This is a genomic window from Streptomyces sp. NPDC059009, from assembly GCF_042740175.1.
Taxonomy (GTDB): domain Bacteria; phylum Actinomycetota; class Actinomycetes; order Streptomycetales; family Streptomycetaceae; genus Streptomyces.
In genome coordinates this window covers 1-57671 of record NZ_JBHYJB010000047.1, presented here as the reverse complement: position 1 = coordinate 57671, position 57671 = coordinate 1, and the positions used below count along the sequence as shown (strand labels likewise).

50 protein-coding genes (1 of these 50 running past the window's edge) are annotated in these 57671 nt (G+C 71.3%); 36 read left to right on the top strand and 14 right to left on the bottom strand.

What is annotated here, in order from left to right:
• Nucleotides 1–2677 carry the 3' portion of a type I polyketide synthase gene (locus ACFWYM_RS36560; RefSeq protein ID WP_384847109.1) on the top strand. Its footprint begins 374 nt before the window's first position, so 2677 of the gene's 3051 nt are visible here — the last part of the coding sequence; its start codon lies off the left edge, out of view; the stop codon is at nt 2675–2677.
• A 38-nt stretch (nt 2678–2715) separates the two neighbouring features.
• Here the strand turns inward: ACFWYM_RS36560 and ACFWYM_RS36555 are convergent, their stop codons facing one another.
• Nucleotides 2716–4794 (bottom strand): alpha/beta hydrolase family protein, encoded by a 2079-nt coding sequence (locus ACFWYM_RS36555; RefSeq protein WP_384847107.1) that lies wholly within the window; start codon nt 4792–4794, stop codon nt 2716–2718.
• A gap of 122 nt (nt 4795–4916) precedes the next feature.
• Between ACFWYM_RS36555 and ACFWYM_RS36550 the strand changes: the two genes are divergently transcribed.
• From ACFWYM_RS36550 to ACFWYM_RS36540, 3 genes are all read left to right on the top strand, one after another.
• Nucleotides 4917–6188, top strand: a complete 1272-nt coding sequence (locus ACFWYM_RS36550; RefSeq protein ID WP_384847105.1) for an MFS transporter — start codon at nt 4917–4919, stop codon at nt 6186–6188.
• 102 nt (nt 6189–6290) lie between these two features.
• Nucleotides 6291–8297, top strand: coding sequence for an amino acid adenylation domain-containing protein (locus ACFWYM_RS36545; protein ID WP_384847103.1), 2007 nt, complete (start codon nt 6291–6293; stop codon nt 8295–8297).
• The gene (locus ACFWYM_RS36540; protein WP_384847101.1) at nt 8294–9112 is read left to right on the top strand and encodes a thioesterase II family protein; all 819 of its coding nucleotides are present in this window, start codon (nt 8294–8296) and stop codon (nt 9110–9112) included. Before ACFWYM_RS36545 ends, ACFWYM_RS36540 begins: the two co-directional genes overlap by 4 nt.
• A gap of 92 nt (nt 9113–9204) precedes the next feature.
• On the opposite strand, the gene ACFWYM_RS36535 is transcribed toward ACFWYM_RS36540, so the two are convergent.
• The 4 genes from ACFWYM_RS36535 to ACFWYM_RS36520 are packed head-to-tail and all read right to left on the bottom strand — an operon-like array spanning nt 9205 to nt 12206.
• Nucleotides 9205–9732, bottom strand: coding sequence for a GNAT family N-acetyltransferase (locus ACFWYM_RS36535; RefSeq protein WP_384847099.1), 528 nt, complete (start codon nt 9730–9732; stop codon nt 9205–9207).
• Between the two features lie 49 nt (nt 9733–9781).
• Nucleotides 9782–10849, bottom strand: a complete 1068-nt coding sequence (locus ACFWYM_RS36530; RefSeq protein WP_384847097.1) for a glycosyltransferase family 2 protein — start codon at nt 10847–10849, stop codon at nt 9782–9784.
• Between the two features lie 41 nt (nt 10850–10890).
• On the bottom strand, nt 10891–11745 hold the full coding sequence (locus ACFWYM_RS36525) for a protein phosphatase 2C domain-containing protein (RefSeq protein WP_384847095.1): 855 nt from the start codon (nt 11743–11745) through the stop codon (nt 10891–10893).
• A complete protein-coding gene (locus tag ACFWYM_RS36520; RefSeq protein WP_384847093.1) occupies nt 11742–12206 on the bottom strand; it encodes an NUDIX hydrolase in 465 nt (154 codons plus the stop codon). Before ACFWYM_RS36520 ends, ACFWYM_RS36525 begins: the two co-directional genes overlap by 4 nt.
• Before the next feature lie 243 nt (nt 12207–12449).
• Between ACFWYM_RS36520 and ACFWYM_RS36515 the strand changes: the two genes are divergently transcribed.
• From ACFWYM_RS36515 to ACFWYM_RS36480, 8 genes are all read left to right on the top strand, one after another.
• Nucleotides 12450–13358: a TauD/TfdA dioxygenase family protein gene (locus tag ACFWYM_RS36515; protein ID WP_384847091.1), complete on the top strand. Its 909-nt coding sequence runs from the start codon at nt 12450–12452 to the stop codon at nt 13356–13358.
• A gap of 50 nt (nt 13359–13408) precedes the next feature.
• Nucleotides 13409–14980: an FAD-binding oxidoreductase gene (locus ACFWYM_RS36510; protein ID WP_384847089.1), complete on the top strand. Its 1572-nt coding sequence runs from the start codon at nt 13409–13411 to the stop codon at nt 14978–14980.
• Nucleotides 14981–15001: 21 nt separating this feature from the next.
• Entirely contained in the window at nt 15002–17035 is a 2034-nt protein-coding gene (locus ACFWYM_RS36505; protein WP_384847087.1) for a DUF5107 domain-containing protein, read from the top strand.
• Nucleotides 17036–17063: 28 nt separating this feature from the next.
• Nucleotides 17064–18338: an MFS transporter gene (locus tag ACFWYM_RS36500; protein ID WP_384847085.1), complete on the top strand. Its 1275-nt coding sequence runs from the start codon at nt 17064–17066 to the stop codon at nt 18336–18338.
• The gene (locus tag ACFWYM_RS36495; protein ID WP_384847083.1) at nt 18335–19135 is read left to right on the top strand and encodes a glycosyltransferase family 32 protein; all 801 of its coding nucleotides are present in this window, start codon (nt 18335–18337) and stop codon (nt 19133–19135) included. Before ACFWYM_RS36500 ends, ACFWYM_RS36495 begins: the two co-directional genes overlap by 4 nt.
• A gap of 9 nt (nt 19136–19144) precedes the next feature.
• A complete protein-coding gene (locus tag ACFWYM_RS36490) occupies nt 19145–20326 on the top strand; it encodes a hypothetical protein (protein ID WP_384847081.1) in 1182 nt (393 codons plus the stop codon).
• A gap of 55 nt (nt 20327–20381) precedes the next feature.
• The gene (galE, locus tag ACFWYM_RS36485) at nt 20382–21341 is read left to right on the top strand and encodes a UDP-glucose 4-epimerase GalE (protein ID WP_384847079.1); all 960 of its coding nucleotides are present in this window, start codon (nt 20382–20384) and stop codon (nt 21339–21341) included.
• 104 nt (nt 21342–21445) lie between these two features.
• Complete coding sequence (locus tag ACFWYM_RS36480) at nt 21446–22354, top strand: aminoglycoside phosphotransferase family protein (RefSeq protein ID WP_384847077.1); 909 nt, start codon at nt 21446–21448, stop codon at nt 22352–22354.
• On the opposite strand, the gene ACFWYM_RS36475 is transcribed toward ACFWYM_RS36480, so the two are convergent.
• From ACFWYM_RS36475 to ACFWYM_RS36465, 3 genes are read right to left on the bottom strand one after another with little or no spacing between them, the layout of a single operon-like run.
• Nucleotides 22351–23586: an acetyl-CoA carboxylase biotin carboxylase subunit family protein gene (locus ACFWYM_RS36475; RefSeq protein ID WP_384847075.1), complete on the bottom strand. Its 1236-nt coding sequence runs from the start codon at nt 23584–23586 to the stop codon at nt 22351–22353. The genes ACFWYM_RS36480 and ACFWYM_RS36475 overlap by 4 nt on opposite strands.
• Complete coding sequence (locus ACFWYM_RS36470; protein WP_384847073.1) at nt 23583–24806, bottom strand: hypothetical protein; 1224 nt, start codon at nt 24804–24806, stop codon at nt 23583–23585. Before ACFWYM_RS36470 ends, ACFWYM_RS36475 begins: the two co-directional genes overlap by 4 nt.
• Nucleotides 24807–24858: 52 nt before the next feature.
• Nucleotides 24859–26085 (bottom strand): ATP-grasp domain-containing protein, encoded by a 1227-nt coding sequence (locus ACFWYM_RS36465; protein WP_384847071.1) that lies wholly within the window; start codon nt 26083–26085, stop codon nt 24859–24861.
• Nucleotides 26086–26608: 523 nt separating this feature from the next.
• Here ACFWYM_RS36465 and ACFWYM_RS36460 point away from each other — a divergent pair.
• The 7 genes from ACFWYM_RS36460 (at nt 26609) to ACFWYM_RS36430 (ending at nt 34609) form a co-directional block, all read left to right on the top strand.
• On the top strand, nt 26609–27619 hold the full coding sequence (locus ACFWYM_RS36460) for a glycosyltransferase family 2 protein (RefSeq protein ID WP_384847069.1): 1011 nt from the start codon (nt 26609–26611) through the stop codon (nt 27617–27619).
• The gene (locus tag ACFWYM_RS36455) at nt 27616–29061 is read left to right on the top strand and encodes an NAD(P)/FAD-dependent oxidoreductase (RefSeq protein ID WP_384847067.1); all 1446 of its coding nucleotides are present in this window, start codon (nt 27616–27618) and stop codon (nt 29059–29061) included. The genes ACFWYM_RS36460 and ACFWYM_RS36455 overlap by 4 nt, the downstream gene beginning before the upstream one ends.
• Nucleotides 29054–30487, top strand: a complete 1434-nt coding sequence (locus ACFWYM_RS36450; RefSeq protein ID WP_384847065.1) for an aspartate aminotransferase family protein — start codon at nt 29054–29056, stop codon at nt 30485–30487. Before ACFWYM_RS36455 ends, ACFWYM_RS36450 begins: the two co-directional genes overlap by 8 nt.
• Nucleotides 30484–30885: a hypothetical protein gene (locus ACFWYM_RS36445; protein WP_384847063.1), complete on the top strand. Its 402-nt coding sequence runs from the start codon at nt 30484–30486 to the stop codon at nt 30883–30885. Before ACFWYM_RS36450 ends, ACFWYM_RS36445 begins: the two co-directional genes overlap by 4 nt.
• On the top strand, nt 30882–32375 hold the full coding sequence (locus ACFWYM_RS36440; RefSeq protein ID WP_384847061.1) for a GMC family oxidoreductase N-terminal domain-containing protein: 1494 nt from the start codon (nt 30882–30884) through the stop codon (nt 32373–32375). The genes ACFWYM_RS36445 and ACFWYM_RS36440 overlap by 4 nt, the downstream gene beginning before the upstream one ends.
• Before the next feature lie 126 nt (nt 32376–32501).
• Nucleotides 32502–33407, top strand: a complete 906-nt coding sequence (locus ACFWYM_RS36435; RefSeq protein WP_384847059.1) for an aminoglycoside phosphotransferase family protein — start codon at nt 32502–32504, stop codon at nt 33405–33407.
• 287 nt (nt 33408–33694) lie between these two features.
• Entirely contained in the window at nt 33695–34609 is a 915-nt protein-coding gene (locus ACFWYM_RS36430; protein WP_384847057.1) for a helix-turn-helix transcriptional regulator, read from the top strand.
• Nucleotides 34610–34647: 38 nt separating this feature from the next.
• Here the strand turns inward: ACFWYM_RS36430 and ACFWYM_RS36425 are convergent, their stop codons facing one another.
• Together ACFWYM_RS36425 and ACFWYM_RS36420 are read right to left on the bottom strand one after the other, a co-directional pair.
• A complete protein-coding gene (locus tag ACFWYM_RS36425) occupies nt 34648–37122 on the bottom strand; it encodes an alpha/beta fold hydrolase (protein ID WP_384847055.1) in 2475 nt (824 codons plus the stop codon).
• Between the two features lie 34 nt (nt 37123–37156).
• Nucleotides 37157–37555 (bottom strand): nuclear transport factor 2 family protein, encoded by a 399-nt coding sequence (locus tag ACFWYM_RS36420; protein ID WP_384847053.1) that lies wholly within the window; start codon nt 37553–37555, stop codon nt 37157–37159.
• Nucleotides 37556–37784: 229 nt separating this feature from the next.
• Between ACFWYM_RS36420 and ACFWYM_RS36415 the strand changes: the two genes are divergently transcribed.
• The 6 genes from ACFWYM_RS36415 (at nt 37785) to ACFWYM_RS36390 (ending at nt 44878) form a co-directional block, all read left to right on the top strand.
• The gene (locus tag ACFWYM_RS36415) at nt 37785–39188 is read left to right on the top strand and encodes an MFS transporter (RefSeq protein ID WP_384847051.1); all 1404 of its coding nucleotides are present in this window, start codon (nt 37785–37787) and stop codon (nt 39186–39188) included.
• Between the two features lie 102 nt (nt 39189–39290).
• Nucleotides 39291–40784, top strand: coding sequence for an FAD-dependent oxidoreductase (locus tag ACFWYM_RS36410; protein ID WP_384847049.1), 1494 nt, complete (start codon nt 39291–39293; stop codon nt 40782–40784).
• Nucleotides 40781–41794 carry a ketoacyl-ACP synthase III family protein gene (locus tag ACFWYM_RS36405; RefSeq protein WP_384847047.1) on the top strand — a complete coding sequence of 338 codons (1014 nt, stop codon included), beginning with the start codon at nt 40781–40783 and terminating at the stop codon, nt 41792–41794. The genes ACFWYM_RS36410 and ACFWYM_RS36405 overlap by 4 nt, the downstream gene beginning before the upstream one ends.
• 140 nt (nt 41795–41934) lie before the next feature.
• Nucleotides 41935–42999: a ScbA/BarX family gamma-butyrolactone biosynthesis protein gene (locus tag ACFWYM_RS36400; protein ID WP_384847045.1), complete on the top strand. Its 1065-nt coding sequence runs from the start codon at nt 41935–41937 to the stop codon at nt 42997–42999.
• The gene (locus tag ACFWYM_RS36395; protein WP_384847043.1) at nt 42999–43766 is read left to right on the top strand and encodes an HAD family hydrolase; all 768 of its coding nucleotides are present in this window, start codon (nt 42999–43001) and stop codon (nt 43764–43766) included. Before ACFWYM_RS36400 ends, ACFWYM_RS36395 begins: the two co-directional genes overlap by 1 nt.
• A gap of 26 nt (nt 43767–43792) precedes the next feature.
• Nucleotides 43793–44878, top strand: a complete 1086-nt coding sequence (locus ACFWYM_RS36390; RefSeq protein ID WP_384847041.1) for a 3-oxoacyl-ACP synthase III family protein — start codon at nt 43793–43795, stop codon at nt 44876–44878.
• Nucleotides 44879–44995: 117 nt separating this feature from the next.
• Here the strand turns inward: ACFWYM_RS36390 and ACFWYM_RS36385 are convergent, their stop codons facing one another.
• A complete protein-coding gene (locus ACFWYM_RS36385) occupies nt 44996–45907 on the bottom strand; it encodes a LysR substrate-binding domain-containing protein (protein WP_384847039.1) in 912 nt (303 codons plus the stop codon).
• A 104-nt stretch (nt 45908–46011) separates the two neighbouring features.
• Between ACFWYM_RS36385 and ACFWYM_RS36380 the strand changes: the two genes are divergently transcribed.
• The 3 genes from ACFWYM_RS36380 to ACFWYM_RS36370 are packed head-to-tail and all read left to right on the top strand — an operon-like array spanning nt 46012 to nt 48687.
• Complete coding sequence (locus ACFWYM_RS36380) at nt 46012–46953, top strand: zinc-binding dehydrogenase (RefSeq protein WP_384847037.1); 942 nt, start codon at nt 46012–46014, stop codon at nt 46951–46953.
• Nucleotide 46954: 1 nt separating this feature from the next.
• Nucleotides 46955–47608 (top strand): NAD(P)H-binding protein, encoded by a 654-nt coding sequence (locus ACFWYM_RS36375; RefSeq protein WP_384847035.1) that lies wholly within the window; start codon nt 46955–46957, stop codon nt 47606–47608.
• Nucleotides 47605–48687 (top strand): hypothetical protein, encoded by a 1083-nt coding sequence (locus tag ACFWYM_RS36370; protein WP_384847033.1) that lies wholly within the window; start codon nt 47605–47607, stop codon nt 48685–48687. Before ACFWYM_RS36375 ends, ACFWYM_RS36370 begins: the two co-directional genes overlap by 4 nt.
• Before the next feature lie 21 nt (nt 48688–48708).
• Here ACFWYM_RS36370 and ACFWYM_RS36365 read toward each other — a convergent pair whose 3' ends face one another.
• From ACFWYM_RS36365 to ACFWYM_RS36355, 3 genes are all read right to left on the bottom strand, one after another.
• Nucleotides 48709–49605 (bottom strand): helix-turn-helix transcriptional regulator, encoded by an 897-nt coding sequence (locus ACFWYM_RS36365; protein WP_384847031.1) that lies wholly within the window; start codon nt 49603–49605, stop codon nt 48709–48711.
• A 324-nt stretch (nt 49606–49929) separates the two neighbouring features.
• Complete coding sequence (locus ACFWYM_RS36360; protein WP_384847029.1) at nt 49930–50148, bottom strand: response regulator transcription factor; 219 nt, start codon at nt 50146–50148, stop codon at nt 49930–49932.
• Nucleotides 50149–50210: 62 nt separating this feature from the next.
• Nucleotides 50211–50429, bottom strand: a complete 219-nt coding sequence (locus ACFWYM_RS36355) for a hypothetical protein (protein ID WP_384847027.1) — start codon at nt 50427–50429, stop codon at nt 50211–50213.
• Nucleotides 50430–50823: 394 nt separating this feature from the next.
• Here ACFWYM_RS36355 and ACFWYM_RS36350 point away from each other — a divergent pair, with 394 nt between their 5' ends.
• The 8 genes from ACFWYM_RS36350 to ACFWYM_RS36315 all read left to right on the top strand — a co-directional run bounded on the left by ACFWYM_RS36350 (nt 50824) and on the right by ACFWYM_RS36315 (nt 57303).
• Entirely contained in the window at nt 50824–51774 is a 951-nt protein-coding gene (locus ACFWYM_RS36350) for a LuxR C-terminal-related transcriptional regulator (protein ID WP_384847025.1), read from the top strand.
• 113 nt (nt 51775–51887) lie between these two features.
• The gene (locus tag ACFWYM_RS36345; RefSeq protein WP_384847023.1) at nt 51888–52304 is read left to right on the top strand and encodes a hypothetical protein; all 417 of its coding nucleotides are present in this window, start codon (nt 51888–51890) and stop codon (nt 52302–52304) included.
• A 191-nt stretch (nt 52305–52495) separates the two neighbouring features.
• A complete protein-coding gene (locus ACFWYM_RS36340) occupies nt 52496–52621 on the top strand; it encodes a hypothetical protein (protein ID WP_384847021.1) in 126 nt (41 codons plus the stop codon).
• Between the two features lie 91 nt (nt 52622–52712).
• The gene (locus ACFWYM_RS36335) at nt 52713–54017 is read left to right on the top strand and encodes a cytochrome P450 (RefSeq protein WP_384847019.1); all 1305 of its coding nucleotides are present in this window, start codon (nt 52713–52715) and stop codon (nt 54015–54017) included.
• Between the two features lie 72 nt (nt 54018–54089).
• On the top strand, nt 54090–54881 hold the full coding sequence (locus ACFWYM_RS36330) for a class I SAM-dependent DNA methyltransferase (RefSeq protein ID WP_384847017.1): 792 nt from the start codon (nt 54090–54092) through the stop codon (nt 54879–54881).
• On the top strand, nt 54881–56182 hold the full coding sequence (locus ACFWYM_RS36325; protein WP_384847015.1) for an MFS transporter: 1302 nt from the start codon (nt 54881–54883) through the stop codon (nt 56180–56182). Before ACFWYM_RS36330 ends, ACFWYM_RS36325 begins: the two co-directional genes overlap by 1 nt.
• Before the next feature lie 324 nt (nt 56183–56506).
• Nucleotides 56507–57091 (top strand): Uma2 family endonuclease, encoded by a 585-nt coding sequence (locus tag ACFWYM_RS36320; protein ID WP_384847013.1) that lies wholly within the window; start codon nt 56507–56509, stop codon nt 57089–57091.
• Nucleotides 57088–57303 (top strand): XRE family transcriptional regulator, encoded by a 216-nt coding sequence (locus tag ACFWYM_RS36315; protein ID WP_384847011.1) that lies wholly within the window; start codon nt 57088–57090, stop codon nt 57301–57303. Before ACFWYM_RS36320 ends, ACFWYM_RS36315 begins: the two co-directional genes overlap by 4 nt.
• The last annotated feature ends 368 nt before the right edge of the window (nt 57304–57671 follow it).

Here is a 57671-nt window from a genome sequence, read left to right as displayed (position 1 = left end):
GGTCTTCGCCAGCGCCGCCGGGAGCGGCTATCTGCGGGCCATGGTGGCGAGCGGCAGGCTCGACCCGATGACCCTGGAGGACGCGGTGCACGGCACCGAACCGGACTTCATGGCCAGCCAGATCTCGTACCGGCTCGGGCTGACCGGCCCCGCCATGGCCGTGCAGACCGCCTGCTCCTCCTCCCTCGTCGCCGTGCACCTGGCCGTCCAGGCCCTGCTGAACGGCGACTGCGACCAGGCCCTGGTCGTCGCCGCCGGTATCCCCTACCCGCAGGCCGGGCACCTCGCCGTGCCGGGCGGCATCCACTCGCCGACGGGCCGGTGCCGCCCCTTCGACGAACACGCCGACGGCGTCGTGGCCGGCGCCGGGGTCGCCGCGGTGGTGCTGCGCCGCCTGGACGATGCGACCGCCGACGGCTGCGACCCCTACGGCGTCGTCCTCGGCACGGCGATCAACAACGACGGTGCGACGAAGGCGGGTTACTACGCCCCGTCCGTCGACGGCCAGGAGGCCGTGATCCGCGCGGCCCTGCACGCGGCGGACGTCCCCGGCGACACGGTCGGCTACCTGGAGACGCACGGCACCGGCACCCGCATCGGCGACCCCATCGAATGGTCCGCGGCCGCTGCCGCGCTCGGCGCCCTGGGCGCCCGGCCGGGACAGGTCGCCGTGGGCGCCCTGAAGGCCAACGTCGGCCACCTCGACAACGCCGCCGGACTCGCCGCCCTGATCAAGGCCCTCCTGGTCGTACGGGAGGGAACGGTGCCCCCCGTCGCCTCCTTCACCGGACTCAACCCCCTTTTGGAGCACGAGGGTTCACCGCTGTACGTGCCCGCCGAGGCCGGCCCGTGGAGCGGGCCCGAGCCGCGCCGGGCGGGCGTCAGCGCCTTCGGGATCGGCGGCACCAACGTCCACGTCGTCGTCGAGCAGCCGCCGGCCGGGACCCGCCCGGCCACGGCGCGGGAGAGCGGCGCCCGCCTGGTCCTCGCCTCCGCCGCGGACGAGGCGGCCCTGGACCGCACCGCCGCCCGCCTCGGCGCCCATCTCGACGGGCAGGGGCCCGCGTTGGCGGACGTCGCCACGACGCTCGCCACGGGGCGGGCCGAGCTGCCCGCGCGGCTCGCGGTCACCGGCCGCACCAGCGCCGAGGTGGCCCGGCGCCTGGCGCAGGGAGCGGGCGTGGAGCGGGGCGGCCTGTCCGTACAGGGGCCCGCGCCCGCCGTGTTCGTCTTTCCCGGGCAGGGCGAGCAGTACCCGGGGATGGCGCTGCCGCTCGCCGAGGCCCTGCCCGGCTTCTCCGACGCCCTCGACACCTGCCTCGCCGCCTTCGCGCCGCGCCTCGCGGCACGGCTGCGCGGGGCGCTGACCGACCCGGACTTCCCCGCGCCGGAACTGCGGGCGACCGAGCTGGCGCAGCCCGCCCTGTTCGCCGTCGAGTACGCGGCCGCCACCGCGCTGGCCGGGCTCGGCGTGACCCCGGTGGCGCTGGCCGGGCACAGCCTCGGCGAGATCACCGCCGCCACCCTCGCCGGGGTCTTCGAACTCGCCGACGCCGCCCGCCTGGTGACCGCCCGCGGGCAGGCGATGCAGCGCTGCCCCGAGGGCGCCATGCTCGCCCTCGGCTGCACCGAGACCCGGGCGCGCGAGCTGCTCGCCGTCTCCGGGCTCGGCCTGGAGCTGGCCGCCGTGAACTCCGCCGACGGCTGCGTGGTGGCGGGCCCGGCCGAGGCGGTGGCGGAGTTCACCGAGCGCCTCGGGGGCCGGGTCCGCACCCGCCGCCTCGCCACCGGCCGTGCCTTCCACACCGCGCTCGTCGACCCCGCGCTGCCGCGACTGGCCGAGGAGCTGGCGGACATCACGGTGCACGCGCCGACGGTGCCGTTCGCCACGAACGTCACCGGGCGCCTGGTGCCGGCGGGCACGCAGCTCAGGCCCGGGCTCTTCGTCGAACAGGCTCGGCGCACGGTGCGGTTCGCCGACGCCCTGGAGACGCTCGCCGAACAGTTCCCCGGCGCGCTGGTCGTGGAGGCGGGGCCGGGCCGTGTCCTGTCCGCCCTCGCCCAGACGGCGGGCCTCGACGCCGTCCCGCTCCACCCCGCGCGCGGCGACCGCCCGGCGGAGGAGGTCCTGCTGGCCCTCGGCACGCTCTGGACCCGGGGCCAGCCGCTGTCCCCGCGCGCCCTGTGCGGCACCGCCGGGCGCCGTGTGCACCTGCCGCACTATCCCTTCGCGGGGCCGCGGTGGATCGCGCCGGAGGCCGAACTGCCCCTGGCAGAGCCCCATGGGGCGGACCGGGACCGTGCGGCCGGGGAGGCCCCACCCGCCGTACGCGCAGAAGACGCCGCCCTGGATGCCGCCCCCGTCCCGGATGCCGTTCCCGCCCCGGATCCCGCTCCCGCTTCCGCCCCGCAGCCGGATGCCGCCGCGGTCCTCGCCCGGCTCTGGTCGGAGCTGCTCGGCCACGACGGCCTCGGCGCGGACGCCGACTTCTTCGACCTGGGCGGCGACTCCCTCCTGGTCACCCACCTGGCCCGGAACCTCGGCCGCGAACTGGGCGTCAGGGTCCCGATCAGGTCCCTGATGACCGGCAGCACCCTGGCCGTACAGACCGGCCTGGTGCGCGACCTCATGGAGCAGGGACAGGGACAGGAGCGGGAGCGGGCCGGGGCGCGCTGAGCCCGCCCCGCCCCGCGCCACCCCGCCCCGCGCCCCGCTCAGGCGGACAGCTCCAGGCGCGGCACGCCGGGCGGCTCGAAGCCGAACACCTCCCCGTACGCGGAGAGTTCGGCCTGCAGACACGCCACCACGGTCTCCGCCCTGCGGAACCCGTGCCCCTCGCCCGCGAAGGTGAGGAAGGCGTGCGGCACGGAGCCGCCGCGCAGCCGGTCGAGGAACCGCTCCGCCTGGACCGGCGGGCAGACCGCGTCGTCCAGGCCCTGCATGATGACGAAGGGGGCCCGTACGCGGTCGGCCCGCCGCAGCGGCGACACCCGCGCATAGTGCTCCGCGGCCTGCGGCCAGGGCCCCAACAGGCTTTCCAGATACCGGGACTCGAAGTCGTGCGTGCCGCGCTCGCGCCACTCCTCGGGGTCGAGCAGCGGGTAGTAGATGCCCGCCACGCGGTACAGGCCGGGCTCGGCCGCCAGGGACGCCGCCGCCGTCCAGCCGCCCGCGCTGCCGCCGCGGATGCCGATGCGCCCCGGGTCGGCCTGCCCGCGTGCCACCAGGCCCCGGGCGACGGCGGCGCAGTCCTGCACGTCGACGACGCCCCAACCGCCGCGCAGCCGCTCCCGGTAGGGCCGGCCGAAGCCGGTGGAGCCGCCGTACTGGACGTCGACGACGCCGATGCCCCTGCTGGTGAAGTAGGCGATCTCGTGGTTCACCACCAGCCGGCTGCGGGTGGTGGGGCCGCCGTGCACCTGCACCAGGTAGGGCGGCAACTCGCCCTGGGGCGCGGCGAACTCGGGGTTGCGCGGCGGATACACGAAGGCGTGGACCTGCTGCCCGTCCGCGCCCTCGAACACCTCGTGGCGTCCGTGCGGCAGCCAGTCCGCGTGGTCGGAGTGGTCCGCGTGGTCGGAGTGGTCAGAGCGGTCGGAGTGTCCGGGCGCCCCGTCGTCGCCGTGCGCGCCGCGCACCACGGTGAGCCGGGCCCGCCCCGCCCTGTCCGCGGCCCTGTCCGCCGTCCCGTCCGGGTCCGTCCCGCCCAGCTCCGTCCCGTCCAGGTCGACGAGGATCACCTGGGTGCGCTGACGCGGCCCCGCGGCGGTCCCCGCGACCCGGCGGCCGTCCGTCGCGAGCGCCGCCCACTCCGTGTGCGGCGCCGGTACGTCGACGAGCGAGCCGTCGCGCCCCAGGACGGCGAGGCGGCGGTCGGCCGTCCCGTGCACCACGCACAACCGGCCGTCGTCCAGGGGCAGGAACCAGCGGGCGCCGATGCGCCACAGCGGCTCCCCGAACTCCTCGGCGCGCGGGCACAGGGCCCGTACCGCCCCGTCCGGGCCGATCTCGTGGAGGTTCCACCAGCCGTCCGGGTCGCTCAGCACGTACAGCGTTCCGGGCCTGTCCGGGGCCCATTCCACCTGGCCGACGGAGATCCCGGGGCCGCCCGCCGCCCGCCGGGCAGGGCCGAGCGTCCCCTCCGGCAGCACGTCGGCGCACATCAGCTCCGTGGTGTCCCAGGGCATGTGCGGGTGGTCCCAGCCGATCCAGGCGACCCGCAGCCCGTCCGGCGACACCTTCGGCCCGGTCATCAGATGGTGGCTCGCCGCCAGCACCCGCACCGCCGCCGGGTCGTCGGCCGCCGCGCCGTCGAGCGGCAGCGCGACCAGTTCCCGGCGCACGACGGTGCTCGCCGCGTCGGCCGCGGTCTCGCGCAGACACCAGACCTCGTCCCCGACCCGGGCGAAGTCGCAGTGCCGGGCCCCGCCGGGCAGTTCGGGCCGCGGACTCAGCGGCACCGGCTCCGCGCCCGGCGCCGACCGGTACACCCGCTGGTCGTCCCAGTGCGTGAAGACGAAGCCGTCGGCGGGGCCCCGGCCGAGGGCGAGCCAGGGCCGGCCGCCGTACTCGATGACCCGGGAGCGCACGTTCCACCCGGCGCCGAGAACCTCGGACACCGTCCCGTCGGGTGCGTGCGCGACCAGGGCGCTGCGTCCGCCCTCGGCGGGTCTGGTCTCGGTCCACCACACCTGGTCGCCGACGAGTCCGACCCACTCGACGAGTGCCTCACCGGCCGCCACGACGTGCGCGGTGAGGGGTGAGGTCCAGCTTCCGTAGGGCGCTGTCTGCACGGTCTGCCTCCTTGTACAGGGAACGTCAGGCACATAGATTGCCAATCTTGTGCCAGCACTGGCAATATGTTTCCTCGTACATGCCGAGGTGGCCGCGGTGTATCGGAGGAGGGGCTCGCCAGATGACTCAGTCCACACCGGAGGCTGCGGGGCAAGCCGCCAGGGCCCCCGCACCGCCGCCGTCAACGGGGCGGCTGCGCACGGCACTTGCCCTGGAGACGCTCTTCGGCAGCCTCGGCCTCTACAGCATCATTCCGGTGCTCGGCCTGCTGCTCGCCGCCCGCTCCCCGGGCGGCGGCACCGCGATCGTCGGCATCGGCCTCTTCTGCTACACCGCGTCGGCGGGCCTGTCCGCCACGCTCGTGGCCCGCTGGCTCCAGCGCCTCACGTACGCGCCGGGCATGGCGGGTGCCGTGCTGCTCTCCGCCGTCGCCTTCGGACTCCTGCCGTACGCCCGCACCGACTGGCTGCTGTGCGCGCTGCTCGTGCTCGCGGGCTTCGGCGTGAGCGCCCACTTCCTGTACTCGCGCGTGCTCATCGCCGAGGCCGTGCGCGACGACATCGGGCGCAACCGGATCTTCTCCCTGCTTCAGGTGGCCGTCAACGCGGCCGCCGCGCTCGGCCCGTTCCTCGCCAACGCGCTCTACTCGCCCGACGATCCACAGGCGCTCATCGGCGTGGTCGCCGTGTGCTACGCGGCCGCCGCGCTCGTCATGCTGCCCGGCCTGCCGCGCGGCGTCAGGCCCCCGGCGACCTCCGGGAAGTGGCCGGTCAGCAGGCGGGTGCTGCGCCGGATCGCCACGGTGCCGAGCATGCGGCGCACCGTCGTCGTCAGCATCGTCGGCACGTTCGGATACGCCCAGTTCTACTCGGCCTTCGCCTTCTACGTCGGCACGGAGTTCGACTCGGCCGCACTGCGCTCCTTCCTGGTCGCGGGCCCCGCGTTCTGGATCGTCGTCCTGCAGACCGGCGTCACGGCCGTGGTCAGCCGCCTGATGAGATCCGGCGCCACCCCCTTCGCCGTGCTCGGCTGCGCCAACCTGCTCTTCGGCCTCTCCATGCTGACGCTCGGCCTGGGCGTCGCACCGGTGCTCGGCGCGGTCCTCGCCGTGCTCGTGTTCTCCGTGGCCGAGATGGTGTTCGGACCCATGAGCAGCACCGCGTACGCCGGACTGCCCATCGGATCCGCCCTCGAGGCCCTCAACCTGCGGCAGGTGTGCTGGTCCCTCGGTGAGGCGCTCGGCGCGCTCTCGGGCGGGGCCCTGTTCGTCGCGCTCCACGACCGGGGCGACGGCCGCCTGTACTGGACGACGCTCGCCGTGATCACGCTGGTGACCACCGGCCTGCTGCAGCTCTCCGCACGCCGGGCGAGCAGAGCGGAGCCCGCCGGCTGACCGCCCGCCCGCACCGGCGACACGACGCGCGCCTCGCCTCCCCCCACCCGGCCCGACGCCGCCCCCACCTCCACGACTTCACGCCCAGCAGAGGAGTTCCCGATGACGACATCACTCGAAGCCGGCACCCGGCCCGACCGGCGGCACGACGCGGCGGACCGGGCGCGCGCCTTCGGCCGTGGCGCGCCGCTGCCGCGCGCGGAGCCGGTGCACGAGCTCACCGCCCGCATGGCCCGACTCAACCCCGGCGCCCCCGCGGTCAGTTGCGGCGACGGCGCCATCAGCTACCGGGCCCTCGACGCCTGGGCCGGCCGGATCGCGGCCCGCCTCACCGCCGTGGGCGTGGGCCGGGGCAGCCGCGTCGGCGTCCTCGCGCAGCCCTCCACCGCGATGGTCGCCGCGGTGCTCGGCGTGCTGAAGTCCGGCGCCGCCTACGTCCCGGTGGACCCGGGCCACCCCGACCGGCACGTCGCCACCGTGCTGACCGACGCGCACGCCGCCGCCGTGGTCACCACCACCGCCACCGCGGACCGGCACGCCGCACTGCGGCTGCCCGTCGTACGCGCGGACGCCGAGGAGCGGCCGGGCGCGACGGACGACGCCGACGAGGGCGACGAGGAGGCCGACCGTGCCCCCGCCCCGCTCTCGCCCGCGGTCGTCGCCGACGAGGACGACCCGGCGTATCTGATCTACACCTCCGGCAGCACGGGCGAACCGAAGGGTGTCGAGGTCGGCCACCGCCAGCTCGCCGCGTCCACCCTCGCCCGGCGCACCGTCTACCCGGGGGCACCGGTCTTCCTGCTTGTCTCGCCGCTCTCCTTCGACTCCTCGGTCGCCGGCCTGTGGGGCACACTCACCGCCGGCGGACACCTGGTCGTCGCCACGGCCGACGAGGTCCGCGACCCCGAACTCCTCGTCGCGCTCGTCGAGCGCCACCACGTCACCCACCTGCTCTGTGTCCCCGCGCTGTACACGGTCCTCCTCGACGCGGCCGAGCGCCTCGGCGCCGAGCGGCTGCGCTCCCTCGACACCGTGATCACCGCGGGGGACGCCCTGCCCACCGAGCTGATACGACGTCACTTCGCGCTGCACACCGGCCGGGTGAGCCTCGTCAACGAGTACGGCCCCACCGAGACGACGGTCTGGGCGAGCTACCGTCGCTACGACGCGCCCGGACCGGTCTCCATCGGCGGCCCGGTGCCCGGTGCCCGGCTCTACGTCCTCGACGAGCGGCAGCGCCTCGTACCCCCCGGCGTCGAGGGTGAACTGTTCGTCGGCGGCGCCGGGGTGAGCCACGGCTACACCGGCGACCCGCTCGCCACGGCCCGGTCCTTCCTCGACGACCCCTTCGCCGAGGAGCCGGGCGCCCGCATGTACCGCACGGGCGACCTCGCCCGCTGGAACGACGACGGCACCCTCGCCTTCCTGGGCCGCCGCGACCACCGGGTCAAGATCCGCGGCCACCGCATCGAACTCGCCGGGGTGGAGGCCGCGTTGGGCACCCTGCCCGGCGTGCGCGAGGCCGTCGTCGTACCCGACCAGGCAGGCACCGTGCTCACCGGCTTCGTCGTCGCACCCGCCGGACCGGCCCCCGAGGACCTGCGCGAACAGCTCAGGCGCCTGCTGCCGGCCGTCATGGTCCCGGCCCGGATCACGGTCCTCGACGATCTGCCGCGGACCGTCAACGGCAAGGCCGACCGGTCCGCTCTGCGCGCCCGCGCCGAGCATCCCCACCCCGCCCCGGCGGCCGCCGCCGCGACCGCACCTCACCAGGGCACGGCCACCTCCGTCACCGCCACCTCCGTCGCGGCGGCCTGGGCCGAGGTCCTGGGGCTCACGGACGTACCGGCGGACATGAACTTCTTCGACCTGGGCGGCCATTCACTCGCCATGTTCCAGGTACAGGAGGCGCTGGAGCGGCACACCGGGCAGCGGCCCTCGATCGTCGACCTCTTCCGGCACACCACGGTCGCCGCGCAGGCGGCCCTCATCGAGAGCGGCGGCGCCGCGGCCCACGACACCGACGCGGACACCCGCCGCGAGGCGGCTCGCCGCGCCCGCGCCCTGCGGGCCCGCCGCCGGCGCACGGAACAGGAGCCCGGAGCATGACCTCTGCCGACCTCGCCACCCGACGGGGCGCCGCCCCCGCCGCGCCCCTGCCGTCCGGACCGCCGCGCACCCCGCAGGCCCGCTGGCTGCACTGCCCCACCCCGCTGGCCGACCCGGACCGGCGGCTCGTCTGCTTCCCGCACGCCGGCGGGTCCGCCGCGTTCTACCGGGACTGGGGACGGCAGTTGCCCGGCACCGAGGTGCACGCCGTGCGCTACCCGGGCCGGGCCGAGCGGATCGCGGAACCGCCCGCCACGGACCTGCGGGTCCTCGCCGGGGACATCGCTGACGCCGTCGAGCCGCTGGCCGACCGGCCCCTGCTGCTGTTCGGGCACAGCATGGGCGCGGCCGTGGCCCTGGAGACGGCCCGCCACCTGGAGAGCCGCGGCATCCGCCCGGCCCACCTCGTCGCCTCCGGCTCCCGCGACGCCCCCTACCCGACGGACGGCGCCGACGCGCTCGCGGACGACGACACTGCCCCGGACGACACTGCCCCGGACGACGACGCCGCCGTCGTCGCCCGCCTCCTGGCCCTCGGCGGGACCGACCCCGAGCTCGCCGCGGACCCCGAGTTCCAGGCGCTGGTCCTGCCCTACGTACGTGCGGACGGCGCCCTGTTCCACGGCTACACCCCGCTCCCGGACGACCCGGCCCTGCGCTGCCCGGTGACCACGGTCGTCGGCGACGCGGACGCCGACGCCGACTGCCGCCCCTGGTCCACTCTGACCACCGGACCGCACCGCGAACAGCGCGTCCGCGGCGACCACTTCTACCTGGTGCCGAGGCCGCCCTTCGAGCTGCTGCGGGGCCTGTGACCGGTTCGCGGCCGCCCGCAGGCAGGACAACACACAAGACAGGACGGGTCCCGGGCGTCGCCGCCCGGGACCCGTCCTGCACGACACCTCGCTCAGGGCCGCAGCAGCCCGCCCACCCACCAGTCGCGCGGTGTGCCGTGCATGAGGCTGCGCTGGCGCAGCGTGCCTTCCACCTCGAAGCCGAGCTTCTCGGCGAGCGCGCGCGACGCCGTGTTGCCGACCATCGCCCACCACTCGAGGCGGTGCGCCGGCAGCGCGCTGAAGCCCCAGTCGCACAGGGCCTGCGCGGCCTCGGCCGAATACCCCTGCCCGCGCTGCTCCTTGGCCGCCCAGTAGCCCAACTCGTAGACCCCCTCGGAGAGTCTGGTCAGGCAGAACGACCCGACCAGGGCCCCGTCGCTCCGGCGGAACGCGCCGAGGATGTAGTCGCGGTCCGTGGACCAGCCCTGCGGGGCGGTCTCGTTGACGTACTTCTCGGCGTCCTCGCGCCGGAACGGCGAGGGCACCGGCGTGTAGTGCTGGATGTCCGCGTCCTGGCAGGCCGCGTACACGGCGTCGGCGTCGGACGGGGCGAAGGGCCGAAGGAGCAGGCGCGCGGTCTTCAGGGTCACGGGATCCATGCCGGGAGCCTGCCCGGTCGAGGGCGCGGGGGTAACGTCCGGCACGCCGTCACACCCCCTGCGCCGTGGACATGTCGCGCAGCGACGAACGCTTCAGCACCAGCGACTCGTTGCCGATGTGGTCGACGGCCAGGGCCTCGCCCACGAGGCGGCCGCGCACCACGACCTCGCCCGCCTCCACGTCCACCACGGTCCACACCGCACCGGACGCGCCCGCCGCACCGTCGTCGGGGACCTCTGCGAACAGGCCCAGATCGGGGTCGTGCCGCAGGGAGCGGACCCGCTCCGCGGGCAGGCCGAGGCGGTCGAGCACGCGCCGCTGCGCGGCGTCCGGCGCGGCCTCGGGCAGCCCGGCGATGTGCCGCGCCCCGATCCGCTGCAGCAGCGAGATCTTCGCGGCGCGCCGGTAGCGCGGCTGCTCGCACCCGGCCAGGAACTTGGTGAGCACGCCGGACTCCGCCGCCTGACGGTCCATCAGCCCGGCCACGCTGTTCTCCCGGACCCGGTACACATACGTGGCCTGCTGCGGCTTGTGGACCGAGGCGCCGGCCGCGACCATCCGCAGCCACAGGTCCCAGTCCTCGCAGAAGTCGATGGACTGATAGCCGCCCGCCTCGGCATACAGCTTCTTGCTGTACATCCCGCCGACCACCACGTAGTTCTGGACGAGCAGCTGCTCCAGCTGGTCGCCGGGCTGGGGCAGGGCGTTCTTGCGGTACGCCGACTCCCGCCAGGGGCCCACTCCGTTCCACACCAGCGGGCGCGGGCTGATGAGCCCGGGGTGCTCCAGATACGCCGCGCACATCGTCGCGACGTGGTGGGGGAGCAGGAAGTCGTCCGCGTCCAGCTGCATCACCACGTCGGACTCCAGCGCGGCGATCGCGCGCTGCCGGGCGTGCCAGATGCCGCGGCGCGTCTCCGACCTGATGACGGTCATCGGCAGGACGCGCGCCCAACGGGCGGCCAGGGCACCGGTGTTGTCGCTCGAGCCGTCGTCGTACACGACGACCTCGTCGACCGGTTGCCGCTGGGCCGCCACCGAGGCAAGGGCCTGGTCGATGTACTCGGCCGCGTCACAGGCCGGGATGATCACGCCGATGGTCGGCCGGACGGTCATGTTTCCTCCAGAGGGGGACGCCGGGCACGTGGCCTGGTGGACTACGGAAGGCAGAGCGCGGCGGTGGCGTCGTCGTGGATCTTGATACGGGGCCAGCGTGCCGCGCGGCGGTCCTGGTTCTCCCATGTGCGGACCTCCTCGATCAGGGCCCGGGGGCCCGCGCGTTCGGCGAGGTCGAGCAGGTCCGGCCAGCGGGCCACGCCGAACATCTCGACCAGGCGGGTCACCCCGTCGCTCAGGAGGGCGACGCGGCGCAGGGCGGAGCGGGGGCGGGAGCCGGTGAGGGCGTGGTGCGCGGCGGCCGGGTCGGTGTCGGCGATCCAGAACCCGCCCGGGCGGTTGCGGTGTTCGCGCACCACGGTGATGGCGTGCCGCAGTGCCCGCTCGTGCTCGGGCTCCCCGGGGACGTGCCGTCGGCTCGTCTCGCTGAGCTCGGGGGAGATCTCGCTGTTGCGCCGGTCGCAGACGGCCTCGACGCGGTGGCCGTCGTCCAGCAGCACGGTCGCGTCCGAGAGCACCAGGTAGTCCACCAGGTGTTCGCGGAAGCGCACGACGGCCACGGTCGCGGACGGGGTGCCCGGGTGGCCGATGTCGCAGGTGAGCCCGTGGTCCGCGGCCAGTTCGGCGATGGCGTCGGCGAGCGCGTCGGGCAGCGGGACGCCGTGGTCCGCGCCGATCCGGGTGAGCAGGCGCCGCCCCAGTTCGGCGGCGTACCAGGCGGCGCCGTGCGTGCAGCCGGTGTCCACGCCGGGCGGCACACCCGCGCCGTCGAGCACGGCCACCGCGTGCGGGAGCGCACCGGCCCAGTCCTCATTGGCCCGCCCCGCTGCGGGGGCGTCCGCGCCGCCGAACGCCGAACCGGCCGCGGTGGCGAAGGAGACCTGCGGATACGTCATCGACTCAGCGCGGTCGCGGTGTCCAAGTACGCCTCGATGAAGGCGCGTTCCTGGTCGAACAGGTTCTCCGGCAGGGCGAACGGATCGAAGAACCGCGCGTCCAGGGCCTCGTCGAGGTCCGGGTGCGGCATCCCGCCCGCGCTCTGCGCGACGTACACCGCGGTGACCTTGAAGACCTGGTCCCCGTTGGGATATTCGAAGAAGTAGTCCGGGCCCGACCAGACGCCGATCATCTGCGGGTCGAACACGGAGAGTCCGGTCTCCTCGCGCACCTCGCGCACGCCCGTGTCGAGGAAGGTCTCGCCCGGCTCCATGTACCCGCCCGGCAGGGCCCATTCGCCCGTGTCGGCCCGATGGATCAGCAGGATGCGCCGCTGCTCGTCGGTGACGATGACCAGCGTGCCCGGCAGGAGCATCGGCCGGGGGCCGACCAGGGTCCGCATTTCCTTGATGTAGTCCACAGAGGGGCTCCGTTCACGTCAGATTCGCCGGTCGGCCCGGGCACACGGCCCTCATGCCACCACACAGCTTGCCTGAGTGACCAACCTCATGGCAATAGATTTTCCCTTGCTATGCCGAGCTGCGTGACACTATTGTCAAAAATTGCCAACCAAGGCAATCTGGAGGGGGTCGTACGGCGCACCCGCCGGCCCGACACCCCGGCGCAGCAGCGCCACGTCCCCGCGGTCAGAAAGGCACGCCCCATGACGACACTGCTTGCATTCGACGTCCGCGTGAGGCCCCTGACGGGCAACGTCGGTGCCGAGATCAGCGGCGTGGACACGAGCGGTCCGCTCCCGGACGAGGTCGTGGCCGAGGTCCGCCAGGCGCTCCACGACCACAAGGTCGTGTTCCTGCGCGGGCAGACCCTCGACTATCCCCAACAGGTCGAATTCGCGCGGCGCCTCGGCCCGCTGACGCTCGGCCACCCCATCTACGACGCGCCCGAGGGCCGCCCGCACATGCGGGAGATGGACTCACGCCAGGGCACCCGCGCCAACCACTGGCACACCGACCTCACCTTCATCGAGCGCCCGCCCGCCTACGCCCTGCTGCACTCCAAGATCCTCCCGCCGGTCGGCGGCGACACCATCTGGGCCAACACCGCCTCCGCCTACGCGAGCCTGCCCGAGGAACTGCGCGCCCTGGCCGACCGCCTGCGCGTCGTGCACAGCAATGACTGCGACTTCACCGACGACACATACGCCCACCGCGCCGCCGACGGCGACCAGGACCACTACGTCTCCCAGCCCTACGAGGCCGAGCACCCCGCGGTCCGTGTGCACCCCGACACCGGGGAGCGCTCGCTGCTGCTCGGCGGCTTCGCCCGCCGCGTCGTCGGATACGGGCCCCAGTCGGGCCGCGACCTCCTGCGCACCCTCCAGGAGTACGTCACCAAGCCCGAACAGACGGTGCGCTGGCAGTGGCAGGTCGGCGACCTGGCCATCTGGGACAACCAGTCCACCCAGCACTACGCCGTCTACGACTACGGCACCGCACTGCGCCGCGGCGAACGCGTCACCGTCGCGGGCCCCGTCCCCGTCGGCGTCGACGGCCGCCCCGGCACCGCACTGCGCGGCGACACCTCCGCCTACAGCGACGGCTCCGCCTGAACCCCGCCACCACCCCCGAAAGGCCGGCCATGCCGCAAGGTCCCACACCGGTGACAGCCACCACCGAACCCGTCACGGTCACCCCGGCCGACCGGCGCTACCCCGACCTGGTCCGGGGCTGGAACCAGCGATACGTGTCCACACCCGACGCGGTCCACCTCGTCGAGACCGCCGCCCAGGTGGCCCACGTCGTCGAACAGGCCGTCGCGCGCGGCAAACGCCTCACCGTCCGCAGCGGCGGCCACTGCTGGGAGGAGTTCACCTTCCACCCCGACGTCGACGTCGTCATCGACATGACCCGGATGAACCGCGTCTTCTACGACCCCGCACAGCGCGCCTTCGCCGTGGAACCCGGCGCCCACCTCATCGACGTCTACGAACTCCTCTACCGCACCTGGGGAGTCACCGTCCCCGGCGGCACCTGCTACCAGGTCGGCGCGGGCGGCCACGTGGCGGGCGGCGGCTGGGGCATGCTCTGCCGCCGCGACGGCCTGATCGTGGACCACCTGTATGCGGTGGAAGCCGTCGTCGTCGACGCGGACGGCACCACCCGCACCATCCACGCCACCCGCGAGCCGAACGACCCCCACCACGACCTGTGGTGGGCCCACACCGGCGCCGGCGGCGGCAACTTCGGCGTCGTCACCCGCTACTGGTTCCGCTCACCCGACGCCACCGGCGACGACCCCACCACGCTCCTGCCGCAACCACCCGCCGAGGTACTCCTCAGCGCCGTCTCCTGGCCCTGGGACGCCCTCGACGAACGGTCCTTCACCCGACTCGTGCACAACTACGGCGCCTGGCACAAGAAGCACAGCAGCCCCGACAGCCCCCACACCGCACTCTGCAGCCTCTTCTCCCTCAACCACCGCTCGGCCGGAGCCATCGGCCTCATCACCCAGGTCGACGCCGACCGCCCCGACGCGGAGAACCTCCTCCACGACTTCCTCGAGGCCCTCACCGACGGCGTCGACATCCCCCACGAACCCGCCCGCACCACCCTCGGCGAATTCGCCCCCATGCCCGACCTCGCACCGCCGCGCCGGATGCCCTGGCTGCAAGCCACCCGCTACTTCGGCACCGGCAACGCCAACGCCAACGACCCCACGCAGAAAGGCGACTTCAAGTCCGCCTACCTGCGCGACACCTTCACCGACACCCACCTCGCCGCCCTCTACCAGCACCTCTCCCGCGAAGACCTCGGCAACCCCACCGCCTCCGTCATGCTCAGCTCCTTCGGCGGCCAGGTCTCCGCCGTCGACAACGCCGCCACCGCCAGCGCCCACCGCGAAGCCGTCTTCAAGGCTGCCTGGATGATCTGGTGGACCGACCCCGCCGACGAAGCCGCCTGCCTCGCCTGGATCCGCGAGTCCTACCACGGAGTGTTCGCCGCGACCGGCGGCGTCCCCGTCCCCGACGACACCACCGACGGCTGCTTCATCAACTACCCCGACATCGACCTCGGCGACCCCGCGTACAACACCTCGGCCACGCCCTGGCACGCCCTCTACTACAAGGACAACTACCCACGCCTGCAAGAGATCAAGGGACGCTACGACCCCCGCGACACCTTCCGCCACAGCCAGTCCATACGCCTCCCCGAGACCCCCGGCACCCCCTGACCCCACGAATGGACCTTCACGATGACGCGAGTCGACCTCGACAACGGCTGTGTGCTCTCCGCAGGTGAACTGTCCCTGCCCGTGGCGAGCCTGGGCGCACCGAATCCGCTCCCGCCGATGCAGGGCTTCATGGAGGTGCCGGTCGACCTGACGGGCTCCGACCTGCCCGAGCACATCAGGGCGGGTGCCGCGTACGGCACGCTGAAGACCGCGATGCCGTACCTGGTCAAGGACGCGTACGGGCGGGAGCGCCGGCCGGGCCGGATCGCCACGGTCGTCCTGGAGAACGAGGTGCTGCGAGCGACGTTCGTGCCGGGCCTCGGCGGGCGCCTGTGGTCCCTGCTCCACAAGCCGACCGGCCGCGACCTCCTCTACTCCAACCGCGTGCTCCAGCCCGCCAACTTCGGGATCGCCAACGCGTGGTTCGCCGGCGGCATCGAATGGAACGTGGGAACCCACGGCCACTCGCCGACGACCCACGCCCCCCTGCACAGCGCGACCGTCACCGGACCCGACGGATCACCCATGCTGCGGATGTGGGAGCTCGACCGGCTGCACGGCACCGTCTTCAGCATCACCGCCTGGCTGCCGCCGGGCTCCGACGTGCTCTATGTGCACGGCCGCATCGTCAACCCGGGCGACGAGACCGCGCCGACGTACTTCTGGGCCAACGCCGCCGTCCCCGAGTCGGCGGGGGTACGGCTGATCAGCCACGCCCACCGCTCGTACTGGACGGCGCTCGACCGGACACTCAAGCCCGTCCCCTACCCGGACCGCGACGGCGTGGACCACAGCTACCCGGCCCGGTCCGACTACTCGACCGAGAACTACTGCGAAGTGCCCTCCGACCGCCCGTGGATCGCCGCACTCGACGAGCGCGGCTCCGGCCTCGCACAGGCGTCCACATCGACGCTGCGCGGCCGGAAGACCTTCGCCTGGGGGCGCACCGAGGGATGCCGGCACTGGCAGACCTGGCTGAGCGGCGACGCCCCGCAGGGCTACTGCGAATTCCAGGCGGGGCTGACCACGACGCAGTACGAGAACGTCGCCGTCGGCCCGAAGCAGACCTGCGCCTGGACAGAGGCATACGGACTGCTCCAAGTGTCGCCCGCCCTCGTCCACGGCGCCTGGCCGACCGCCGTCGACGCCGTCGAGAGCCACCTGGACGCCCTGGTCAGCGCAGACCAACTGGACCGTGCACACCGGGAGTTGAGCTCCGTGGCGGACCGCGCGCCCAAGGAGTACCACAGCCGCGGCAGCGGCTGGGGCGCCCTGGAGCGCCGATGGGCCGCCGCACGCGCGGCGGACTGGCCCCCGCTCACCGGCACGCCCTTCGACGACGTGACCCTCGGCGCCGAGCAGGCACCGTGGCTCACCCTCCTGCGCACCGGTGAACTGCCCCGCCTCGACCCGGCGAGCGCCCCCCTCTCGTACGTCACCGGCACGGACTGGCGCGACCGCCTGGAGAACGCGCCGCAGAGCTGGCTCACCCAGTACATGCTCGGCGCCCTCGCCCACGCGGAGCACGACCTCGACACCGCGCACACCCACTACCTCCGCTCGCTCACCCACGACGTGACGCCGTGGACGCTGCGCGCCCTCGCCCTGGTCCACCAGGCACGGGGGAACGAGACCGAGGCGCTGCGCACCATGGAACAGGCATGCCACGCCGCGCCGGACTCCGTGCACCTCGCCATCGAGGCCGTCGCCATGCTGCGGGACGCCGACGAACCCGCGCGGTGCCTGCGCCTGCTGGACGCCATGGACCCCGCCCTGCTGGAACACCCGCGGCTACGGCTGCAGCACGCGATCGCGGCCGGGCTCCTCGGCGACCACACCGAGGGCGAGGCGCTCCTCGCGGACCCGGCGGACACCTTCGAACTGCCCACGCTGCGCTCGTCCGAGACGCTCCTGGAGCAGCTGTGGTTCCTCACCCACCCCGAGCGGCCGCTGCCCGACGCGTACAACTTCCGCTGGAACCCGCTGGCCACCGACGACGCGATGCGGGAGCGGCTCCACGGCCGAGCGGCCGGGACCGTCGCCGTCGCGCGCTGATCCGGCGGGCACCCAGGGAGCCGTACTCATGAAGGCTGGTTCGTACAACCTGACGCTGTATGTGTCCGCCAGGGCCACCTCCCAGCTCGGCGACATGATGCTGCCGGTCGGGCTCGCCGCGGGGGTGCTGGCCGCCGGATACGGCGCGAGCGGCGTCGGGTTCGTCCTGGCGGCGCACCTGCTGCCGTTCGTCGCACTGATGCTGGTCGGCGGGGTCCTCGCCGACCACCTGCGGCCCAAACCCGTGCTCGTGGCCGCGGACGCGACCCGGGTGGTGTCGATGGGCCTGCTCGCCGCCGAGTTCGCCGGCGGCCAGCCGACGCTGTGGCGGATCATCGCGCTGCAGGCGGTCACCGGCGCGGCCGGGGCCATGTTCGAACCGGGATCCAAAGGCATGGTGCCGGAGATCGCCCGCGGCCGGGTCCGCGAGGCGTACGCGACGCTGCGGATCAGCGAGTCGATGGTCACCATGGCCGGCCCGGCCCTGGCCGGCCTGCTGCTCGCGTTCCTCGACCCCGCCGTGGTGATCGCGGTGGACGCCACCAGCTACCTCGTCAGCTGTGTGCTCATCCTGCTCCTGCGCCTGCCGCTGCGCCCCCCGGCGCACTCCAGGCTCACCATGGGCTCGAACCTCAAGGAGGGCTGGCAGGAATTCCGGGCCAGGCCCTGGCTGGTGTCCGTGGTCGGTGTCACCTGCTGCGTCGGGATCGTCGTGTCGGGACCGTACCTGGTGCTCGGCACCACCGTGCTCATCGAGGACCGCGGCGCCACGACGTTCGGGATGCTGCAAGCCGTGTTCGGCGTGGGCGCCGTGATCGGCGGATTCGCCGGCCTGCGCACCTCACCGCGCCGCCCGCTGCTCATCGGCACGATCACCAGCATGGCGTGGATGCCCACGCTCGTCCTCATCGCCGTGGGGGCGCCGATCCCGGTGCTCGGCGCATCGATGCTCCTGGCCGGCGCGGGCCGCGCCTACTGGGGCGTCATGTGGTCGGCCGCCATCCAGGCCAACGTTCCCGCCGCCGTGCTCAACCGCGTCTCCGCCTACGAGATCACCGGGACGATGCTGATGGTCCCGGCGGGCCGGGCCGCCGCCGGGCCGGTCGGCGGGGCGCTCGGAGACACCCAAGTGCTCATCGCAGCAGGCGTGTTGGGGACCGCATGCCTGGCAGCGCTGCTCCTCATCCCCTCGGTGCGCAACCTCCCCGGGGCCGGGTCCGACGGGGCCGCCCGCGCCCGGGCCCCGGTGACGCCGTCACCGGCCGAATCAGCCAGCCCCGGAAGAAACGAGGCAGCCCCGTGATCCCGAACGTCATCCACCTCACCTTCGGCTTCTCACCCGACTTCGGCGGCAAACCGTTCTCGCTCGTGCACTACGTCTGCCTCAGGTCGATGGTCGCCGTCAACGACCCGGACCGCGTCTTCCTCTACTACGCGCACGAACCGTCGGGGGAGTGGTGGGAGCGCGCCCTCGAACACGTGACACCGGTACGGGTCCAGCCGCCGACCAGCATCGGCGGTGTGCCCCTGCGCCATCCGGCGCACCAGTCCGACGTGGTCCGCCTCGAGAAGCTCCTGGAACACGGCGGCATCTACCTGGACATGGACATCCTGTGCGTCCGCCCCTTCCACGAACTGCGGGAGGCGGACGTCGTACTCGGCGAACAGGCCGCCTTCGTCGACGGCCGGCTGTCCGTCGACGGGCTGTGCAACGCGGTGATCCTGGCGCGCCCACAGGCCCCGTTCCTGCGGCGCTGGCTCGACGGATTCGATCCGGCGACCTCCCTGTGGAGCGGCTTCCGGTCCACCGGGCGCGACGAGCTGTGGGACGAGATGTCGGTCCAGTACCCGGCTCACCTCGCCCGCCTGTACCCGGACGAGGTCACCGTCGAGGGCTGGCGCAGCTTCTTCTGGCCGTCCTGGCGGCAGGCGGACCTCCAACAGCTGTTCACCGATGACGACACCGGCGCCTACCCCGGCGCCTACTGCCACCACCTGTGGGAGACCCTGGCCTGGCGCGATCACCTCGCCGACCTGACCCCGCAGCGCATCAAGGAAGGCAGCTCCCGCTTCTGCGTCCTCGCGCAGCAATACATCTAGGGGCGAGCCGTGTTCCTGCATCGAGAGCTGCGCGCCATCACGGTGAGCCGTGTCCTGCGCCAGGCATCCCTCGGGCTCGTCAACGTCTTCATCCCGCTCATCATGCTCACCCGCGGCGCTCGGCTGTGGCAGGTGTGCGCGTTCTACCTCGTGTACGCGACGGCGAAACTGGCGGTCAACTACCCGAGCATGCTGCTGATCAACCGGTTCGGCGTGCAGCTGGGCATGCAGGCGGCGATCGCCTTCTCGCTGCTCCACCTCATGAGCCTGACGGCCTACGTGAGCGGCAGCGGTGACCTCGCGGTCCACGCGGGAGCCGTCTCCCTGGCCCTGACGAACTCGTTCCTGTGGAACTCGGAGCATCTGCACGTCTCGCGGGTGCTGGCGCCGGAGCGCAAAGGGCGCGACATCGCCGTCATGACCATCCTGCAAGGTGCCGTCGGGCTGCTCGCGCCGCTCGCGGGCGGCCTCGCCATGGCGACCGGCGGCCAGGTCCTCACCCTCTGCCTGGCCGCGGCCCTGGCCCTGTGCGCCGCCTGGCCGGCCCGCCGGCTCGACCGGATCGGCGGCGGACACCAGCGCGTCCGCGTCATCCGCTACAGCCTGCGGCACGCCCCGCTGCGCGACTCCGTCGCGAACTTCTCGTTCAACGTCAACGCGACGGTCTTCTCCACCGTGTGGCCCGTCCACCTGGCCCTCACACTCGGCAGCTTCGCCACGCTCGGCTGGGTCGTCTTCGGCGCCGAACTCATCTCGCTGGCCCTGATGTTCGTCGCCGGAAAGCGCGGCGACCGCAAGGGACGCCGGGTCCTTCGGGAAGGCTCCGTGGCCACCGGCCTGCTCAACTGCCTGCGGATGGTGGTCACCACCCCGGTGGCCATCGCCGGCCTGGGCGGCGCGCTCCAGGCCGCGGCGTCGTACCAGCAGACGTCGTGGACCAGCATCTACTACGGCCATGCCCGCCGCAGAGGGCCCAACTACATCATGAGCCTGGAGATAGCGGGCGACCTGGCGAACATCGCCGTATGGGGGGCGCTGCTCGCCGCCTTCACGCTGTCCGACGGCGGCACCGGGCCGTTCACCGCGAGCTTCGTCGCGGCCGCGCTCGCCAGCGTGGGCTGCCTGCTCATCTCCAAGGAGCCCACGGCGCACGGCGCCGAGCCCGGCGAGCCGTCCCTCGCCGGCCGCTGACCGGGCGCCGCACGACATCCGACCGCACTGGTGACGACGAGGGGACCTGACCGACATGACCTGGCTGATCACCGGCGGGGCCGGCTACATCGGCGCGCACGTGGCACACGCGCTGCGCGCGGCGGGCGAACAGGCCGTCGTCTATGACGACTTGTCCACCGGCATACGGGAACGGGTGCCGTCCGGCGTCGAGTTGACCGTCGGATCGACGCTCGACCGCGCCCTGCTGGACCGTACGCTCACCGCGCACGCCGTCACCGGCGTCATCCACCTCGCGGCGAAGAAGCAGGTGGGCGAGTCGGTCGAGCAGCCGCTGCGCTACTACCGCGAGAACGTGGAGGGCCTGCGGGTGCTCCTCGAAGCGGCGACGGCGGCGGGAGTGCACTCCTTCGTGTTCTCCTCCTCCGCCGCCGTCTACGGCGTACCCGACGTCGACCTCGTCACCGAGGACGCCCCCTGCATGCCGATGAGCCCCTACGGCGAGACGAAGCTCGCGGGCGAGTGGCTGGTCCGGGCGACGGGCCGGGCCACCGGGCTGCGCACCGCGTCCCTGCGCTACTTCAACGTGGCGGGCGCGGCCACCCCGGAGCTCGCCGACACCGGGCTCTGCAACCTCGTCCCGATGGTCTTCGAGAGGCTCTCGGCGGGCGAGGCGCCGCAGATCTTCGGCGCCGACTACCCCACCCCCGACGGCACGTGCGTGCGCGACTACATCCACGTGGCGGACCTGGCCGAGGCCCACGTGGCCACCGCGCAACGCCTGAGCGGCGCGGCACCCGGCACCGACCTCACCCTCAACATCGGCCGCGGCGAGGGTGTTTCGGTCCGTGAGATGGTCGACGTCATCAACCAGGAGACCGGGTACGCCACACCCCCCGCGATCATGGACCGCCGCCCCGGCGACCCGGCCCGCGTCGTCGCCGCCGCCGACCGCGCCGCCGAGGAGATCGGCTGGCGGGCGAAGCTGGACGTACGCGACATGGTCGCTTCCGCATGGGCGGGCCGCGCCTCATGACGACACCGCGTGCCCGGCCCTGTGCCGTTGGGCGGCGCCCTACGCGTCAGCGCGGAGAGACCCACACCAAGAGACCGAGACACCGAGGGAAGAGCCTGCGAGAGATGACCATGCACGATGACCAAGTAGATGTGACCGCCGAGATCGTTGCGGCTCTGATCGAGGAACAGTTCCCCGAGTGGAGTGGGAAGGCGATCCGGCTCGTGTCGTCGACCGGGACGGTCAACGCCATCTTCCGTATCGGGGACGACCTCTCGGCGCGTTTCCCCCTGCGTCCGGTCGATGCCGGCGAGGCGCTGGCGGTGCTGGAACAGGAAGCCCGGGCGAGCGCGGAGCTGGCACGGGTGTCTCGGTTCCCGGCCCCGGAACCCGTGGCCGTGGGAAAGCCGGGAGCGGGTTACCCCATGCCGTGGGCGGTCCAGACATGGCTGCCGGGAACGGTCGCCTTCGACGCCGACCCGAGTGGGTCGGACGCTTTTGCCGAGGACCTCGCGGCCTTCATCGCCGACCTGCGGGAAGCCGATACGCGGGGGCGGCTCTTCAGCGGCGAAAATCGTGGCGGCGTTCTCACTCACCACGACGATTGGATGGCGAAGTGCTTCGAGGAGAGTGAGGGGCTGCGCGACGTGCCCCGGCTGCGCCAGGTGTGGAGCCGTTTCCGGGAGCTGCCCCGCACGGGCGCCGACGTGATGAGCCACGGCGACTTGATCCCCGGCAATGTACTGGTCGCGGGGGACCGGCTCGGCGGCGTACTCGACACCGGCGGCTTCGGCCCGGCCGACCCCGCGCTGGATCTGGTCAGTGCCTGGCACCTGTTGCAGTCGGGCCCGCGGGAGGTGCTCCGGCGGACGCTGGGCTGTGACGACCTGGAGTGGGAGCGCGGCAAGGCATGGGCGTTCGAACAGGCGATGGGCGTCGTCTGGTACTACGTCGAGAGCAATCCGACGATGAGCAGGATGGGACACCGGACACTCGACCGCATTCTGGAGTCGACCTCTCCACGCGGGTACTAGCCATCACGCTCCTCGGTGCCGGTGCCGGTGCCGGTGCCGGTGCCGGTGCCGGTGCCGGTGCCGGTGCCGGTGCCGGTGCCGAGTGCGGCGAGGGCGCCCGCGACCTCGCCGCGGGTGCCCGCGAAGATCGCGTATCCCAGCCGGTCCACGAGACCGCGCGGAGCCCGGGCCACCGTGCCCTCGCGCGCGAAGTAACGCAGTTCGCGCAGCGCCCCCACCATCGGAGGGTTCATCGCCTTGTCGAGGGTCACCGGGTGACGGAACGGCGTCCTGCCGTCGCCGACGAAGAACCGGATGGCGGCGCACTGCGCGGCAGGGGTTCCCTGGGCGGTTCGGTCGCCCACCACGGCCGCGAGTTCCGCGGTGTTCAGGTTCCACCCGGTGGCCAGTTCCACGAGGCGCGGGATCTCTCCGCCGGCCGGGCGGCCCGCGATCTCCATCAGGACCGGGCCCGTGTCCGTCATGCGGAACTCCGCGTGGCACACCCCTGCCTCCATACCCAGGGCGTCGAGCGTACGGACCGTGGCGGCCGAGAGCTGCTCGCGGTCTGCCTCCGACACCGCTGCCGGGGACACATGGCCGAGCTCGACGCAGTGCGGCAGCTCCGTGAGGTGCTTCTCGGTGATCGCGAGGATCTGGGTGTCACCCGGCGCCCAGGTCACCGCCTCGACGCTGTACTCGAGTCCGACCACGTAGCGGTCCACCGCGACCCGGCCGCTGGCCGAGAGGGCCGCTGCGGCCCGGTAGGCGTCGGCGAGGTCGTCCGGAGCCTCGATGACCCTGACCCCGCCGCTGCCGCCGTAGTCGGTCGGCTTGACCACGACCGGGAAGTGGCCGTCGGCCAGCCGCTCGCACTCCGCGGCGCTGCGGGCGACTCCGAGCTGCGGCGACGGTACGCCCTGCTCGCGCAGTCGGCCGTGCATGACGCCCTTGTCGCGGAAGTGGCCGTCGGGCATCCGCGGTGCCGCCACTCCCAGCTTGCGCGCGACCTCGCGGGCGATATCGGTGGACAGCTCCGCCCAGCACAGGATGGCGTCCCACTCGAAATCGGCGGACGAGGCCGCCTGCAGCATCGAGTCGACCGAGAACCCGTCGCCCGCGCGCCACCAGTCGCACAGATTGACCGGGATGCGGTGCGGCAGGTCGATGATGCCGACGAAGTGCCCGGCGTCGCGCAGGGACTTGAGCCCGAACTCCTTGTGCTCACCGAGGCCGGCGATCAGGACCTTCATCGCGTCTGCTCCTCCTCATCGAAGTCCGCGAAGCCCTGCTCCAGCTGCCGGTACGCGGACTCGGGCGAGCAGCGCAGCAGGCCCTCGGCATCGAGCTCCTTGATCCAGCGTCGGCCGGCATTCACGTCACCGATCGTGGTGATGAGCTGCATGCGGTCCGAGTTGATGAAGCAGCGGTTGGTGGGCTCACGGTTGGTCACCTGCATGACGTCGGCGCCCTCGGGGTGCGCGGGCACCTCGGTGCCGGGGATCTCGGTCGACGGGAGTTCGATCGTCACCGCGCTCGTGTGCACCTCCGGCAGGGGATCGCCGGTCACGGCCGCGATGAACACCGCGTACGGGTCGGTGCCGGTGCTGGTCAGATCCAGGTTGGTCAGACCGCCGAGGCGCGGGTTGATCTCCAGGACGACGATGTCGTCGCCGGCCACGGCGAAGTCGATCTGCCACGGGCCGAACGGGGCGAAGTTGTCCTGGATGTCGGTGACGAACGCGTCGAGCCGCGCGGCGGCCCGCTCGGGCAGCACGTACGGCGAGACCCGCGCCCGCAGTGTCGGGTCGAGCCCCGCGTCCAGCGGGCCCATCGACACCACCGGCCAGCGCACGAGGTCGTCACGCGAGCTGATCAGCTCGATGCCGGTCTCGACGCCGCGCTTGAAGGTCTGCACGATCGCGGGGAAGGCGAGGCCCGCGGCGAGCACGGCGTCGAGCTCCTCCGGGGACTCCGCGTAGAACCGGCCGTCGCCCGCCTGGGACTGGGCCTCCTTGATCACGAGCGGAAACCCCAGCTCGTCGCGGGCGGAGACGACCTCGGCGGCATCGGCGCAGACCGCGCCCGCGGGGATGGGCCAGCCGCGCTCCGTACCGGTCTCGTGCAGCCGGACCTTGTCGCAGGCCACCTCTGCGAACTCCGCGGAGTGCGCGACGAACCGGCCCGCCCAGCGGGCCGCGGCCCGCCCGTAGACGATGGGGAGCTGCTCCTGGCCGTGCGGGTAGGGGTTGGCGATGGCGACGTCGGGCCGCTCGGCCTCCAGGACGCGCAGCACGTCGTCCGCGGTCCAGTCGAGGTTCATCGGCCTGACCTCGACGCCGTCGGCGTCGAACTCGGCGGCCGGGTCGAACTCGACGGCGGAGTAGACCACGAAGTCGGTGTAGCCGCGGGCACGCAAGAGGGGCAGGAACCGGGCGGTCTTGTACTCGCCGAAGAGGAGTGCCTTCGTCACGTTCTTCTCCATGAGGCTATGAGGGCGGGACACGAGCGGTGGGGCCGGCGGCTCAGGCGGCCAGGGGTTCGCCGGCCACCGTCATGCGGTCGGCGAGTGCCAGCAGCCGGGCGTCGATCTCGGCGACGTCGGCGCCGGTGGCGATGGCGTATCCGGCCCGGCCCAGGAATCCGCGGGGCGGCAGCCGCAGTTCGGTTCCCGGCTCGGTCACCCGGCGCACCTCGTACACCCAGGGCTCGTCGGCGAGCGCGGTCGGAACCTCGATGTTCCCGAAGGTCAGATCCGCGGGCGGATACAGGAAACGGATCCCGACCAGGCGGTCCGGCTCCGGGATCGGGGTGGGTTCATGACCGGTGGCGACCGCGCCCATCAGTGCACCGACCGAGAGCCCGGGGATGGCGATCTCGGCCAGGCGCGGGATCAGTTCGCCGCCGAGCCTGCCGTTCACCTCGATCACCTTCGGCCCGTCCGCGGTGAGCATCAGCTCGGTGTGGGTGACTGTGCGGTCGATGCCGATGGCCTGGGTGGCGCGGATCACCACATCGCGGACCGCGGCCTCGGTGCCACTGTCGAGAACCTTGCCCGCGACATGCGCCACCTCTTCGAAGAAGGGCGGGTAGTCGGTGCGCTTCAGCGCGATCACGTAGGGCTCGACCTTGCCGTCGAGGACCCAGCTGTCCACGCTGATCTCCTCGCCGACCAGGAACTCCTCGATGAGGACGAGGCCGTCCGCGATGGCCGCGTTCTCGGAGGTGCGGGCGAAGTCGAACGCGGCCCGCATCTCGTCCTCGGAGTACACGATCTGGACGGCGACGCTCGCGGCCCGGCCGCGGGGCTTCACGACAACGGGGTAGCCGATGGTGTCGGCGGCGGTGATCGCCTCCTCCACCGAGCCGGCCAACTGGAACCGCGCCGAGGGGACTTCCGCCGCCTGGAACAGCTCGCGCTGCCTTGCCTTGTCCCGGCAGGCCCGGGCGGCCTCGACCGGCATGGTCCGCACACCGAGCCGGGCACCGACTTCGGCGGCCAGCGTGATGTGCATCTCCTCCCAGGTCAGGACACCGGCGAAGCGGTTGCCCGCGGCGAGGTCCTCGGCAGCAGCGAACACCGCGGCCCGGTCCTTGAGTTCCGTCTCCCGGTACTCGGTGGCATACGACAGCTGCCAGTTCAGCGGTGCCTGACCGATGAGGACGACGCGGTACCGCTCGGCCAGTCCCTTGAGCGCGTACTCCCGGAATGCCTGGTAGCCCGAGCCGATGACAAGAATGGTCTCTTTCATGTGCCTGCTCCTCGTGCGAAGTTGAGGTGTTCCGCGAGGCCGGAGACGTCACCTGGAAGCGCGCTGCGCCTCGGCGGAGGGACCTTGCACCGCGAGGGCGCACTTCAGCCGGAGCGACTTTCTGGATTCCGGCTCAGTGATGCGGCCCCCAACGTAGCCCGCCTCGAGCCACTTGGCAACTTTCTTGACAAGGGAGTGGTTGCCGTTGGCGAGGACACCGTAGTCGATCGATACGCAGATTTGGCAATTTTCTTGCCTGGCAAGTAAATCCACTCGCCTCGACGGCGGTGAACGGCGAGGCGCAGGCGCCTTAAGTAGCTGCTCATGCCGCCATCTTGGCCTCCCCTTGTACTGCCATCACCTGCCTCCTAGCGGTGACCTTACTTGGCGCAAAGGTTGCCTTCATGTGCCAAGGCTGGCACTATGTTGCCCAAAGTTGAGGCAAGGCAATGGGTAAGGGCTGCCAATGAACGGGACCGCACCGGGGGCAGCCATGAACGGACCGGCCCGCCCAGACAGGCGCATGCCGACAACTCCACGCCACACCGCAGGGAGGGTTCCCATCGCTACCGACCAGCCGAGCGCCGCACCCCCGCGCTCGTTCCTCATCAGTGTCGTCCTGCCCTGTTACAACGAGGACCAGATACTGCGCCGCACCCATGACCGCCTCGCCCGTGCCCTGCACGGCCTCCCGCACGAGATCGTCTACGTCGACGACGGCAGCACCGACGGCACCTGGGAGCTCATCCAGCAATTCGCCGACGCCCCCGGCCGCACCGTGCGCGGAGTGCGCTTCAGCCGCAACTTCGGGCACCAGGCGGCCGCTCTGGCCGGACTCACCGAGGCCACCGGGGACGCCGTCGTCCTGATGGACGCCGACCTCCAAGACCCTCCCGAGCTCATCCCGAGCATGACGGAGCAGTGGTTCAAAGGCTGGTCGATCGTCTCCGCGCGCCGCGCCACCCGCCACGGCGAGACCCAGCTCAAGAAGTCCACCGCGTATCTCTACTACCGCCTCCTGGCCCGGCTCAGCGACCAGCCCGTCGCCCTCGACACCGGCGACTTCCGGCTCCTCGACCGCAAGGTCGTCGACTTCGTGACGTCGCTCGGGGAGAAGGAGCTGTTCCTGCGCGGCGCGATCAGCTGGACAGGTTTCCCCGAGACGAGCATCACCTACGAGCGGGACGCCCGCGGCGCCGGCACCACCAAGTACACCCTGCGCAAGATGCTGGCGCTCTCCCGCACCGGCATCCTCGCCGGAGCCGCCGGCCTGCCCCTGCGGATCCCCACCTATCTCGGCACCGCCTCACTGCTCGGCGCGAGCGCCGCGCTGGCCTGCGGCAGAGCCCGGCAGGCCGCCCCCCTCGGCGCGTTCGGCGCACAGTCGCTGGCCTGCGGAGTGCTGGGCGAGTACCTGCTCGGCGTCTTCCGCCAGATCCAGGGCCGCCCGCCCTACCTCGTCATGGAACGGACCGATTCGAGCCACGCCACCACCGCAGAGACATCCGTGGCCCGCGTAAAGGAGTTGATATGAGCTCGAACCCCCAGAACGCGAACCCCCGCGACACGAACACCCCGGAAACGGGCGACATGCGGGACGCCGTCGTCGTCGGCGGCGGTTTCAGCGGCCTCACCGCCGCCCTGGAACTCGCCGAGCGCGGACACCGCGTGACGGTCGTGGAGCGCGAGCCCGAACTCGGCGGCCTGGCCGGAAGCTTCGACGTCGGCGGCGGCCGGCGCATCGAGCGCTTCTACCACCACTGGTTCGCCTCCGACCGCGAGATGTTCGACCTGTGCGAGCGGCTCGGTGTCCGGGACGCGATCGAGCCCCACCTCACCCGCACCGGCATGTTCTACGCCAACTCCGTCTACCGCCTCTCCCGCCCCCTGGACCTGCTGCGCTTCGCCCCGCTCCCGCTCCTGGACCGCCTGCGGCTCGGCGTCCTCGCCCTGCGCGGCAGGCGTGTCACCGACTGGCGCACCCTGGAGCACCGCACGGCCGAGGAATGGCTGGTCTCGCTCGGCGGCCGCCGCGTCTACGACGTCGTGTGGCGGCCCCTGCTGGAAGGGAAGTTCGGCCAGTACGCGAACCAGGTCGGGGCCACCTGGATGTGGACGAAGCTCGCGCTGCGCGGGGGCAGCCGCACCAAGTCGGGCAGCGAGATCCTCCACTACCTGCGCGGCGGCAGCGAAACCCTGGTCAACGCCCTGCACAAGCGGCTGACCGAACTCGGCGTGGAGGTGCTCACCCGCACCGCGGTCGACGCGGTGACCACCGACGGCGCCGGCGTCACCGGCGTCCGCACCGAGGACGGACAGTTCCTGCCCGCCCGGCAGGTCCTGCTCACCGTCGCCCCCGAACTCGCCGCGAACCTGCTCTCCGCCGCCGGTACCGAAGCTCCGGCCCACGCCGCGGTGCCCGCCCTCGCACGGCAGCTGCGCGACATCCGCTATCTGGCCAACGTCTGCCTGGTCCTGGAGAACAACCGCAGGCTCTCCGACACATACTGGCTCAACGTCAACGACCCGTCGTTCCCCTACGTCGGCGTCATCGAGCACACCAACATGGACTCCCCCAGCCGATACGGCAATCGGCACGTCGTCTACCTCTCCAAGTACCTGCCGGCCGACGCCGAGCTGTACCGGATGAGCGACGAGGAGGTCTTCACATACAGCCTCCCGCACCTGCGCCGGATGTTCCCCGGCTTCGACCGGAGCTGGGTCGAGGACTACCACGTCTGGCGCGCCGAGTACGCCCAGCCCGTGATCACCCCCAACTACAGCCGGTACATGCCCCCGACGCGGACCGGCGTGCACGGCCTGTACCTGGCGAGCATGGCGCAGGTGTTCCCGGAGGACCGCGGCACGAACCACGCCGCACGCGAGGGCCGCAGGACCGGACAGCTGATGGCCGACCGACTGCGCACCGCCGTCAGGCCGGCCGCGCCACGAGCGGAGGAGCTCTCCCGTGCCTGAGCTGCTCACCCTCGACGAGGCCGAGAACCTCGGCATCGACCAGGTCCACGAACTGTACGGAAAGCACATCAGCCGCAGCGAGGCATCACTCCTCGGCTCCTTCGGCTTCGGCCGCGACCTCGTCGACAGCGCCGAGGGCGCATGGATCCAACTGCGGGACGGGCGCCGCCTCCTCGACTTCACCGGCGGGGTCGGGGTCCTCAACCACGGACACAACCACCCCCGGATCCTCGCGGCCCGCGACCGGTTCCGGGAGCGTCGGCGCATGGAGGTGCACAAGATCTACCTCTCGCCCTACGTCGCCGCGCTCGGCCACAACCTCGCCGCCCTGCTCCCCGGCGACCTGAACATCTCGTACTTCCCGAACTCCGGCGCCGAGGCCGTCGAGGGCGCCGTCAAACTGGCGTACAAGTACCACGGCGGCCGGCGCGGCACGGTGCTGCACACCGACATCTCCTTCCACGGCAAGCTGCTCGGCGCGGGCAGCCTCACCGCGTCCTCCGAGATCCACTTCGAGTACCCGCGGCTGCCGGGCACGGACTCCTTCGCCTACGGCGACCTGGAGTCCTTCCGGCTCGCCCTGGAGCGCCACACCGACGAGCGCGGCCGCAGCGACGTGTACGCGGTGGTGCTGGAGCCGTTCAGCGCCTCCACCCTGCGCGAGTGCTCCGCGGAATTCCTGTACGAGGCACGCCGGCTGTGCACCGAGCGGGACATCCTGCTGATCTTCGACGAGGTCTACACCGGCTGGGGCAAGACGGGCCGGCTGTTCCACTTCATGCACCACCCCGGCCTCGTCCCCGACGTGGTGACGACGTCGAAGTCCTTCGGCGGCGGCAAGTCCTCGATCTCCGGCTACATCGCCCGCGAGCCGGTCTTCCGCAAGGCGTACGACAATCCGCGCGACGTCACCCTGCACAGCACCACGTACCACGGCTTCGGCGAGGAGACAGCGACGGCACTGGAAGCCGTCGCGATCGCCGTCGAGGAGGACTTCCCGGCACGTGCCCGCGCACTGGACGAGATCCTCACGCCCGGCCTCGCCGACATCGCCGCTCGCCATCCCTCACTCGTGGCGGGCATCGCCGGCCGGGGCGCTCTGCACGGCGTCCGGCTGCGCCCGGGACCCCGGCTGCCGGCCGCCGTACGCGAGCGGATCCCCGTCCAACTCGCCAAGGATCCACAGGCATTCGCCAAACTCCTCACCGGTGCCGTGATCGCGGCGCTCTACCGGGACCACGACGTCCTCTCCTTCTTCGGCTCCACCCAGGACATCGCGCTGATCGTGGCGCCGCCTCTGGTGGCCGGCGAGAAGGAGGCCCGGCTCTTCCTGGACGCACTCGACGCCGTGCTCGACCGGGGCGCGCCCCGCCTCCTCGCGGACTTCGTGAAGGAGCTGGCGACGGCAGCGAGGAGGACACGATGACGCGCGGCAGTGGCCCCATGCACGCTGCCCTGCGCGCGAGCGGCCTGCGATCGTACTGGCGGCGCCGGTACCCCGTCCTGCGCGAGGCGCCCGCGATGGCGGCCGCCGAGGCGCACCTGCTGAACACCCTGCGGACGCTGCCGCTGACCCAGCGCGCCGTATACGCGATCGTGCTGCGCACGCTGCCCCTGGCGTACTGGCTCGCGACCGGCGGACGCTCCCTGCGCCGCACGACCGACGACGACGCGAACGGCCCCGGGGACGGCGCCGGGGACGGGCGGCCGGGCCTGGAGACGCTGATCCCGCTGCCGGGCTTCCGCGAGGTCGTCCGGTCGAGCACCGCGCTCGCCCTGCTCGGTGCCCTGGACGGCCGTGCCGAAAGGGAGACGGCACGGTGAGGCGGGGACGCGGACGGCAGCGGAACGTCGACACGGACGTCCTCGTGATCGGCTCGGGCGCGGGCGGCTCGGTGGCCGCACTGGAACTGGCGGCGTCAGGGCGCCAGGTGACGGTCCTGGAGGAGGGCCCCCGGGCCGGCACCGCGGCCATCGCCGCGGCCAGCCCGGCCGAGAACATGAGCACCTTGTACCGCAACGGCGGACTCACACCCATCCTGGGCACCCCCACCATCGTCTACGGCGAGGGGCGCGCCGTGGGCGGCACGACCCTGGTCAACGGCGGGCTGCTGTGGGAGCCGCCGCCCAAGCTGCTCGCGCGCTGGGCGGCGGTATCGGGCATCGACGGCTATCGCGCGGCGGACCTCGCGCCCCACCTGAAGACGGTCTCGGCCCGGCTCGGCGCCGTCGTGCAGCAGCACGGCGGCCCCGACGCCAACCGTGACTCGCAGCTCCTGGCGGCCGGCGCCGACCGCCTCGGCTGGAGCTGGCAGCACTCCCGCCGCGCCGTACGGGGCTGTCTGCACCGCAACCGCTGCACCACCGGCTGCCCCAGCGGAGCCAAACAGAGCATGGCCGTCAGCTACCTCCCCCGGGCCGAGGCACTGGGCGCACACATCAGCCCCGACACCCGCGTCCTGCGCCTCCTGCACGACGGCCGCACCGTGCGCGGGGCCCTCGCCACCGGCCCCGACGGCACCCGCACCCGATACCGGGCCCGCTCGGTGTTCCTGGCGGCCGGCCCGCTCGGCACCCCCGGCCTGCTCCAGCGCAGCCGCATCCAGCAGCGCCGCGCGGGACAGGATCTGGCACTCCACGTCAACCTGCGGACCGTCGCGCGCTTTCCCGAGCGGGTGGCCGCGCACGACGGCACCATCTTCACCGCACAGCTGAAGGAGTTCGGCGACCGCGGCATCCTCGTGATGCCGTCCAACGTCTCGCGCGGGACCCTCGCCGCCGCCCTCGCAGGCCGCGACCCCGCCGAGGTCACCCGGTACCTCGACGACTACGACAGGCTGGGCGTCTACACGACGCAGGTGCGGCTGCACGGCTCGGCCACCGTGCGGGCCCTGCCCGGCAGCGGGCTGCTGCTCCGGCACGGCATGACGGCCGTGGACCACGGCGCCCTCGTCGAGGCGTTCCGCATCGGCTGCTCCCTGCTCCTCGCCGCCGGCGCCGACCAGTTGACACCCCCGGTGTCCTCGGCGCCGCCCCTGAGCACCCTGGCCGATGTCGAGGAGTTCTGCCGCCGGGTCCGGCCGGGCGACTGGGAACTGGTGTCGGTGCACGGCATGGCCTCCGCACGGATGGCGCAGGCGGAGCGCGGCGGGGTGTGCGACGAGCGGGGCCGCCCGTACGGCTTCGAGGGCCTGCGCGTGTGCGACGCCAGCGTCCTCCCGGGCGTCACGGGCATCAGCCCCCAGGGCACGATCATGGCGTTCGCCCACGAGATCACCGCCCGATTCATCGAGGACCGGGAGCCGACGGCATGACAAACACGGCACAGCGGCGGCGCCAACGGCCGGCCGAGTGCCACTGAGCGCGGCCACACATCGGCCTACAGTGCCGGGACCCCCGAACCCGAGCCGCGCACGGCCACCCGAAAGGACACCATCACGATGACCACGATTCCCCCCGGTCCCGACGGCCGCGCCGGAATCACCGCGGACCTGGTGCGCCGCCTGATCGCCGCGCAGTTCCCGCAATGGGCCGGGCTGCCCGTGGTGCCCGTGCCCATCGACGGCTGGGACAACAGGACTTACCGCCTCGGCGACCGGATGACGGTCCGGCTGCCGACCGCGGCCGGATACGTCCCCGCGGTCGGCAAGGAGCATGTGTGGCTGCCCCGGCTCGCCCCGCGGCTGCCGGTCGCGATCCCCTCGATCCTGGCCCAGGGCGAGCCGGGTGAGGGATACCCGTACCCCTGGTCGGTGCGCGGCTGGCTGGACGGTGAGACGGCGGTCCCGGAACGCATCGACGACATGGCCGAATTCGCCACGTCGGTGGGCGAGTTCATCCTCGCCCTCCAGCAGTGCGACGTCACGGGCGGCCCGGTCGCAGGGGAGCACAGCTGGTACCGGGGAACGTCTCCCGCGTACTACGACGACGAGACGCGCCGCTCCCTGAAGCTCCTCAAGGGAAGGATCGACACAGGTCTCGCGCAGGAGGTCTGGGAGGCCGCGCTCGCCGCCACCTGGACCGGTGAACCGGTCTGGTTCCACGGCGACATCTGGTCGGGCAACATGCTCGTGGAGCAGGGGAAGCTGACCGCCGTCCTCGACTTCGGGACCTCGGGTGTCGGCGACCCCGCCTGTGAACTGGTGATCGCCTGGGGCATGTTCAAGGGCGAGAGCCGCACGGCGTTCCGCGAGGCGGTCGCCCAGGACGAGGGGACCTGGGCGCGGGCACGGGGATGGGCCCTGTGGAAGTCCATGCTGGTCCTGTCGGAGTGCATCGACACGGACGAGGAGAAGGCCGCGGACAACCGCCGGATCATCGAGGAAGTCCTGGGCGACCACCGGTAGTCGGCTCTGATTCGCTGCCGCACTGCAATGCTTCCGTTGAGCCATCAACTTCCCAGGTCGGAAGGGGAGTTGAGCACTCCGGGACAGGGATTGAGAATTTATCGGCCCTCCCTACGCTCTGCGCAGAACGGATCCAGTCCCTCTCCTGCGCCCCGGGCATCCACGTGACCTACGTCATGCAACCCGCACTCCGCCCGCGGGGTTCACTTCAGGAAAAGGGCGAGGCGCGGCACGACGCTCGGCACTCAGCGATTGAGCACAGACAGTTCAGCGAAAGGCGACTGATCGTGCAGAAGACAGCGGGGGTACGCAGCACCGATCTGGGCCGGTTCCTCCAGAACCGACGCAGCGGGCTCAGGCCCGAGGACCTCGGGATCGACGACGACGGCAAACGCCGCCGCGTGGCCGGCCTGCGCCGCGAGGAGGTGGCCCATCTGGCGCGGGTCAGCGTCAACTACTACACGCGGCTCGAACAAGGCCAGAACCGCAGCGCCTCACCGGAGGTCCTCGACGCCCTGGCCACGGCCCTGTGCCTGAACCAGGGCGAGCGGGCTCATCTCCACGACCTGGCGCGGGTCGGCGGGAGCAGCAAGGCCGTGACACCGGCGGAACCCGTGCGCCCGGCGGTGGCCAGGATGGTCGCCGCCTACGAGCAGGGCCCGGCCGTCGTGCTCGGCAGGCAGGTGGACATCCTGGCCTGGAACCGGCTCGCCCACCTGCTGTTCTCCGGCCACCTGGACGTCCCGGAGACGGCCTGTGACGCCCAGCTGAACCTCGCCGAACTGGTCTTCCTCGAACCGGGCGCCCGGCAGCTCTACCCGTCGTGGGCGCACGAGGCCCGCGAGATGGCGGGCTATCTGCGCATGGTGGACGGCCGTTACCCGGGTGACGAGGGCCTGGCCGCACTGATCCGCCGACTGCGGCAGCAGAGCCCGGAGTTCGCCGAACTCTGGTCGGGGCACGTGGTGTGGGACAAGACGTACGGCACCCGCTGCCTGCACCACCCGGCCGTCGGCGCGATGACGCTGACCTTCGAGACGTTCCGCATGCCGGACACCCCGGACCAGTGCGTGATCCTGTACCAGGCCGAGGAGGGCTCACCGTCGGCGCGGGCCCTGCGCTCCCTGCTCACCGCCGACCGGGACGCGACGGACATCCGGACAACCGACAGGGGGAAACCGGATATCCGCCGCGCCCTTTGAACCGTTACCTCTCGCGAGGGAACGGGGGCTACACGGGGCTATGTGGAGAGAAAGTCCTCCAGCAACGTCGCCAGCGCAATGGGTGTCTCCACCATGGGGTAGTGGCCCGCATTGCCGATGACCGCGAGTTCGGCGTTCGGATAGTGCCGCATCCAGGTCTCCTTCATGGCGTCCGCGGTGACGGCCGGATCGTTCTCGCCGACGACTGCGAGCGCCGGTACCTCGGCGCCGGTGATCCGTGCCGAGAAATCGGTGGTGCGGAAGGAATCCAGATAGCTGCGGAACGCCTCCGGCCCCACCGCCTTCATCGACGCCTCCGCCCAGGAGTCCACCCAGTTCGCGGACAGCTTGTCGCCCGTGGTGAGGTTGATGATGATCCGCCGGTTCTCCACCTTGTGCGCGGCCTCGGCGAACAGGGGGAAGTCCGAGTCCGGTATCGGCATTCCGTTCGCGGGGACGGGGCTGAGGCCGATCAGCTTGCGCACCCGGTGCGGGGCCTTGAGGAGCACCTGCTGCACCGGCTGGCCGCCGAGTGAGTGGCCGATGAGGGAGAACTCCTGCCACCCCAAGTGGTCGGCGAGCGCGAGGACGTCCGAGGCGATCTCGTCGGTGCTGTACGAACCGGCCGCGTCGATCGCCTCGCTGAAGCCCCGCGCATCCATGAACGCGTACGAGAAGCGCGACCCGTCCAGATACGGCCACCAGGCGCGGAACGTCTCGTGGCCGCCGAACAGCGAGTGCAGCACGATCACCTTGTGCGGGCCGTCCCCCGTGACATGGGCGGGCGGAACGTAGCGGCCGGGTACGGACATGGTTTCCTCCGGAAGGGAATCGGGACGATCAGCGGTGTCGGTACCGGTACCGGCACCGCTGCCGGTACCGGGCCGGGGCACGAGGAGCCGGGTGAACTCGGAGAGCAGCTCGCCGAGGTCCTCGCGATGGCCGTGCAGGACGATGTGCCCGTCGGGGCGCACCAGATGGAACCCGGGCCGCTTGCAGTGCAGTTCACGGGCGGCCCGGCGCACCAGGTCCGCGGTGTGGCGGGTGCCGTGCCCCACCGCGGTCACATCGACGACGCGCACCGCACTCCCGTACGGGGCGGCCAACCGGCGCACGGCATCGGTGAGTTCGGCGCCACCCGGCTTCGCACCGGGCAGCACCAGGAGCGTGAACGGCACCGGATCGACGCCGGGACCCGCGAGACCCAGGCCGACGGAGAGCTCACGCGGCAGCGCCGCACCCTCGCGGGCATGCCGGCGCAGCGCCGACCTGACCGAGCACCAGTCGGCCCGCGGCCCGCGCCGGGCGCCCCGTGTCCCCTCTTCCGGACCGGGCGCGTACATCCAGCGCCGGCCGGCGGCGACCGGCAGATAGAACCGGTCGAGGACGCGCGTACGGTCCAGGACCCGCAGCACCGAGTCGCGCAGCGTGACCTGGGCGGTACCCGTCCACATCGCGGCCCGCGTCTGCAGATCGGTGTCGCGGACCACCGCGTCGGCCACCGTCGCCCGCTCGGGCGTGTACGTCGCCAGGAGCGCGGACCGCGCCTCGCCGCGGATCACCGAGGCCAGCTTCCAGGCGAGGTTCTGCGCGTCCTGCATCCCGGTGTTGAGGCCCTGACCGCCCATGGGGCTGTGCGCGTGCGCCGCGTCCCCCGCCAGGAACACCCGGCTCAGCTGGAACGACGCCGCACGGCGGCGGTGCACCCGGAACGTGGTGACCCAGTCGGGCTCGATCAGCCGCAGGCCCCCGGGGCCACGCTGATCGACCAGGCGCTGCATGTCGTCGAGCGTGCCCTCGGTGAGGTCCGCGGGCGCGTTGGTGAAGAAGCGGTACAGGCCGAACGGCTGCGGCACGATGGCCAGGACGCCCTGGCGCGACTGGTGGTAGTGGATCTCGTCGGGGTCCAGCGGATCGTTCGCGATACGAGCGTCCGTGATGAGGAAGCGGTTCTCGTACGTCGCGCCCTCGTACGCGATCCCCAGCTGGTTGCGGACCACGCTGGCCGCGCCGTCCGCGCCGATCACCCACCCCGCGGTGCAGCGCTCGACCGAACCGTCGGCGTGCTCCAGGGTCGCGGTGACCGATCCGCCGGGTGTGATCGCACCGGAGAAGTCGACGCCGTGCAGGGCGAGCAGGCGCACCTGCCGCTCGACGGTGCCGCCCAGGCCCTTCAGGCCCGCGGTGAGCAGCTCCTCGGTGAGCCGCTGGGGCAGACAGTACGGGGCCATGTCCTCGGCCATCCGCATGCGGGCCACCGGCTGCTTGTCCGAGTAGTACGTCATCTGCCGCAGCTTCACGGCGACTTCGCCCACACCGTCCGAAAGCCCCAGGTCCTGAAGGATGTCCAGGGTGCGCGGCCAGACGAGCATCGCCTTGGAATGCACGCTGGGGTGCGCGGCGGCATCGATGAGCCGCACCCTGACGCCGCGCCGCAGCAGCTCGCAGGCCGCGGTCAGCCCGGTCGGGCCGGCGCCGACGATGAGCACATCGCACTCGTTGTCGATGAACATGAAAGTCTCCTGCGTGCTTGCCGGTTGAGTCTTCTCAGCCGAAGGCCAGCGAAATGGCGAAGCTGTCCTCGTGCATGTGATAGCGGTCGATGAGCCCATCCGTGACATGCAGTTCCAGGGCGAATTCAGAGTCGAAACTCTTCCCCGTCGCATTGACCCGGTACCGGAACCGGCCGAGCACCACCGCAACCCCGTCATCGACCAGCGTGCGGTTGATGTCGAATTTCTCCGCAGTCATGTTCTCGCTGGCCATCCTGAAGAAATCACGCACCTCGGAACGCGTGGCTCTACGGCCCATCCAAGGAATGATTCCGGTGTCTCCCGGAGTGAACCAATCCACCGGTTCAGCAATCAATTCAAGGGCGTCTTCGACCGCTCCTGCACCGACCCTCGCGAAGAACTCATCGACGACTGCACGTGTGTTTGTGGGCATGGGTCGAACCGTAAGGAACACGGAATGGCATGAGACAGACCCAGCCAGTGGTACCCAACGCAGCCATATGAAGGGGCGGGTACTGGCTCGATTCCGCTCTTTCCCCGGATGCTCGTCGCCGAATCAACCGACAGGAAGCGAAAGGTCTCTCATGTCAACGATCAACAGCCCCGGGGAAACCCGGATCGAGGACCTCGAGGCCCCCGCCTCTGCGCCCTCGGCTCCGCGGATGACACGGCGCCAGAAGCTCGTCCTGGTGCTGCTCCTCGGCGCGCAGTTCACCCTCGCCGTCGATTTCTCGATCATGAATGTGGCTGTGCCGGTGATCGGCCGCGAACTCGGCTTCGCGCAGGAGAACCTGCAGTGGATCGCCACCGCGTTCGCACTCAGCGCCGCCGGGTTCAGCCTCCTCTTCGGCCGCATCGCCGACCTCGTCGGCGCCCGCAAGATCTTCCTGGCGGGCCTCGGCCTCCTCACCGCCGCCTCACTGCTCGGCGGCCTCGTCGACTCGGCGGGGCCCCTCCTCGCGGCCCGCGTCGCCCAGGGCCTGGCCACCGCCATGGTGACCCCGGCCGGCCTGGCACTGCTCACCACCTCCTTCCCCGAAGGGCCCCTGCGGGACCGGGCACTCGGACTCAACGGCGCCATGCTCTCGGCCGGCTTCACCTGCGGCGCCGTCCTCGGCGGCCTGCTCACCGACACACTCAGCTGGCGCTGGGGCTTCTTCATCAACGTACCCATCGGCATCCTGCTGATCGTCGTCGCCCCGATGCTGCTCAAGAAGACCCAGCCGCAGCGCGGCAGCAAGCTGGACATCCCCGGCGCCGTCGCCGTCAGCGCCGGACTCATCGCCCTCGTCTACGGCATCTCCCAGGCCGGCGAGCACGGCTGGGGCAACGCCTCCACGCTCGTGCCGCTCGCCATCGGCGCCCTGCTCCTGGTCGCCTTCGGCCTCATCGAACTGCGCGCACCCGAGCCGCTCGCCCCGCTGCACATCCTGTCCCGGCGCAGCGTCTCCTGGGGCAACATCGGCGGCGCCGCCACCTTCATCGGCTTCACCGCCATGATCTTCCTGCTCACCCTCTACCTGCAGGACGTCCTCGGCTACTCGCCGATGTCGACGGGCCTCACCTTCGGCGTCCTCGGCCTCGGCGCCTTCCTCGGCGGCGTCACCGCGCCCCGCTGGATCGGGGTGCTCGGCAGCAGCCACGCCGTCCTCGTCGCCGGTCTGCTCACCCAGGGCATCGCGGCCGGTGTGCTCTACTTCGCCGGCGGCGGGCGCGGCTGGCTCGGGCCCGTGCTGGCCCTGGCCTTCGTGAGCAGCTATGCCCACGTCGTCGCCATCGTCGGCTTCATGGTCACCGCGACCTCCGGACTCCCCAACGAACAGCAGGGACTGGCCACCGGCATCACCACGCTGACCCAGCAGGTCAGCATCACCATCGGCATCCCGATCATGAGCGCCATCGCGGTCGCCCAGATCCGGTCGATGAAGACCGCGTCCGCCAAGGCGGCAACGCTGGAAGGCATCAACGTCGCCATCCTCGCCAACGGCCTGCTCCTGGTGGGCATCGCGGCCCTCGTGGGCTTCTTCGTACACCGGCGCCGCACCCACGCCACCCCATCGGCCTGACCCGCGCCCCCACCCGCACACCGCCACCGGGGCCCTCGCGGCTCCGGCGGCGGGCCACCGGCGCCACAGCGCCCACCACCGCCACACCCACGGGGGACCGAGATGAACCGATCCACCACACCAGACAGCCTCCCGGACGCCGGCACCAGCGTCCTGATCGTCGGCGCGGGCCCCACCGGACTCCTGCTCGGCTGCGAACTGCGCCGCAGAGGCATCGACTGCACCGTCATCGACCAGGCACCCGCAATCGACCAGCGCACCCGCGCCGTCATGGTGCACGCCGCCAGCCTGGAAACCCTCTGCGACCTCGGCCTGCGCTCCGAGACCGAACGCCACGGCATCCGCCAGCAGCGCATCGCGTTCCACCTCCACCACGGGGCCGTCTACACCGTGGAGTTCTCCGGCCTAGACACCCCCTACCCCTACTACGTCAACATCCCCCAGCCCGCCATGGAGGCGATCCTCGCCCGCGCCTTCACCGAACGCGGCGGCCGGCTGCTACGGGCGGTGCGCTACCGCGGCCACCACGAGGACGCCGCGGCCCAGCACCTGACCGCCGAACTCACCGACGGCAAGGGCACCTTCCGCATCCAGGCCCGCTACCTCATCGGCGCCGACGGAGCCGCCAGCACCGTACGCGCGGCGCTCGGCCTCTCCTTCGACGGCACCACCTACCCCATGAGCTACCTCCTCGCCGAAGGCAGCCCCCAGCAGCGGCCCGACCCCGACACCTCGTCGATGCACATCGGACCTGACGGAGCGGTCTCCCTGCTGCCCCTGCCCGGCGGCAGCGTACGCGTCGCGGGACCGGCCACCGCCGACCTGCTCACCCGCGACACCGACGTCACCGCCGCCGCGTTCCGCGCAGCCGTCGACCGACTGGGCTTCGGGCCCGCGCTGCGCCTCACCCACACCGACCGCCTGGCCCACTACCAGGTGCACGAGCGGCTCGCCGCCCGCTTCCACCACGGCCGCACCGCCCTGGCCGGCGACGCCGCCCACCTCAACTCGCCCGCCGGCGGCCAGGCCATGAACACCGGCTTCGCCGACGCCGTCGCCCTGGCCTGGCGCCTGGCAGCCCTGGTGCGCGGACGGACCGGCGACGACCTGCTCGCCGACTACGCCCGCGAACGCCGGGCCGCCGCCACCGACGTCGCCCGCACCACGGGCGTCCTGCACCTCCTCCAGGCCATGCGGGACGCCACGACGCCGCACGCCCGCCGACACGTACAGGAGAGCCTCGACGGATACGCCGAGGCATGGAGCCAGCTCTATGCGACCTACCCCGCCGGCACCGAGTCCAGGACCCTCCTGCCGCGCCGCGAGACCCACCGGCTCGACGTGGGCGCCCGCGTCCCCGGCCACACCCCCGAAGCCGACGGCCCCACCCTGCTGCACCACCCCGCAGCCCGACCCGCACCCGGCCTCGCCCCACCCGGAACCCCCACCCGCCCCCTGACGACCCGTCAGGCGGCCTGGCTGCCCGCGGGAGCCCAAGCGGTCCTGGTCCGCCCCGACCGGCACGTCGCAGCCGTCATTCCCGCACCCGGGACGCCGCGCACACCGGACCACACCCGTGAGGAAGTACCCGCATGAGCCCCGGCACCATCACCATCACCGGAACGGGCAGCTATCTGCCCGCCACCCGCCTCGACATCGCCGACGCCGCCACCCGCTACAACGGCGACGGCGACCGCATCCGGGAGACCGGCTACGCCACCGTCTGCGCCGAAGACACGCTCTACCCCGCCGACATGGCCCTCGTGTCCGCCCGCAAGGCCCTCGACGCGGCGCACCTCGAACCCGGCCGGCTCGACCTCCTCGTGGTCACCGCCATCCACCGTCACGGCCACAAACGCCTCTGGTCGCCCGCCTCCTGGCTGCAGTCCCAGCTGGGCTGCGCACAGGCCCTGCCGCTCACCGTCAACCAGGGCTGCAACGGCCAGATGCTGGCCCTCGACCTGGCCGCCGGATTCCTCCAGGGCAAGCGGCAGGGCAACGTACTCGTCGTCGCCGCCGACCAGTTCGCCTCCTCCGGATTCGACCGGTTCACCGCCGACTACGGCATCGTGTACGGCGACGCCGCGGCCGCCGCCGTCCTCAGCACCGGCCACGACACCGGCGGCTGGCGCGTCCTGGCCCGGCACACCGTGTCCGCCCCCGAACTCGAGGGCCTGCACCGGGGCGACGCCCCGGCCCCCGAGCGGCCCGAACTCCTCGCCGCGGAACACGACGTACGCGCCGCCAAGAAGCGCTTCCTCACCGCACACGGCAAGGACCGGCTGCGCGACTCCACCCGCGCCGCCGTCCGCGAGATCCGCACCGCACTCCTCCCGGACGGCGACGACCCGCGCCTGCGCCGCATCGTCTACCCCAACCTGGGACTTCCGCTGCTCACGGAGAACTACTTCCCCGAATTCCCCGGCGGCGCCGAACGCTCCCTGTGGGACTTCGGCCGCACCGTCGGACACCTCGGCAGCGGCGACCAGATCGCCGGCCTCGACCACCTGGCCGCCCACACCCACCTCACCACCGGCGACCGGGTCCTCCTCCTCGGCGCGGGCGCCGGATTCACCTGGACCGGAGCCCTGCTCGAACGCGACTGACGGCCCGAACCCACCGCCACCGGCCCGCCCCCCCCACGACAGCAGCAGACCCCAGCAGCACCAGCCCCCTCCACGGCACCAGCACCGCACCAGCCCAACCCACCGCACCAGCAAGCCCCATCACAGAAAGCAGACCAGCCATGACCGCGACCGTCATCGAGATGCCGACACTCAGCTACACCCGCACCGTCGACCGGGCCCTCGTCCACCGGGACTCGCTCGGCGAGGTATTCCTCACCGACCTGCAGCCGGTCGGCGACTCCAGCTACGCCGCCGGCGCCCAACTCCCGCGCTCACACGCCTACTACGGCGACCACCTGCTGCGGCCCAGCACCTACGACCCGGTGCTGCTCCTCGAGGCGTGCAGGCAGTCCGCCCTCGCCGGCGCCCATGCCTTCTACGCGGTCCCCGAGGACCACAAGTTCATCCTCACCCACCTGCGGATCCATCTGACCCGGCCCGAGCGGATCGTCGTCGGCACGGCCCCCTGCGCACTGTCCCTGCACGTCACGGTCACCGGCCACCGCAGGCGCGACGGCCGCACCACCGGTCTCGACTACGACATGGACCTGGGGGTCAAGGGCACCAGCATCGGCCGGGCCTCGATCGGCCTGCGCTTCAAGTCCCCGGCTAACTACCTGGAGTTGAGGCTGAACAACCGCGACGGCAAGCCACTGCCCACCTCGGCCACCTACCCACAGGGTCCGCCCGGGACCCCCGTGGAGCCGTACCTCGTCGGCCGCGCCAACGCCGACAACGTCGTCCTCACCGACGCCACCAGCCACGGCAGCACGGCCACCGCCACCTTGCGCATCCCCGGCAGCCACCCCAGCATGTTCGACCACCCCCAGGACCACCTGCCCGGCATGGTCATCGCCGAAGCCGCCCGCCAGCTCGCCCTGTTCGGGGCCCTGGACGTCCACGGCATGTCCCCGTCCCGCACCTTCCCCACCGACCTGTCCGTGACCTTCAGCAGGTTCGGCGAACTGGAGCACACCACGCACCTCACCGCCGAGGTCGGCGAACAGCGCAGCACCGACCCCGACGCCACCGGCGCCTACTACACCCAGGGCGGCATGGTGGAGCTCGGCGATCCGGACCAGACAGGCATCGACCAGGTGCCGGTACGCGTCGAAGCCACCCAGAACGGCGCCTCCCTGTGCGTCTTCTCCCTGTCCTTCTCCCGCATCGGAGCACAGGGCTGATGAGCCGCCACACCACCGCGGCAGGCACCATGACGGCCGACACCGACACCGACACCGACACCGACACCGACACCGGCACCGGCACCGGCGCCGCGGCGTTCTTCGACGTGGACGAGACCCTCATCCGCCCCAAGAGCATGTTCAGCTTCCTGCGCTTCCACCTGAACCGGCGCGGCGAACCCGACAGCACCTACGACCGCCTCACCACACCGCTGCACCGGGCCGCCGCGCAGGGCGTACCCCGGTCCGAGATCAACCGCCGCTACTACCGCCTGTACGCCGGGGAGAGCGCGGCCCGCCTCGCCGACGCGGGCCACGCCTGGTTCGACGCCGAACTGACCACGGGCGACCTCCTGATCCCCGAGACCGCACACCGCCTCCACCAGCACAGACAGCGCGGCGACTTCGTGGTCCTCCTGTCCGGCTCCTTCTACGCCTGCCTCGACCCGCTCGCCCGCCACACCGGCGCCGACTGGGCCATCGGCACCCGCCCCGTGATCCGCGACGGACTCCTCACCGGCGACGTCGTGACCCCGATGATCGGCACAGCCAAGGCGCGCGCGGCCCGCATCGTCGCGGCCTGCCACGGCCTCGACCCCGCCGCGTGCACCGCATACGGCGACCACCACAGCGACATCGAACTGCTCGCCTCCGTCGGCACACCCGTGGCCGTCGGCGCGGACCCCGTACTCGGCGCACACGCGCGGCGGCACGGCTGGGAGCGGCTCGCCGCACCGTCGTACCCCCTGGCACCCGCCGCCCCCTGATGCCCCACCCACGCCCAGGAGAGGCCATGCACCATCCCATAGGAATCGTCAGCACCGGCTCCCACCTGCCCGACCAGGTGGTGAGCAACGAGGAGATCGCCCGCACCGCGGGCGTCACCGACGAATGGATCGTCCGAAAGACCGGCATCCGCGAGCGCCGCCGCGCCGCCCCTCATGAGGCGACCTCCGACCTCGCCGCCGCGGCCGCCCGGCGCGCGCTCGAACAGAGCGGCCTGCGGCCCTCAGACATCTCCTACATCGTGGTCGCCACCTCCACCCCCGACCACCCACAGCCCGCGACCGCCGCCATCGTGCAGCACCTCATCGACGCCAGGGCTGCCGCCTGCTTCGACATCAACTCCGTGTGCAGCGGCTTCGTCTACGCCCTCGCCATCACCGAACGCATGCTCCGCGCCGACGGCGGACAGGGCTACGGCCTCGTCATCGGAGCCGACATCTACTCCCGGATCCTCGATTACACCGACCGCAAGACGGCGATCCTCTTCGGCGACGGCGCGGGGGCCGTCGTAGTGGGGCCCGTCCCCGAAGGATCCGGCGTCACCCACACCAGCCTCCAGACCCGAGGAGACGCACACGGCCTCATCCGCGTGCCCGCCGGCGGCAGCCGGCTCCCCGCCGCACCCGAGACCCTCGCCCAGGGCGGGCACTACTTCCAGATGGACGGACGCGGCGTCCGCTCCTTCGTCCACGAACACCTGCCCGCCGCCGTCGCCGGACTCCTCGAGGAGGCCGGCACGGCCGGCGACCGTATCGCCCACTTCGTTCCGCACCAGGCCAACGGCGCGATGCTCACGGAAGTCTGGCCGAGCCTCGGACTCGGCTCCGCCACACTGCACATGTCCCTCGAGTGGTACGGAAACACCGGCGCCGCCTCCGTCCCCGTCACCCTCGACGAGGCACACCGCGCGGGCCGTCTCGCCGAAGGCGACCTGATGGTGCTCAGCGCGTTCGGCGGCGGCATGTCCATCGGCACGGCGCTCATGAGCTGGGCCCCCACGGCCCACTCCACGCCGCCCACCGCCACACTGCCCCTGGCAGAACGCTGCCGCGGCATCCTGCCCCTCCTGCCTGCCGGCCTCGCCACGATGTAACGGCCGTCCCAGGAGCCCCTCCCGCCCCACCTACCCGATGCCGCTCACGCCCACCCCGGGCCCTGAGCGGCATCGGCACACCCGGCCCCGCCCGCCCCGGCCCCGGCCCCGCACCGCTCACCCCCCGTCGGGCAGCCACCCCTCCCGCTCCGCCATGGCCACCGCCACCTCCGCGAAGCGCGCCGCGACAGGCGACAACTCGCCCTCGGACAACACCAGTTGAACCCACAGCGGCGGCACCCCACGCAGCGGAATCCACCGCAGCCAGTCCGCGAGACCATCCGCCGACGCCTCACCCACCACACCCACCACCCGGCCATCCCGCAACAAGCGCTGCGTCGGATCGAAGGAGACCGGCCGCTCCACCAGAGCCGGCTGCACCCCCGCCTGCCCGAACAGCTCCACCAGACCGTCGTAATGTCCCGGATTCGCCTCCCGCGAGTGCACCAGCACCGGGAACTCCGCCACCTCCGCCACCCCCACCTCCGCCGCCCCCGCCAGCGGATGCCCATCCGACACCAACACCCCCCGACGCTCCGCCCGCAACGACCGCAACCGCACCCCCGGCACCGCCACGGCCGACCGCGCCACCCCCACATCCGCCGAACCGGCAAGCACCGCATGCGCGATGTCCGGGGTACGCGTCACCTCCGCACCCACCTGAATCTCCGGATACACCGCCGCAAGCGCCTCAACCAGCTGCGGCACGGTCCCGTACCCGGCACTCGCGCTGTACGCGAGCCGCAGCCGCCCCAGCTCACCACGCCCCGCACGCCGCGCCGCGTCCCACACCTCGTCCAGCGCCGCGAGCGCCGCCGCCCCACGATCCCGAACGGCCCGCCCCGCCTCCGTCAGCCGCACCACCCGCGTCGTACGGAACAGCAACCGCACCCCCAACTGCCCCTCCAGCTGGCGGATCTGCGCACTCAGCGCCGGCTGCGCGATGTGCAGCCGCGCCGCGGCACGCGTGAAGTTCTCCTCCTCCGCCACCGCCAGGAAATAACGCAACAACCGAGCCTCAGGAGTCACCCGCCCAGACTATGCGGGTGGCAGCCCATTCATAACCACCGCTTCTGAACCCATAGCCACCTGGTCTTTCCCTCCACCCCAGGCGCCTTCCTACCGTGAAAGGCATGACGACGACACCCCTCCCCGACACCATGCGCGCCTACGTCGGGACCCCCGACGGACCCCGACTGCGCACCGTCCCCCTGCCCGAACCCGCCCCCGACGAGGCCCTCGTACGCGTCGAGGCATTCTCCGTCAACCGCGGCGAACTCCGCCTCTTCGCCAAGCGCGCCGAAGGCTGGCGCCCCGGCCAGGACCTCGCCGGACACATCGTCCGCGAAGCGGCGGACGGCAGCGGCCCCGCCCTCGGCACCCGCGTCGCCGCCATGGCCGACTTCGGCGGCTGGGCCCAGTACACCGCCGTCCCCACCCACCGCATCGCCCACATCCCCGACGGAGTCGAAGCCAAGTCCGCGGCCACCCTCGGCGTCGCCGGACTCACCGCCCTGCGCGCCCTGCGCCGCGGCGGACCACTGCTCGGCCGACGCGTCCTCATCACCGGCGCCAGCGGCGGCGTCGGCTCCTTCGCCGTCCAACTCGCCGCCGCCGAAGGCGCCGAAGTGACCGCACTCACCGGCACCCACCGCACCCTTGACCTCAAGGCACTCGGCGCCACCCACACCGTCACCTCACTCGCCCAGGCCGAAGGCGACTTCGACCTCATCCTCGAATCCGTCGGCGGAGAAGTCCTCGTCGCCGCACTCAAACGACTCGCGCCCCTCGGCAACCTCGTGCTGCTCGGCACCTCATCGGGACGCACCGCAGCCCTCTCCATCGCCTCCTTCGTGCCCCACGCACACCAAACCCTCCACCCCTTCTGGGTCTTCGGCTCCGGCGAATCCGTCACCGAAGACCTCACCCTGCTTCTGCGCACCATCAAGAACGGACAGATGACCCCCGTCCTGGGCCACACCGAACCCTGGGAGCGACTGCCCGAGGTGATGACCGCCCTACGCGAACGGCGCCTCTCCGGCAAAGCCGCCCTCCTCGTCGACAGCGCGGTCTGACATGGCCCGCATCGCCATCGCCTCCGCCGCCCACAAGGCATCGACCGGCACCATCACCGCCACCCACGCCGCCTCCCGCGGCCACGACATACGGTTCATCCCCGATATCGAGGACACCGCCACCCTCGTCCCCGCACTCCACGGCGCCGACGCCCTCATCCTCGTACCCAAACGCGGCGACGCCCGCCGCCACACCGAACACGCCACCCACCTCCTGCTGCGCGAAGCCACCCGCGCCCCGCACCCACCCCAGATCGTCCTGCTCAGCTCCTTCGCCGTCGGCCACGGCCCCGCCCATCCGCTCAACCGCACCAGCACCACGCTCCTGCCCAGCCGCATCGCCGCCGAACAAGCCCTCCGCACCGGCGGACTGCCCTACACCATCGTCCGCCCCACCTGGATGACCGACGACCCACCCGCATCCCACGCCCTGACCCTCACCCAACACCCCCACACCGACGGCATGGTGGCCCGCGCCGACATCGCCGCCACCATGGTCGCCGCCGTGGAACAACCCACCGCCCGCGGCACCACCTTCGCCCTCTACAACGAACCCGGCGAACCCCTCACCGACTGGGCCGCCGCCTTCGCCGGCCTCCACCACGACCCCGCCACCGCAACACCCGCCCCCCGCCCCGCCAAGGAGCCGGCATGACCACCACCACCCACACCCTGCCCGCCGCCCAACACGCCTGGGAAGCAACCTTCGACCACGACGAGGAAGGCCGCCCCCTCGCCCCCCGCCACCACCGGCTCCTCATGCTCGACGTCACCGGCACCCCCACCGCCGCCGACGCCGACCACCTCGAAACCACCCTGCGCACCCTCGAACAGGAACTGCCGCACGGCCCCACAGGCATGCTCACCTGCATCGGCTGGGGACCCGGCTGGTTCGAGCAGCACACCGGCCACCGCTCACCCGTCGCCCGCCCCGCCCCCATGGCCCGCTGGGAGAACCCCCGCCTCGAAAGCTACGACGCCTGCCTCCACCTCGCATCCGACAACGAAGACATCCTCGCCGACATCACCGACCGCCTCTTCGGCGACGGCCCTCTCGACCAGCGAGAACGCCTCCAACTCACCGACCTGCGCACCGGATTCGTCGGACGCGGCCTCCCCGCGGCCCGCAGACCAGACGCCGCCATCCCCGACCGAGCCCCCCTCATGCTCGGCTTCCACTCCGGACTGCGCGGCAACCAAGCACCCGAAGACAGCATCACCATCACCACCGGACCCCTCACCGGCGGCACCACCATGCACGTCAGCTACATCGACCTCGACACCGACAGCTGGTACGAACAAGACCCCGACACCCGAAGCGCCCAGATGTACTCCCCGCACATCAGCGCCGACCAGGCCGAACGCCTCGCCGACGACGCCAAGAGCGACGCCGACACCCTGCCCGCCACCGCCGCCGCCCACGGCCGCGTAGGCCACGCCCAGGCCACCGGACGAGCCCGGCTCGGCGGCGTCCCCCGCATCAACCGCAGAGACTTCGCCACCCTCGACCACGGCACCCCCGGTACCCACTTCGTGTCACTGCAGCGCACCATGGAGGACTTCAACGCCACCCGGGCCGTCATGAACGCGGGCGACGCCCCCACCCACCACGCCCGCATCGGAGTACGACGCCGCAACGGCATCAACGCCTTCATGGAAGTACGCAGCCGCGCCACCTTCGCCGTACCCCCACGCCGCGACCGCGCCTACCCTCTTCTCACCGCACGCGACTGAACATGACCCCTCAACGACCCTTCAGCGCGCGACACACCTCGGCGACAACTCCTCGAGCAGCCGCTGCGACACCGACCCCGGCTCCGCACTGAACACCAGCGCCCGCGCCCCGCACTGATCCTCATGCTGCAGCACCACACGCGACAGCTCCAGAAAGCCCACCGCGGGATGCTCGAACAGAGCAGCCCCGCCCCCATCCGGGCACCCCGCGCTCCGGACCGCGGGATCGGACCACATGGCCTCGAACTCACCGCACAGCCCGGTGAGTTCAGCGACGACTCCCGCCAGCCTCCGATCCCGCGGAAACCGCACGGCAGCCTGCCGCAGCCCTGCAACCACCCACGCCGCCTCACCCGCCCAATCCGCGAAGAGCCTCCGAGTACGCGCCTCGAGAAACAACATCCGCGCCAGGTTCACCCCCACACCTCGATCCGAAGGCGCATCCGGATCCACATACGCATCCGGATCCACGTACGCATACGGCAAAGAAGGCTCACTCCGGTGCAAATGCCAGGCCAGCAGCGCACGTCCCAGAGGATTCCAGGCCACGATGTCCCAGCGATGATCGACCAACACCACCGGCAATGACGGCAACGACTCCGGCACCCGCCGCAGACGGCAGCTCTCCGCCGACGAAGCCTGACTGCCCGCCAGTTCGAGCAGCCGCACCCGGTGAGCCTCATCAAGACGCAATGCCCGTGCCAGCGACTCGAGTACCGACACCTCCACACCGTGCGCAAGCCCCTGCTCGATCCGCGTGTACTGATCCAGACTGATCCCCGCCAACCGCGCCACCTCCTCACGCCCCAAGCCACCAGCCGAAAGCAGCCCTGCACCACCCCGCAGCCCGACCTCCCCCGGCGACACGCGACGGCGCTGCAGACGCAGGAAATCCCCTAAACAGGCAGATGAGTCCATGCCAGGAGTCTCCCGCGCCGACACTCCTGAGCGCACCCAGGGAAACTGCCCCAGCCGGTCATCCGATCCGTGCCCGGAGCACCACCTTCAGTAGGCAGCGAACGCTTTTGCGGAACGGCCACAAGAAGGGGGAGGGGGCCCCGGAAGGCGCGGCCCGTGGAAGGGGAGGTCCGTGGAAGGGGAGGTCCGTGACAACGGACGAGGAACTGCTCACCCATGAAGGAGCGGGTCGACGACAGCACCGGGCGCTCCGACACGCCCGCGCCCTGCCCGGGCTGAGCGGAGCCCGGGCAGGGCGCTGAGACGGGGTGCGATGCGGCGAGATCAGTTCATGTACCCCAACTGGAAGGCGAGGAGGGTGAGTTGGGTCCGATTGGTCGCACCGGTCTTGCCACGCAGGCGACGCAGATACGTGTCGACGGTATGTGGGCTGATCTTCAACTGGCGGGCGATGGACCAGTAAGTGTCGCCGCCCGCGAGGAGCGTGAGGACCTGCTGCTCGCGGTGGGTGAGAGCGGGCGGAGTGGCAACGGTTTCGGTCATGACGGACTCCAGGACGGACGGAGAGGGAGAGCGGGGCGGGGCAAGGCGGGCCCGGGCGGGGGTCAGCCGCCCCAGGAGCTGTCGTTGCAGGGGCCGGACGGGGGGCAGACCGAGGTGTGGCCGTCGTCGCTCGAGGTCGCCTCGGCGGCCGGCGCGGAGCGCACCGTCGACGTCGCGGGGAGCGGAGCTGCGGCATGCGCGACGGCGGGGGCGCCGGTCACGAGGACCGCGGTGAACAGCGCGGATACCGACAGACGGCGACGCAACGACGGGCGATTCATGGCAACTTCTCCTGTTCGTCGTCCGGATTCCCAAGTGGCCGGGAATCCGTCGTGTTCGGACGAGGAACAGCCTGTGCCGGTGCCTATCCTGACCGCGAGGGTCCGGGCGCCTCACCAAAGTGCCTGACAGTAAAGCGACAGGGGAACAGAAATGGGCAAAGGCGGACAGGAGGGGGCTTCGGGGTCCGCGACCGGGGACATAGCGGAGGTTCCTTCGAGCGAGGCGCCGCCGGGCAGAACCCCTTCGGACGGCGAAGACGCGACCGCCGCGCCAGAAGACAGACCGCCAGCCGCAGGAACAGCGGCAGAGACAGCCACAGAGGCACCGGCAGAGGCAGCCACAGAGACAGACGCGTCAACGGAGCACGACACCGACCCTCTCGTCTACTCCTGGGTGCTCGAACACCACACCGCCGACCCCGACGCCCTCGCCACAGGCATCGGCATCCCCCGCGACGCCGCCGAGCGCAGCGTCACCCGCCTGCACGCCGCCGGGCTGCTGCAGGCCGACCCCGAGAACGAAGGCACCGTCTTCGCCGTCGCACCCGAGACCGCATCAGCCCGCAGAGCGGCCCCACTGGAAGCCCGCATACGCGAGGAGCAACGCGAACTCGCAGCCATACAGGCCGAGTTGGACCGCTTCCTGCCCTACTACCACCTACGCCACACCTCCTCCGCGGCCCTCGACGTACTGGCCAACGTCCAAGAGGTACGCGCCGCCCTCAACAGGGCATCGGCCCGCTGCAGAACCGAGATGCTCACCAGCCAGCCCGGCGGCGGCTCCCGCGTCCCCGAAGCGATGCAGGAAGCGCTCGGCCGCGACCGCGCCATGCTCGAACGCGGCATCAGCATCCGCACCCTGTACCACCACACAGCCCGCTTCAACGGCCCCAGCCAGGCATACGTCGCCGCAGCGTCCGCACTCGGAGCGCAGTACCGCACCTGCCACGTCCTGTTCGGACGGCTCATCGTCTTCGACCGCGAACTCGCCTTCATCCCGGTGCAGGACGACTCCTGGGGCGCCGTCGCCATCCGCGAACCCGCGACCGTCTCCTACCTCTGCCAGATCTTCGAGCACGCATGGGAACAGGCCAAGCCGTTCGCGGACGCCGCAAGCCAGGGCCTCGAAGAAGTGGCCAACGAGATCCACGAGACGATCCTCCGGCTGCTCGCCGCGGGCCTCAAAGACGAGGCCATCGCCCGACGGCTCGGCATGTCACTGCGCACCGCCCGCCGGCACATCGCCGACATCATGGAGGAACTGGACGCGGCCAGCCGCTTCCAGGCCGGGGCCGCGGCCGCCACCCGCGGACTGCTCGACCGGGATTCCCCCGCCCCCGCATAGCCGCGTACGGGCAAGCGCCGGTCCCGGATTCTCGTGACTGTCGGGCCCCTGCGGCGTACGGCATGGTGGTGGCGACAGACATGCCCCCCACGGCGCCCGGTCGGAGACACCCCATGCGTCACCTGCAAGAACTCGCCGCCTTCCTCTCCGTCCACCTCGGTCGGCGCCCCGGCATCATGTGGGCGGAAGAAGACCACCCCGCCTATCTGGACACGGTGACCGCCGCCGACCTCGACGCCCTGGCCGACGGAATCACCCGCCTCACCGGACACACAGCACGGTGCATCCGCCCCGACGACATCTCCCACGTCTCCCGCACCACCGAGGGCACGGCCTGCACACACACCCTGGTCCACCAGACGGCAGGCGCCGGCAGCTGGCAGCTACGGGCCGCCCCCGACACCCCACCCACCCTGCGCTGCCGCCTGCTCCCCGGCGAGGTCCTCTACATTCCCCCGGGCCACACCTGGACCACCGAACTCACCGCGCACGCACGGTACTTGCTCACATACCTCGACGAGCAGTCCTGAACGTGTCCCTGCGAACCGGTCCATGACTGCCGGTACCGAAAATACGTGACTATTCCCCCTCACCCCGATCCGGCAAAGTTATTCCTGCGAACGAGAGAACGGCCCGAAAGAAGAGCCCAACTCTCCGGACGCACAAAAGACTTCGGGAATCCCAACAGGGGATGACCGGCTACCGGAAAGAGGTAATTGAGATGGCGAAGGTTCTGCGTGCCCTCGGTGCGAAGTCCAAGGTCGGCGGCCGTTACATCCACTTCGACGCGTCCGCTGTCCCGCAGCCCCGCATGGGCGGCCGCTACATCCACTTCGACGCCGCCTGATCAGACCGGTCGACAGGCGGGCCCGGAACGGCCCTTGACCCAAGGGCCGTTCCGGCCCCCCGGACACCGCACCACACCACAACAAAGGGTGATGACAGTGACAATGGCCGAGGCGCTCACAACACCAGCCGGTACGGAAATCCCCGGCCCCCGCGGCCGGCCATGGGTGGGCAACGTGCCCGACTACGAGAAGAACCGCATCCGCTTCCTGCAGGAAAACCACAAGCGATACGGCGACTTCTTCCGCTTCGACGCGGCATCAGTAGTAGTCCGCGACCCGGACGCCATCCACGACTGTCACACCCGCACCAACACCGACTTCGTCTCCGAAGAAGCGATCATCTCCGACGCCCCCCTCTCCAACGCCCAAGCGGGCCCCTGGATGCAGGCACGCCGACCGGCATGGAAAGCCATGCGCCCCAAATCCTGCCTGCCCTACGGCAGACAACTCACCGACGCATTCGCCGCCACCCTCCACCAAACCGCCGGGCAATTCTTCGACCCCCAACGGGTCTTCACCGACTACACCAGCGCCGCGCTCACACACATCTGCCTCGGCGAGGACAGCCCCCGCGTCGTCAGCGCCGTCGAACAGCGATTCCAGGCATTCATGGTCCTGATGAACCGCTCATGGCAGCGCCCCCGCTGGCTCCCCGACCCCGCCCTGCGCCGCGCCCAAGAGGCAGACCGCGAACTCAACGCCCTGCTGCGCGAACGCCTGGAGCGCACCACCGGACCCGGCACCGACCTGGCCTCGATGCTCATGGACGCCGACCTCGGCATGAAAACCGCCGCAGGCTTCCTGAAAGGCACCCTCCTCGCAGGCTACGGCGTCCCCGCGATCTCACTAGCCTGGATCGCACACGCCCTGGCCGACAACCCGGAACTCGCCGAGCGCGTCTCCGCCGAGGCCCGCGCAGAACCCGACCTCACCGAGGCATACGGCGCCGGCCGCCTCCCGCTGGCCGAAGCACTCGTCAAGGAACTGCTGCGGCTCTACCCACCCACCTGGCTCATGGGCCGCCGCGTCTACCGCAACACCGAACTACGCGGCCGACACCTGAAACCGGGCGAGACCGTCCTGTTCAGCCCCTACCTGGTCCAACGCGACCCACGCTGGTGGGGCGAACGAGCCGACACCCTCGACCCCGACCGGTGGCTCGCCGACACAAGCGGCGGCGCCCGACACCGCCACGCCTACATCCCCTACAGCGGCGGCACCCGCGTCTGCATCGGCAGCGCCCTCGGCAACACCCTGCTCGTCCTGTGCACCGCGCACCTGGCCGCCCACCACCACGTCGAACCGGACCCCTCGGCGGCCGTGCACCCCCACTTCGGCACCATGCTCACCCCGCGCGGCCTACGCCTGCGCTGCCGCCCCCGCCACACCACCTGAGCCCAAGCAGCCCAAGCAGCCCAAGCAGACCGAGCAGGCCGACCAGCCCGAGCAGACCGAAAAGAGCTACCGGTGATCGACAACGAAGAGACCTACGGCACGCGCTGGGCCCACACCTACGACACCATGATCGCCGAGACCATCGGCGACACCGCGGCGAACGAGGCCGCCGACGCCCTCGCCACCATCGCCCGCACCACCGGCGCCACCGAACCCACCGCACTCGAACTCGGCGTCGGCACCGGCAGAGTGGCCGTCCCGCTCGCCGAACGCGGCATCCGCGTCCACGGCGTCGACCTCGAACCCGCCATGCTCGACATCCTCAAGGACAAGGCACAACACCTCGACGGCCAACTCACGCACGCCATCGGCGACATGACCGTGGCCGCCGACCTCACCACCCCGGACGCCACCACCCCATACGACCTCGTCTACTGCGTCTTCAACACCCTCGGCTCCCTGGCGGACGGCAACGCCCAGCGCGCCTGCCTGACAGCAGCCGCCTCCGTACTCGCCGACCACGGCCGCTTCGTCATCGAGATCCCCGTACCGATGCTCGACACGTTCTCGCGCTCCGGCCGCCGCACCGCCCACCTCGGCCGCCGCGGCGAAGGAGTCTGGCTGGAAACCGCCCGCCACGACCCCATCAGCCAAACCATCTCCCTCGAATCGATCGTGCTCTCCGAGAAGAACGGCGTGCAGATCCAGCCCGTCCACTACCGCTACACCTGGCCCAGCGAACTCGACCTCATGGCCGAACTCGCCGGACTCCGCAGAATCTCCCGCCACGCCGGCTGGGCAGGACAGCAATTCACCCCCCGCACCGTCTCCTACGTAGCCCAGTACGAACGGATCCCCAGCTGATGGGCCGCACGTACCGCCTGCTCACGGCCGCCGCCGCGATCACCTCCCTGGGCAACTCCGGGGCCATGGTCGCGGCGGCGTTCGCCGTACTGCACAGCGGCGGAACCGCCACCGACGTAGGACTCGTAGCCGCAGCCCGCACCATCCCACTCATCGCGTTCCTGCTCATCGGCGGCGCCGTCGCCGACCGACTCCCACGCCACCGCGTCATGGCCGCCGCCAACACCCTCAACTGCTGCTCCCAAGCCACCTTCGCAGCCCTCGTCCTCACCGGCACACCTCCCATCTGGCAGATGGCCCTGCTCGCCGCACTCGGCGGCACCGGACAAGCCTTCTTCGCCCCCGCCGCCGAAGGCATGCTGCTGTCCTGCGTACCGCGCGAACAAGCAAGCCGCGCCTTCGCGTCCTTCCGCATCGGCGTCAACGGCGCCACAATCACCGGCGCCGCACTCGGCGGCGCACTCACCGCCTACGCCGGACCAGGCTGGGTCCTAGCCGCCGACGCAACAGCCTTCGCCCTAGCCGCAGCGCTCCGCTCCGCCCTCCACACCAACGACATCCCACCCCGCACACACCGCAGCAAAACCCTCCTCCAAGACCTCCACGAAGGCTGGCAAGAAGTAGCCGACCGCCGCTGGCTATGGGTGATCATCTCCCAATTCGCCATAGTCAACGCGGCGTTCGCCGCAACCCAATCCGTATACGGCCCCCTCGTCGCCCGCGAACACCTCGGCGGCGCAGCCACCTGGGGCACCGCACTCGCCGCATTCGGAGCAGGCACACTCCTCGGCGCACTACTCATGACCCGCTGGAAACCCCGCCGCATGCTCCTCGTCGGCGCCTGCGGCTCCCTCATGGCCGCCCTCCCCCCAGCAGCACTAGCCACCACCCTCCCCCCACCCGCACTCGCCGCCACAATGACCGCCAGCGGCATCGGCGTCGAGATCTTCGCAGTCACCTGGATGACCGCCCTGCACCAAGAGATCCCCGCCGACAAACTCTCCCGAGTCTCCTCCTACGACTGGCTCGGCTCAGTCGGCATGGTCCCCATAGCAACAGCCCTAGCAGGCCCCATACAAAACCTGACCGGCACCCCAACCGCACTATGGGGCAGCACAGCCCTCATCACCCTCCTCACCCTGGCAGCCCTGACCGTCCCAGACGTACGCCACCTCACCCGCGAAACAGCCCACACCCGGATAGAACGCCAAGCTGCACAGCCCACGACCGCCCGACCCCTTGGAGCCCGGGCGAACCCCTCTCAGCGAGCCGTGCCCTCGCCACCTCCCAGCCGTTCCTGAAGCAGGAACAACCCGAAGACCACTTACGGAGGGGCCGAAGTGCCGGGCCACACCCACGACTTCGGATAATGCGGAGCCCACGGCATACCCGTCGACGAAGCCCTGGCCCACCAACTCGACCGCCTAGCAGGCGGCATCGCCTCCCCCCATCACCACCAAACGCGGCCTGATGCAAAGTCCCTGCAGACGGGCGCTAGATGGTCTTCGTCGCGAGAATGGCACCACATTTTCGGACTCATGGAATGGGTGGTACAAGGAGTGACGGATAAAGTTTGGGGCACTGGAGTTTCTGCCCAGACATATCGTTTCTGATATAGTCGCGGTATGAGTCTGGATTATTCCCGGATGCGGAACATCGCTGATGATCTCTCGGAGTTCGCTCAGCATCTCGAAGGTTCATGGACGGTGGAGATCGGCGCTGGTGGTCCGGTCATGATGATGATGAGTCCGGTCAATCGGCACGAGAGGATTGCTGGCAGGGTCCGTGACCAGATCAACCAGCAGGTCGGCGTGACGCATCCGGGGTGGGTTGCGGAGACCGGACCCGAAGTAGAGGATCCGAGGATTGGTCGTCTGCGCCGGCCTGATGTTTTGGTGTGTGACGAGAGCGCGCTCGATTCTGATCGGGATTCCCTCGCTCCGCATGAGGTGCTGGCATGCGTTGAGGTGGTGTCGAAGTCCAACCCGAACAATGATTACGTCGACAAGATGGCTGACTATCCTGCCATGGGTATCAATCTGTACATGATTGTTGATCCGCGGGATGGCACGATCTCTGTTCACGACGAGCCATACCACGGTAGGTACCAGAACAGCGAGCCTTACATTTTTGGTGACATTGTCCCTTTCGGCCAGTGGCGGATTGATACTGGAGCCTTTCGCAGGTATGGCAAGGATGACGACGAATGAGGCTTGCGCAGCTGAGGGAGCGAGCTGGTCTAACTCAGGCAGAGGTCGCTATGCGTATGGGCACGGCTCAACCTAATATCTCGCGCCTGGAGCGCCTTCCAGTTGAAGAAATAAGTCAGCGTCAGCTCCGCCGTTACCTTGAAGCTCTGGGTTCCCAACTCGTCCTTGTAGCCCTCGACTTGGCAGGGGAAGAGATTCCTCTCACCACGTAATGTTAGGGTCAATCTAGTAACCCCGGTCTGCCTTAGAATTTGCGGAGAGAGTTGCAGGTAGATTCGATTATTGCGTCACGGAGTGATGCAGCATCAACTCGCCTTTTGGGTAGAAGAGTTGCTATGGCATGTAGTTTCTTTGCTCTTGTGTTGGGCAAGCTATCTTCTGACGCACCGTCAGTTTGTTTACGGTGGAAGGGCCCTACGCGCGTTGCTGCTAGTGGTAGGAATTCGCGGAGCGAATTCCGTCTGGCTGAATCGCGGAGCGATTCAAGCCCTGCGTCACGGAGTGACGCAGCATCAATTCCGTTGCGGAGCAATGGAATTGGCCGCACGGAGTGCGGCAGGGTTCCGCCGCGTAGCGGCGG

Bases quoted from the DNA above. Each gene is read 5' to 3' on its own strand.
- ACFWYM_RS36455 (WP_384847067.1), top strand. From the start codon at position 27,616: ATGAGCTCGAACCCCCAGAACGCGAACCCCCGCGACACGAACACCCCG.
- ACFWYM_RS36530 (WP_384847097.1), bottom strand. From the start codon at position 10,849: ATGACCGTCCGGCCGACCATCGGCGTGATCATCCCGGCCTGTGACGCG.
- ACFWYM_RS36480 (WP_384847077.1), top strand. From the start codon at position 21,446: ATGACCATGCACGATGACCAAGTAGATGTGACCGCCGAGATCGTTGCG.
- ACFWYM_RS36320 (WP_384847013.1), top strand. From the start codon at position 56,507: ATGAGTCTGGATTATTCCCGGATGCGGAACATCGCTGATGATCTCTCG.
- ACFWYM_RS36540 (WP_384847101.1), top strand. From the start codon at position 8,294: ATGACCTCTGCCGACCTCGCCACCCGACGGGGCGCCGCCCCCGCCGCG.
- ACFWYM_RS36460 (WP_384847069.1), top strand. From the start codon at position 26,609: ATGCCGACAACTCCACGCCACACCGCAGGGAGGGTTCCCATCGCTACC.
- ACFWYM_RS36420 (WP_384847053.1), bottom strand. From the start codon at position 37,555: ATGCCCACAAACACACGTGCAGTCGTCGATGAGTTCTTCGCGAGGGTC.
- ACFWYM_RS36340 (WP_384847021.1), top strand. From the start codon at position 52,496: ATGGCGAAGGTTCTGCGTGCCCTCGGTGCGAAGTCCAAGGTCGGCGGC.
- ACFWYM_RS36545 (WP_384847103.1), top strand. From the start codon at position 6,291: ATGACGACATCACTCGAAGCCGGCACCCGGCCCGACCGGCGGCACGAC.
- ACFWYM_RS36535 (WP_384847099.1), bottom strand. From the start codon at position 9,732: ATGGATCCCGTGACCCTGAAGACCGCGCGCCTGCTCCTTCGGCCCTTC.
- ACFWYM_RS36550 (WP_384847105.1), top strand. From the start codon at position 4,917: ATGACTCAGTCCACACCGGAGGCTGCGGGGCAAGCCGCCAGGGCCCCC.
- ACFWYM_RS36410 (WP_384847049.1), top strand. From the start codon at position 39,291: ATGAACCGATCCACCACACCAGACAGCCTCCCGGACGCCGGCACCAGC.
- ACFWYM_RS36365 (WP_384847031.1), bottom strand. From the start codon at position 49,605: ATGGACTCATCTGCCTGTTTAGGGGATTTCCTGCGTCTGCAGCGCCGT.
- ACFWYM_RS36445 (WP_384847063.1), top strand. From the start codon at position 30,484: ATGACGCGCGGCAGTGGCCCCATGCACGCTGCCCTGCGCGCGAGCGGC.
- ACFWYM_RS36395 (WP_384847043.1), top strand. From the start codon at position 42,999: ATGAGCCGCCACACCACCGCGGCAGGCACCATGACGGCCGACACCGAC.
- ACFWYM_RS36405 (WP_384847047.1), top strand. From the start codon at position 40,781: ATGAGCCCCGGCACCATCACCATCACCGGAACGGGCAGCTATCTGCCC.
- galE (WP_384847079.1), top strand. From the start codon at position 20,382: ATGACCTGGCTGATCACCGGCGGGGCCGGCTACATCGGCGCGCACGTG.
- ACFWYM_RS36315 (WP_384847011.1), top strand. From the start codon at position 57,088: ATGAGGCTTGCGCAGCTGAGGGAGCGAGCTGGTCTAACTCAGGCAGAG.
- ACFWYM_RS36380 (WP_384847037.1), top strand. From the start codon at position 46,012: ATGACGACGACACCCCTCCCCGACACCATGCGCGCCTACGTCGGGACC.
- ACFWYM_RS36465 (WP_384847071.1), bottom strand. From the start codon at position 26,085: ATGAAAGAGACCATTCTTGTCATCGGCTCGGGCTACCAGGCATTCCGG.
- ACFWYM_RS36525 (WP_384847095.1), bottom strand. From the start codon at position 11,745: ATGACGTATCCGCAGGTCTCCTTCGCCACCGCGGCCGGTTCGGCGTTC.
- ACFWYM_RS36355 (WP_384847027.1), bottom strand. From the start codon at position 50,429: ATGAATCGCCCGTCGTTGCGTCGCCGTCTGTCGGTATCCGCGCTGTTC.
- ACFWYM_RS36375 (WP_384847035.1), top strand. From the start codon at position 46,955: ATGGCCCGCATCGCCATCGCCTCCGCCGCCCACAAGGCATCGACCGGC.
- ACFWYM_RS36505 (WP_384847087.1), top strand. From the start codon at position 15,002: ATGACGCGAGTCGACCTCGACAACGGCTGTGTGCTCTCCGCAGGTGAA.
- ACFWYM_RS36390 (WP_384847041.1), top strand. From the start codon at position 43,793: ATGCACCATCCCATAGGAATCGTCAGCACCGGCTCCCACCTGCCCGAC.
- ACFWYM_RS36515 (WP_384847091.1), top strand. From the start codon at position 12,450: ATGACGACACTGCTTGCATTCGACGTCCGCGTGAGGCCCCTGACGGGC.
- ACFWYM_RS36435 (WP_384847059.1), top strand. From the start codon at position 32,502: ATGACCACGATTCCCCCCGGTCCCGACGGCCGCGCCGGAATCACCGCG.
- ACFWYM_RS36335 (WP_384847019.1), top strand. From the start codon at position 52,713: ATGACAGTGACAATGGCCGAGGCGCTCACAACACCAGCCGGTACGGAA.
- ACFWYM_RS36325 (WP_384847015.1), top strand. From the start codon at position 54,881: ATGGGCCGCACGTACCGCCTGCTCACGGCCGCCGCCGCGATCACCTCC.
- ACFWYM_RS36400 (WP_384847045.1), top strand. From the start codon at position 41,935: ATGACCGCGACCGTCATCGAGATGCCGACACTCAGCTACACCCGCACC.
- ACFWYM_RS36500 (WP_384847085.1), top strand. From the start codon at position 17,064: ATGAAGGCTGGTTCGTACAACCTGACGCTGTATGTGTCCGCCAGGGCC.
- ACFWYM_RS36425 (WP_384847055.1), bottom strand. From the start codon at position 37,122: ATGTTCATCGACAACGAGTGCGATGTGCTCATCGTCGGCGCCGGCCCG.
- ACFWYM_RS36475 (WP_384847075.1), bottom strand. From the start codon at position 23,586: ATGAAGGTCCTGATCGCCGGCCTCGGTGAGCACAAGGAGTTCGGGCTC.
- ACFWYM_RS36345 (WP_384847023.1), top strand. From the start codon at position 51,888: ATGCGTCACCTGCAAGAACTCGCCGCCTTCCTCTCCGTCCACCTCGGT.
- ACFWYM_RS36370 (WP_384847033.1), top strand. From the start codon at position 47,605: ATGACCACCACCACCCACACCCTGCCCGCCGCCCAACACGCCTGGGAA.
- ACFWYM_RS36415 (WP_384847051.1), top strand. From the start codon at position 37,785: ATGACACGGCGCCAGAAGCTCGTCCTGGTGCTGCTCCTCGGCGCGCAG.
- ACFWYM_RS36360 (WP_384847029.1), bottom strand. From the start codon at position 50,148: ATGACCGAAACCGTTGCCACTCCGCCCGCTCTCACCCACCGCGAGCAG.